The 52,580-nt window shown below is 71.5% G+C and carries 44 protein-coding genes and 1 pseudogene; 20 read left to right on the top strand and 25 right to left on the bottom strand.

Translation table 11 applies throughout. The annotated features are described in order from the left end of the window. Positions 1-334 precede the first annotated feature (334 nt). Positions 335-1,342, bottom strand: coding sequence for a stage II sporulation protein M (locus ACWD1Z_RS32530; protein ID WP_451123684.1), 1,008 nt, complete (start codon positions 1,340-1,342; stop codon positions 335-337). Between the two features lie 130 nt (positions 1,343-1,472). Between ACWD1Z_RS32530 and ACWD1Z_RS32525 the strand changes: the two genes are divergently transcribed. Then, a complete protein-coding gene (locus ACWD1Z_RS32525) occupies positions 1,473-2,450 on the top strand; it encodes an RDD family protein (protein WP_451123682.1) in 978 nt (325 codons plus the stop codon). A gap of 54 nt (positions 2,451-2,504) precedes the next feature. On the opposite strand, the gene ACWD1Z_RS32520 is transcribed toward ACWD1Z_RS32525, so the two are convergent. Both ACWD1Z_RS32520 and ahcY read right to left on the bottom strand, forming a co-directional pair. Continuing rightward, positions 2,505-3,119 carry a hypothetical protein gene (locus ACWD1Z_RS32520; protein ID WP_451123680.1) on the bottom strand — a complete coding sequence of 205 codons (615 nt, stop codon included), beginning with the start codon at positions 3,117-3,119 and terminating at the stop codon, positions 2,505-2,507. A gap of 172 nt (positions 3,120-3,291) precedes the next feature. Continuing rightward, complete coding sequence (gene ahcY / locus ACWD1Z_RS32515; protein WP_451123678.1) at positions 3,292-4,749, bottom strand: adenosylhomocysteinase; 1,458 nt, start codon at positions 4,747-4,749, stop codon at positions 3,292-3,294. 513 nt (positions 4,750-5,262) lie between these two features. On the opposite strand from ahcY, the pseudogene ACWD1Z_RS32510 reads away from it, so the two are divergent. Then, a pseudogene (locus ACWD1Z_RS32510) lies at positions 5,263-5,779 on the top strand (fructose PTS transporter subunit IIB); the annotation flags it as partial. A 151-nt stretch (positions 5,780-5,930) separates the two neighbouring features. Here the strand turns inward: ACWD1Z_RS32510 and ACWD1Z_RS32505 are convergent. The 6 genes from ACWD1Z_RS32505 to ACWD1Z_RS32480 all read right to left on the bottom strand — a co-directional run bounded on the left by ACWD1Z_RS32505 (position 5,931) and on the right by ACWD1Z_RS32480 (position 11,648). Then, a complete protein-coding gene (locus ACWD1Z_RS32505; protein WP_451123676.1) occupies positions 5,931-6,911 on the bottom strand; it encodes a cation diffusion facilitator family transporter in 981 nt (326 codons plus the stop codon). A gap of 125 nt (positions 6,912-7,036) precedes the next feature. Further along, the gene (manA, locus tag ACWD1Z_RS32500) at positions 7,037-8,188 is read right to left on the bottom strand and encodes a mannose-6-phosphate isomerase, class I (RefSeq protein WP_451123674.1); all 1,152 of its coding nucleotides are present in this window, start codon (positions 8,186-8,188) and stop codon (positions 7,037-7,039) included. A 64-nt stretch (positions 8,189-8,252) separates the two neighbouring features. Next, entirely contained in the window at positions 8,253-9,386 is a 1,134-nt protein-coding gene (locus ACWD1Z_RS32495) for an SIS domain-containing protein (protein ID WP_451123672.1), read from the bottom strand. A gap of 24 nt (positions 9,387-9,410) precedes the next feature. Further along, positions 9,411-9,581 (bottom strand): Trm112 family protein, encoded by a 171-nt coding sequence (locus ACWD1Z_RS32490; protein ID WP_020940431.1) that lies wholly within the window; start codon positions 9,579-9,581, stop codon positions 9,411-9,413. 124 nt (positions 9,582-9,705) lie between these two features. Then, positions 9,706-11,070, bottom strand: a complete 1,365-nt coding sequence (locus ACWD1Z_RS32485) for a phosphomannomutase/phosphoglucomutase (RefSeq protein WP_451123670.1) — start codon at positions 11,068-11,070, stop codon at positions 9,706-9,708. A 110-nt stretch (positions 11,071-11,180) separates the two neighbouring features. Beyond that, complete coding sequence (locus ACWD1Z_RS32480; RefSeq protein ID WP_389418413.1) at positions 11,181-11,648, bottom strand: DUF3499 domain-containing protein; 468 nt, start codon at positions 11,646-11,648, stop codon at positions 11,181-11,183. Between the two features lie 253 nt (positions 11,649-11,901). Between ACWD1Z_RS32480 and ACWD1Z_RS32475 the strand changes: the two genes are divergently transcribed. Continuing rightward, positions 11,902-12,351, top strand: a complete 450-nt coding sequence (locus ACWD1Z_RS32475) for a metallopeptidase family protein (RefSeq protein WP_451123667.1) — start codon at positions 11,902-11,904, stop codon at positions 12,349-12,351. Between the two features lie 17 nt (positions 12,352-12,368). Here ACWD1Z_RS32475 and ACWD1Z_RS32470 read toward each other — a convergent pair whose 3' ends face one another. The 3 genes from ACWD1Z_RS32470 to ACWD1Z_RS32460 form a co-directional block, all read right to left on the bottom strand. Beyond that, the gene (locus ACWD1Z_RS32470) at positions 12,369-13,862 is read right to left on the bottom strand and encodes a DUF5719 family protein (RefSeq protein WP_451123665.1); all 1,494 of its coding nucleotides are present in this window, start codon (positions 13,860-13,862) and stop codon (positions 12,369-12,371) included. After that, positions 13,859-17,509: a glycosyltransferase gene (locus ACWD1Z_RS32465; RefSeq protein ID WP_451123663.1), complete on the bottom strand. Its 3,651-nt coding sequence runs from the start codon at positions 17,507-17,509 to the stop codon at positions 13,859-13,861. Before ACWD1Z_RS32465 ends, ACWD1Z_RS32470 begins: the two co-directional genes overlap by 4 nt. A gap of 170 nt (positions 17,510-17,679) precedes the next feature. Next, complete coding sequence (locus ACWD1Z_RS32460; protein ID WP_010034659.1) at positions 17,680-17,943, bottom strand: WhiB family transcriptional regulator; 264 nt, start codon at positions 17,941-17,943, stop codon at positions 17,680-17,682. Between the two features lie 657 nt (positions 17,944-18,600). Between ACWD1Z_RS32460 and ACWD1Z_RS32455 the strand changes: the two genes are divergently transcribed. From ACWD1Z_RS32455 to ACWD1Z_RS32440, 4 genes are read left to right on the top strand one after another with little or no spacing between them, the layout of a single operon-like run. Next, positions 18,601-19,089: a cysteine dioxygenase gene (locus tag ACWD1Z_RS32455; protein WP_389418409.1), complete on the top strand. Its 489-nt coding sequence runs from the start codon at positions 18,601-18,603 to the stop codon at positions 19,087-19,089. A 33-nt stretch (positions 19,090-19,122) separates the two neighbouring features. After that, positions 19,123-20,082 (top strand): 2-phospho-L-lactate transferase, encoded by a 960-nt coding sequence (gene cofD, locus ACWD1Z_RS32450; RefSeq protein WP_451123660.1) that lies wholly within the window; start codon positions 19,123-19,125, stop codon positions 20,080-20,082. Beyond that, positions 20,079-21,380, top strand: a complete 1,302-nt coding sequence (locus ACWD1Z_RS32445) for a coenzyme F420-0:L-glutamate ligase (protein ID WP_451123658.1) — start codon at positions 20,079-20,081, stop codon at positions 21,378-21,380. Before cofD ends, ACWD1Z_RS32445 begins: the two co-directional genes overlap by 4 nt. A gap of 59 nt (positions 21,381-21,439) precedes the next feature. Beyond that, positions 21,440-22,441: a DNA-3-methyladenine glycosylase family protein gene (locus tag ACWD1Z_RS32440; protein ID WP_451123656.1), complete on the top strand. Its 1,002-nt coding sequence runs from the start codon at positions 21,440-21,442 to the stop codon at positions 22,439-22,441. 138 nt (positions 22,442-22,579) lie between these two features. Here ACWD1Z_RS32440 and ACWD1Z_RS32435 read toward each other — a convergent pair whose 3' ends face one another. Both ACWD1Z_RS32435 and ACWD1Z_RS32430 read right to left on the bottom strand, forming a co-directional pair. Next, the gene (locus ACWD1Z_RS32435) at positions 22,580-23,662 is read right to left on the bottom strand and encodes a sugar phosphate nucleotidyltransferase (RefSeq protein WP_451123654.1); all 1,083 of its coding nucleotides are present in this window, start codon (positions 23,660-23,662) and stop codon (positions 22,580-22,582) included. A 172-nt stretch (positions 23,663-23,834) separates the two neighbouring features. Beyond that, a complete protein-coding gene (locus tag ACWD1Z_RS32430; RefSeq protein ID WP_451123652.1) occupies positions 23,835-25,202 on the bottom strand; it encodes a peptidoglycan recognition protein family protein in 1,368 nt (455 codons plus the stop codon). Between the two features lie 128 nt (positions 25,203-25,330). Here ACWD1Z_RS32430 and ACWD1Z_RS32425 point away from each other — a divergent pair, with 128 nt between their 5' ends. The 5 genes from ACWD1Z_RS32425 (at position 25,331) to ACWD1Z_RS32405 (ending at position 32,990) form a co-directional block, all read left to right on the top strand. Beyond that, entirely contained in the window at positions 25,331-26,089 is a 759-nt protein-coding gene (locus ACWD1Z_RS32425; RefSeq protein ID WP_451123650.1) for a TIGR03089 family protein, read from the top strand. A gap of 145 nt (positions 26,090-26,234) precedes the next feature. Beyond that, positions 26,235-27,413, top strand: coding sequence for an LCP family protein (locus ACWD1Z_RS32420; protein WP_451123648.1), 1,179 nt, complete (start codon positions 26,235-26,237; stop codon positions 27,411-27,413). 243 nt (positions 27,414-27,656) lie between these two features. After that, on the top strand, positions 27,657-29,372 hold the full coding sequence (locus ACWD1Z_RS32415; protein ID WP_451123646.1) for an LCP family protein: 1,716 nt from the start codon (positions 27,657-27,659) through the stop codon (positions 29,370-29,372). A 208-nt stretch (positions 29,373-29,580) separates the two neighbouring features. Further along, positions 29,581-31,296, top strand: a complete 1,716-nt coding sequence (locus ACWD1Z_RS32410; RefSeq protein ID WP_451123644.1) for an LCP family protein — start codon at positions 29,581-29,583, stop codon at positions 31,294-31,296. Between the two features lie 113 nt (positions 31,297-31,409). Next, positions 31,410-32,990, top strand: a complete 1,581-nt coding sequence (locus ACWD1Z_RS32405) for an LCP family protein (RefSeq protein WP_451123642.1) — start codon at positions 31,410-31,412, stop codon at positions 32,988-32,990. Positions 32,991-33,014: 24 nt separating this feature from the next. Here ACWD1Z_RS32405 and ACWD1Z_RS32400 read toward each other — a convergent pair whose 3' ends face one another. After that, positions 33,015-34,046: a glycosyltransferase family 2 protein gene (locus tag ACWD1Z_RS32400; protein ID WP_451123640.1), complete on the bottom strand. Its 1,032-nt coding sequence runs from the start codon at positions 34,044-34,046 to the stop codon at positions 33,015-33,017. On the opposite strand from ACWD1Z_RS32400, the gene ACWD1Z_RS32395 reads away from it, so the two are divergent. Then, the gene (locus tag ACWD1Z_RS32395) at positions 34,036-35,634 is read left to right on the top strand and encodes an LCP family protein (RefSeq protein WP_451123638.1); all 1,599 of its coding nucleotides are present in this window, start codon (positions 34,036-34,038) and stop codon (positions 35,632-35,634) included. The genes ACWD1Z_RS32400 and ACWD1Z_RS32395 overlap by 11 nt on opposite strands. Before the next feature lie 318 nt (positions 35,635-35,952). On the opposite strand, the gene ACWD1Z_RS32390 is transcribed toward ACWD1Z_RS32395, so the two are convergent. Continuing rightward, positions 35,953-36,510 (bottom strand): acyl-CoA thioesterase, encoded by a 558-nt coding sequence (locus tag ACWD1Z_RS32390; RefSeq protein WP_451123636.1) that lies wholly within the window; start codon positions 36,508-36,510, stop codon positions 35,953-35,955. Between the two features lie 119 nt (positions 36,511-36,629). Here ACWD1Z_RS32390 and ACWD1Z_RS32385 point away from each other — a divergent pair, with 119 nt between their 5' ends. Continuing rightward, positions 36,630-37,904, top strand: a complete 1,275-nt coding sequence (locus tag ACWD1Z_RS32385) for an LCP family glycopolymer transferase (protein ID WP_451123634.1) — start codon at positions 36,630-36,632, stop codon at positions 37,902-37,904. A gap of 64 nt (positions 37,905-37,968) precedes the next feature. Here ACWD1Z_RS32385 and ACWD1Z_RS32380 read toward each other — a convergent pair whose 3' ends face one another. After that, positions 37,969-39,126, bottom strand: a complete 1,158-nt coding sequence (locus ACWD1Z_RS32380) for an acyl-CoA dehydrogenase family protein (RefSeq protein ID WP_451123632.1) — start codon at positions 39,124-39,126, stop codon at positions 37,969-37,971. A gap of 190 nt (positions 39,127-39,316) precedes the next feature. Here ACWD1Z_RS32380 and ACWD1Z_RS32375 point away from each other — a divergent pair, with 190 nt between their 5' ends. Continuing rightward, positions 39,317-40,660 carry a UDP-glucose dehydrogenase family protein gene (locus ACWD1Z_RS32375; RefSeq protein WP_451123630.1) on the top strand — a complete coding sequence of 448 codons (1,344 nt, stop codon included), beginning with the start codon at positions 39,317-39,319 and terminating at the stop codon, positions 40,658-40,660. 149 nt (positions 40,661-40,809) lie between these two features. Here the strand turns inward: ACWD1Z_RS32375 and ACWD1Z_RS32370 are convergent, their stop codons facing one another. Next, complete coding sequence (locus tag ACWD1Z_RS32370) at positions 40,810-41,310, bottom strand: CGNR zinc finger domain-containing protein (protein WP_451123628.1); 501 nt, start codon at positions 41,308-41,310, stop codon at positions 40,810-40,812. Between the two features lie 92 nt (positions 41,311-41,402). Between ACWD1Z_RS32370 and ACWD1Z_RS32365 the strand changes: the two genes are divergently transcribed. Together ACWD1Z_RS32365 and ACWD1Z_RS32360 are read left to right on the top strand one after the other, a co-directional pair. Further along, complete coding sequence (locus ACWD1Z_RS32365) at positions 41,403-41,765, top strand: VOC family protein (protein ID WP_451123626.1); 363 nt, start codon at positions 41,403-41,405, stop codon at positions 41,763-41,765. Between the two features lie 34 nt (positions 41,766-41,799). Further along, positions 41,800-42,195, top strand: a complete 396-nt coding sequence (locus tag ACWD1Z_RS32360; RefSeq protein ID WP_451123624.1) for a VOC family protein — start codon at positions 41,800-41,802, stop codon at positions 42,193-42,195. Here the strand turns inward: ACWD1Z_RS32360 and ACWD1Z_RS32355 are convergent, their stop codons facing one another. Further along, positions 42,196-43,320 carry a dipeptidase gene (locus ACWD1Z_RS32355; RefSeq protein ID WP_451123622.1) on the bottom strand — a complete coding sequence of 375 codons (1,125 nt, stop codon included), beginning with the start codon at positions 43,318-43,320 and terminating at the stop codon, positions 42,196-42,198. A 198-nt stretch (positions 43,321-43,518) separates the two neighbouring features. Further along, positions 43,519-43,905 (bottom strand): MerR family transcriptional regulator, encoded by a 387-nt coding sequence (locus tag ACWD1Z_RS32350; RefSeq protein WP_451123620.1) that lies wholly within the window; start codon positions 43,903-43,905, stop codon positions 43,519-43,521. Between the two features lie 50 nt (positions 43,906-43,955). Between ACWD1Z_RS32350 and ACWD1Z_RS32345 the strand changes: the two genes are divergently transcribed. Next, complete coding sequence (locus tag ACWD1Z_RS32345; RefSeq protein ID WP_451123618.1) at positions 43,956-45,068, top strand: oxidoreductase; 1,113 nt, start codon at positions 43,956-43,958, stop codon at positions 45,066-45,068. On the opposite strand, the gene ACWD1Z_RS32340 is transcribed toward ACWD1Z_RS32345, so the two are convergent. Genes ACWD1Z_RS32340 through ACWD1Z_RS32330 form a run of 3 tightly spaced genes read right to left on the bottom strand, consistent with a single transcriptional unit; the run spans position 45,017 to position 47,858 of the window. After that, positions 45,017-46,204: a dipeptidase gene (locus tag ACWD1Z_RS32340; RefSeq protein WP_451123616.1), complete on the bottom strand. Its 1,188-nt coding sequence runs from the start codon at positions 46,202-46,204 to the stop codon at positions 45,017-45,019. The genes ACWD1Z_RS32345 and ACWD1Z_RS32340 overlap by 52 nt on opposite strands. Beyond that, complete coding sequence (gene purE, locus ACWD1Z_RS32335) at positions 46,201-46,722, bottom strand: 5-(carboxyamino)imidazole ribonucleotide mutase (protein ID WP_451123614.1); 522 nt, start codon at positions 46,720-46,722, stop codon at positions 46,201-46,203. Before purE ends, ACWD1Z_RS32340 begins: the two co-directional genes overlap by 4 nt. Further along, positions 46,719-47,858: a 5-(carboxyamino)imidazole ribonucleotide synthase gene (locus tag ACWD1Z_RS32330; protein ID WP_451123612.1), complete on the bottom strand. Its 1,140-nt coding sequence runs from the start codon at positions 47,856-47,858 to the stop codon at positions 46,719-46,721. Before ACWD1Z_RS32330 ends, purE begins: the two co-directional genes overlap by 4 nt. A 128-nt stretch (positions 47,859-47,986) precedes the next feature. Between ACWD1Z_RS32330 and ACWD1Z_RS32325 the strand changes: the two genes are divergently transcribed. Continuing rightward, entirely contained in the window at positions 47,987-48,523 is a 537-nt protein-coding gene (locus ACWD1Z_RS32325; RefSeq protein WP_451123610.1) for a GtrA family protein, read from the top strand. A 4-nt stretch (positions 48,524-48,527) separates the two neighbouring features. Here ACWD1Z_RS32325 and ACWD1Z_RS32320 read toward each other — a convergent pair whose 3' ends face one another. Then, entirely contained in the window at positions 48,528-49,796 is a 1,269-nt protein-coding gene (locus ACWD1Z_RS32320; RefSeq protein ID WP_451123608.1) for an ATP-binding protein, read from the bottom strand. A gap of 50 nt (positions 49,797-49,846) precedes the next feature. After that, positions 49,847-50,524, bottom strand: coding sequence for a response regulator transcription factor (locus tag ACWD1Z_RS32315; protein ID WP_389418380.1), 678 nt, complete (start codon positions 50,522-50,524; stop codon positions 49,847-49,849). A gap of 486 nt (positions 50,525-51,010) precedes the next feature. Between ACWD1Z_RS32315 and ACWD1Z_RS32310 the strand changes: the two genes are divergently transcribed. Continuing rightward, positions 51,011-52,507, top strand: coding sequence for an oligopeptide:H+ symporter (locus ACWD1Z_RS32310; RefSeq protein ID WP_451123606.1), 1,497 nt, complete (start codon positions 51,011-51,013; stop codon positions 52,505-52,507). Positions 52,508-52,580: the final 73 nt, after the last annotated feature.

Here is a 52,580-nt window from a genome sequence, read left to right as displayed (position 1 = left end):
TTCGGTCTTGCGTTTCCGACTCTATCAGATCCTTTTCCGATCCGATTTCCTCGGTGCTTTCCAGGTTTCCGCTTTCGCGTTTCCCTTTCCGGCGGATCCGACTTTATCAGAAGTTCCGGGCCTGCCTGACCGGCTACCCATTTCCGATTCATCGGGAGGGGCTTCTCAGTAATCGATTTGATCGATACTTCAAGAAGCAGCTAGATACTCGCTGTCGCCGACCGGAGCGTGTCCAGTCCAGGCAACTGTTCGAATCTACCTCCCCGATCCATCCGTGTCAACGGCTCTCTCGGGGCGAAGAGGAGACTAGCAGCTCATCAGGTGTGTCTGCACATCAGGCAGCCGTAGGCACAGTGGCGCCGCGCTCGGCTTCCTCGACGTCGCCCGTCTCGCCGGCCCGCGCGGCACGGCCGCCGACGACGTAGACGTATGCGAGGAAGGCCAGCTCGGCGACGACTCCGATGGTGATGCGGGCCCAGGTGGGCAGGCCTGACGGGGTGACGAAGCCTTCGATGGCGCCGGAGATGAAGAGGACCAGGGCGAGGCCTATCGCCATGCCCACAGCGGCTCGGCCTTCTGCGGCGAGGGCTGTGCGTCGGGTGCGCGGGCCGGGGTCGATGACGGTCCAGCCGAGGCGCAGGCCGGTGCCGGCGGCGACGAAGACCGCCGTCAGTTCGAGCAGGCCGTGGGGCAGGACCAGGCCGAGGAACGTGTCGAGACGTCCCGCGGATGACATCAGGCCGATCCCGACGCCGAGGTTGAGCATGTTCTGGAAGAGGATCCAGAGGACGGGCAGGCCCAGGAAGACGCCCAGGACGAGGCAGAGTGCGGCGGCCTGGGCGTTGTTCGTCCAGACCTGCGCCGCGAAGGAGGCGGCGGGGTGGCTGGAGTAGTACGTCTCGTACTGGCCGCCGGGGCGGGTGAGCTCACGCAGTTCGCTCGGCGCCGCGATGGAGGACTGCACTTCGGGGGTCGCGCCGATCCACCAGCCCAGGAGAGCGGCGACGAGAGTCGACAGGAGCGCTGTGGGCACCCACCAGTGTCGTGCTTTGTAGACGGCGGCGGGAAAGCCGTGCGTGAGGAAGCGGGTCGCGTCGCGCCAGGAGGCGCGTCGGGTTCCTGTCACGGCGCTACGCGCGCGTGCCACCAGTTGGCTCAGCCGCCCGGTCAGCTGCGGGTCCGGGGCGCTGGACTGGATCAGGGAGAGGTGGGTGGCCGTGCGTTGGTAGAGAGCGACGAGTTCGTCCGCCTCCGCGCCGGTCAGGCGGCGCTGGCGCTGGAGCAGGGTGTCGAGGCGGTCCCACTCGGCCCGGTGCGCGGTGACGAAGACGTCGAGGTCCATCTGCGTGCCTGCTCCTCGGCTGGTCGTCGGCGGCTCGTCGTGGATGTCAGCTTGTCGTACTGCGGCGCGATGTGCCCTCAGCTTGGCAGACTGGCCGTTCCGGGGGCAGGTCAGGGGAAGGACGGCGGGCGTGAGTGAGCTGGTGACGGGCGAGGCGGTGGCGCTGGAGTTGCGCCCAGCGAGGCTGCCCAGCAGGGCGCTTGCCGTGCTGCTCGATCTGATCGTGGCCGTCGCTGCTTATATCGCCGTGTCGCTAGGTCTGCTGGCGGCCACCGCGTCCCTGGACGAGGCGGCGCAGATCGCGGTGTCGATCGCGTCGTTCATTCTGGTTCTGGTGGGCGCGCCGATCGCGGTCGAGACGCTGAGCCACGGGCGCTCGCTCGGAAAGCTGGCCTGCGGGCTGCGTGTGGTGCGGGACGACGGCGGGCCGATCCGCTTCCGGCATGCGCTCGTGCGGGGCGCGATCGGCGTCATCGAGATTCTGCTGACGTTCGGGGTCGTCGCCTGTATCGCGTCACTGGTCTCGGCGCGTGGGCGGCGGCTCGGGGATGTGTTCGCGGGGACCCTCGTCGTACGGGAGCGGGTGCCGCAGACCCGGAGCGGCTTCGTGCCGCCGCCTCCGCCGTGGCTGGCCGGGCGGTTCTCGGGGCTGGATCTGTCCGCGGTGCCCGATGGGCTATGGCTCGCCGTCCGGCAGTACCTGACGCGGATGCAGCAGCTGGATCCGCAGGTCGGTCTGGCGATGGCGGAGCGCCTCGCGGCTGATCTGGCGGCTCGTACGGGTACGCAGGTGCCGCCGGGTGTGCCGCCGGCGGCGTATCTGGCCGCCGTGGTGCAGGAACGGCAGGCCCGGGAAGCGCGGCGAGCCTTCGCCGGCGGACCCACGGCGGCCCCGGCGCCCACCGCTGGCCGGCCCCAGCCTGCACCGGCGCCGGGTGCATACGGACCGCCCACCGGACCCCCCACCGGACCGCCCACCGCGCGACCCACCGCCCAGCCCGCCTTCGAAGCGCCGCCCGCCCCGAGCCCTGCGCCCCCGACTTCGCCCGTGCCGTACGAGGAGCCCTCCGCCGAGCGTCCCGGCACCGGCTTCGTGCCGCCTGCGTGATCGCCGCGGGGTCGCTCACACGAACGATCGTCAGGCGGACGTCCAGGCCGACCTTCAGGCGAACGAGGACGGCGGGGACTCAAGCTCCTCCAGCTCGATCCCGGGCGCCGCGAGGACCACGTCCCCGGCGATGTGCACGACGTGCTGCTCCCCCGTGTCCAGGGCTGTGACCTGGTATTCGTCCACGGTCAGAGGGGCGTTGTCAGTGGCGTGTGCTTCTCTTTTCACCAGGGCCCAGGACTGGTCGACGGTGCGTGGGGCGAGCACTGGGTCCGTGAAGGCGACGAGGCGTACGCGGGTGGCGGATCCGGAGGGGGTGAGGTTCAGCAGACGGGTGGTGGCGATCAGGAACGCGGGGGACGTGCCGGTGAAGGCGTGGGCGCGCACATTGCCTTCCGTCGCGTCGGCCCCTGCGGGGTCAGTACGGACCCAGGTGACGCCGTCGAGGGCGGCACCGCGCACCTGCCAGCCGCCGGCGTGGAGTTCGAGGCGGATGGGGCGGCCGAGTTCGTCGAGGGTGAGGTCGACGGATCCGCTGTGATCGCCCGACGGGGTGGTCAGCTGGGAGACATAGCGCCAGCCGGAAGGGCCGGGCGCGCAGTGGAAGTGTTCTTCTGCGAGGAGGGTGTGATCGTGCGGATCGTGGAGCGAATACCGGCCGCGGGGCATGGGGGTCCTGAGTCTTGACGGGCTGCTGCGGCCACTGAGGGCCGGACGGGCAGGCCCCCGGCACGGGGGTGCGGGGGCCTGCCCTGAGTACCTGCTGCCGGTGAGCGCGTCAGTGCACACGCGCTCACCGGGAGTCCGGACCAGAAGGTGTCCGGATCAGTAGGTGTCCGGATCAGTAGCGGTAGTGGTCCGGCTTGTAGGGACCCTCGACCTCGACGCCGATGTACGCGGCCTGCTCGGGGCGGAGCGTGGTCAGCTTCACGCCGAGCGCGTCCAGGTGGAGGCGGGCGACCTTCTCGTCGAGGTGCTTCGGCAGGGTGTAGACGCCGATCGGGTACTCCGACTGCTTGGTGAACAGCTCGATCTGGGCCAGGGTCTGGTCCGCGAAGGAGTTGGACATCACGAACGAGGGGTGGCCGGTGGCGTTGCCCAGGTTCAGCAGGCGGCCCTCGGAGAGGACGATGAGCACCTTGCCGTCGGGGAAGGTCCAGGTGTGGACCTGCGGCTTGACCTCGTCCTTGACGATGCCGGGGATCTTAGCGAGGCCGGCCATGTCGATCTCGTTGTCGAAGTGGCCGATGTTGCCGACGATGGCCTGGTGCTTCATCTTGGCCATGTCCGAGGCCATGATGATGTCCTTGTTGCCGGTCGTGGTGATGAAGATGTCGGCCTTGTCGATGACCTCGTCGAGGGTCGTGACCTGGTAGCCGTCCATCGCCGCCTGGAGCGCGCAGATCGGGTCGATCTCGGTGACGATCACCCGGGCGCCCTGGCCGCGCAGGGACTCCGCGCAGCCCTTGCCCACGTCGCCGTAGCCGCAGACGACCGCGGTCTTGCCGCCGATGAGGACGTCGGTGGCGCGGTTGATGCCGTCGATCAGGGAGTGGCGGCAGCCGTACTTGTTGTCGAACTTCGACTTGGTGACGGCGTCGTTGACGTTGATCGCCGGGAACAGGAGGTGGCCGTCGCGCTGCATCTCGTACAGGCGGTGGACGCCGGTCGTGGTCTCCTCGGTGACACCGCGGATCTCGGAGGCCAGCTGGGTCCACTTCTGCGAGCCGTCCGTGATGGTGCGGTGCAGGAGTTCGAGGATGACGCGGTGCTCGTCGGACTCGGCGGTGTCGACCGAGGGGACCTTGCCGTCCTTCTCGTACTCGACGCCCTTGTGGACGAGGAGGGTGGCGTCACCACCGTCGTCGAGGATCATGTTCGGGCCGCCGGTGGGGCTGTTGGGCCAGGTCAGCGCCTGCTCCGTGCACCACCAGTACTCCTCCAGGGTCTCGCCCTTCCAGGCGAAGACGGGGACGCCCTGCGGGTTCTCGGGCGTGCCGTTCGGGCCGACGGCGATGGCGGCGGCCGCGTGGTCCTGGGTGGAGAAGATGTTGCAGGATGCCCAGCGGACCTCGGCGCCGAGGGCGACCAGGGTCTCGATGAGGACGGCGGTCTGCACGGTCATGTGCAGGGAGCCGGTGACGCGGGCGCCGGCGAGCGGCTGGGCCTCGGCGTACTCCTTGCGGATCGCCATCAGGCCGGGCATCTCGTGCTCGGCGAGGGTGATCTCCTTGCGGCCGAACTCGGCCAGGGAGAGGTCGGCGACCTTGAAGTCCTGTCGGTTCTCGACAGTCGTCATTGCGAGCTGCTCCTCGGGGTGTGGGTCGAGGTGGGTAGGGCTGGTCTGCGCGGCGGCGGACACAGGGGTGCCCGAAGAGGACACAGGCATGCCCGCGTGCGCGCAGCGCAGTCCGTCGGAGGCCCTCTCTCCCTCGGCCGGTCCGTGTCGGGACCGACCGACCGCCATCAGCAGCGACGTCTGGCTCCCACCCAAGCTACACCGGACGACCCGGCCACCCCAGCCCGCCTTCGTGGGGACCGGGCTCTCGCGGGTGGCTGCGGGGGGCTGGCGGGCGGGGTCGGCGGCGGGTCCGACAGGAGTCGCAACAGCGATAACAAGACACCCGCGAATGGCAAGGCATGCAGGGCAGGCAGGGCATAACGGGATGTCATCGGGCTTTTGCCCTTTGAGCGGGCGGGAGGTGTGCAGGATGCGGGGTGGTCAGAAGTGCCGAGAGATCGGACGTGCTGATCGGTCTTGCGGGGCGTCCGGGACGGCGTTCCGAAGTGACGAAGGCGTGAGGAGATCGACGTGACCAGACCGGCCGGCCCTCCCCCCACGGGCGGCGACGGCGCGCAGCGGCGGTTGAAGCTGCTCGCGGTGACCGCGTGCCCGGCCGGCATCGCCCATACGTACATCGCGGCGGAGAAGCTCACGCAGGCCGCGGCGAGCCGTGGCATCGAGATGAAGGTGGAGACCCAGGGATCCATCGGGGCTGAAAACATCCCTGATGACAACGATGTCAGCACTGCGGACGGCGTCATCGTCGCCGCGGACAAGGACGTGGACCTCAGCCGTTTCGTCGGCAAGCGAGTCCTCACCGTCGGGGTCGCCGAGGGCATTCACCACCCGGAGCGGCTGATCGAGCGGGCGCGCTCGGCGCCCGTGCGGGCTGCTGATCGCGATCTCGCTCTCGCTCGGCGGGCACACCGACCCCTCGGGCGGCCTGGTCACCCCGGAGAACTCCTTCTGGATGGACGTGAACGACATCGGTGTCATCGGCTTCACGCTGATGGTGCCGATCCTGTCCGGGTACATCGCCTATGCTGCTCGGGCTCGTGCTCGCGATCGGGACGCGGGTGGTGCGGCGGCGGCCGGCGCAGGAGGCGGCGCTGTGGCCCGAGCGTCTGTGACGCCCGTGCCGTACGGCGAAGGGGTCCGCCAAACCACTCGGCGGACCCCTTCGTCGTGACGGGTCGTCAGTGGCCGGTGCCCTCGTGGGACGGGCCGCCGGGCGACGCCTCGCGGTCGGCGCCGCGGGCCGCCTCGGCCTCGCTGTAGACGTCCGGCTCCAGGTAGATCACGCGGGCGATCGGGACGGCCGCGCGGATACGCGACTCGGCGGCGTCGATGGCGGCGGCGATCTCGGTGGCCGTGTCGTCGTGCTGGACGGCGATCTTGGCGGCGACGAGCAGTTCCTCGGGGCCGAGGTGCAGCGTGCGCATGTGGATGATGCGGGTGACGGTGTCGCCGTCGACGACCGCGGCCTCGATCTTGCGGACCTCCTCGACGCCCGCGGCCTCGCCGAGCAGCAGCGACTTGGTCTCGATCGCCAGGACGATCGCGATCAGGATGAGCAGCACACCGATGCAGAGGGTGCCGATGCCGTCCCAGACGCCGTCACCGGTGGCGAGGGCCAGGCTCACACCGGCGAGCGCCAGGATCAGGCCGACCAGCGCGCCGAGGTCCTCCAGCAGGACGACCGGCAGCTCGGGTGCCTTGGAGTGGCGGACGAACTCGCTCCAGGACTTCTTGCCCCGCAGCGCGTTGGACTCCTTGATGGCGGTGCGGAAGGAGAAGGTCTCGGCGATGATCGCGAAGACCAGGACGCCCACCGGCCAGTACCAGTGCGTGATCTCGTGCGGGTGCTTGATCTTCTCGTAGCCCTCGTACAGGGCGAACATGCCACCGACCGAGAAGAGGATGATCGAGACGAGGAAGGCGTAGATGTACCGCTCGCGGCCGTAGCCGAAGGGGTGTTGCGGGGTCGCCTCGCGCTTGGCCTTCTTGCCGCCGACGAGCAGCAGGCCCTGGTTGCCGGAGTCGGCCAGCGAGTGCACCGACTCGGCAAGCATCGAGGACGAGCCACTGAACAGGAACGCCACGAACTTCGCTACCGCGATTGCGAGGTTGGCGACAAGTGCCGCCACGATCGCCTTGGTGCCGCCTGACGCGCTCATGTGTTCGCGTTGTCCCTTCGTACGCCGTCCCGGGCAGAGCCCCTTGTGGCTTTGCCCGTCCTTTGCCGGTGCGCCATTGTTGCAGCCTTGCCCGGGTGCGGCGCGTCATGCCTCCACAACGCCGGTCATACGATCACAGTGGCGCGGAAGACCGTGCCCGCACCGCTCACCTCGGCCCTCTCGCCCGCGGGAACGAAGACCGACTGACCGGGGGTCAGCTCGTGCTCCCCCGCCCGGACGGCACCCGCCGTGCACAGCAGGATCTGCGCGGTGGCGCGGGTGAGGTCGTGGACGGCGGTGCCCTCGGGCAGGACGTAGCGGGAGAGCCGGAACTCGTCGATCGGGGTGTCGTAGACCTCCTCGCCGTCCGGGGACGCCTCCGGGCGCAGTACGCCCGGGTCGGCGGCCTCGAAGCGGACGATGCGCAGGAGTTCGGGGACGTCGACGTGCTTGGGGGTCAGTCCGCAGCGCAGGACGTTGTCGGAGTTGGCCATGATCTCGACGCCGAGGCCGTTGAGGTAGGCGTGCGGGATGCCGGCGCCGAGGAACAGGGCCTCGCCGGGCTGGAGCCGGACGTGGTTGAGGAGCATCGCGGCGATGACGCCGGGGTCGCCCGGGTAGTGGTGGGCGAGTGCGGCGTACGGCGTGTAGGCGCCGCCGAGGCGGGCGCAGGCGGCCGTGGCGTCGGTGACCGTGCGGGTCATCTCGTCCGGGTCGGCGGTGAGGATCGCGGTGAGCACCTCGCGCAGGGCCGCGTCCTCGGGGTGGGCGTGCAGCAGATCGACGTACGGCTTGAGGGAGTCGACGCCGAGGCCGTCGAGCAGACCGGCGGCCTGGACCGGGTCACGGAAGCCGCACAGGCCGTCGAACTCGGTGAGGGCGCAGATCAGTTCGGGCTTGTGGTTGGCGTCCTTGTAGTTGCGGTGGCCGGCGTCGAGGGGGATGCCCCGGCGCTCTTCGTCGGCGTACCCCTCCATCGCCTGCGTCAGGTCGGGGTGGACCTGGAGGGAGAGCGGGGCGCCGGCGGCGAGGAGCTTGAGCAGGAAGGGCAGCCGGGGCCCGAACTTGGCCACGCACGCGTGCCCGAGCTCCCGCTCCGGGTCCGCGTCGATGACGTCCACGAGCGTGCCCCGGCCGGTGCGCGAGGGAGCGCCCGGGTGGGCGCCCATCCACATCTCCGCCTGCGGTTCGCCGGTGGGTTCGGCCCCGAGCAACTGCGGGATCGCGGTGGTGGAACCCCAGGCGTAGGGGCGGACGGTGTTGTCGAGGCGGTCCATGCGGTTCTCTCTGCGTACGACGCGGGTTTCCTCCGCGTACGACGGTCAGGGCGTCCTGGCCAGATCAGACGCCCGAAGCGAGCGACAGGTAAACGGCGGTGAAATCCGTGAGGGCGATCAACTCCGCGAGGGTCTCCAGCTCACCGCCGGCCTCCGGTTCCAGTTCGCTGATCGGCGTGTCGTGGCTGAGGGCCAGCTCACGGGCGGCGGACGCGGCGCTGAGGCCGCCACTGGGACGGTCCCGCAGCAGCACCACGCGCGCGTGCAGCGCGGGGGCCTCCTCCACCCGGTCGCGGAAGAAGTCGTCCGGGTCTGCGGCGGCGGCCATCCGGCCGGCGAGCAGGGCGCTGTGCGCGGCGAGCGCTTCGGGCAGCTCGGAGACGACTCCGGGGCGGCCGGCGAGTTCGGCGAGGGCGGCGGCGAAGCGGCGGCCCGCCGGTCCGGCCGAGGTGCCCTCGGTCCAGATCACCGGGAGCGCGTCGGCTAGCTCCGTGGCCAGGGTCTTGGCGGGGTTGCTGTACGTCGCGACGGCGGGTCCGCAGCGCTCGGCGATCGTGTCGAGGCGGTCGGCGACCTTCTCCAGGGCGTCGGCCGGGGCGGCCAGCAGGCCGATGCGGTCCAGGAGCACGAGCAGCGGGGTGAGCAGCGCCCAGAGCACGCCGGGGGCCGAGGCGGCGGAGAGGGGGGTGTCGCCCTCTTCGTAGGGGGCGGTCGCCATCGGCACGAACAGACCGTGGGAGGCCTCGAGGGCCTCGGCGAGGGGGGTGTCGGCCGGGGCCACGGCCACGACGGTGCAGCCGCGGCGGTAGGCCTGCTCCGCCAGCAGGGACAGGCCCGGCTCGGTGCCGTCCGGGGTGGCGATCAGGAGCAGGTCCACGGAGCCGGTCCAGCCGGGCAGCTCCCAGCGCAGGGCTCCGGCGGCCGGGGCCACGCCGGTGGGGGCCAGCCGGATGACGGGGCTGACCGCGCCGGCGAGCGTGCCGAGCAGGTCGGCGACGCAGACGGCGGCGGCGCCGGGGCCCGCGATGAGGACCGCGCGGGGGCGGCCGTCGGGTTTGAGGTCCGCCACGCCGGCCTCGGCGGCGTTCCGGGCGGCCGTACGGACGCGGGCGCCGGCTTCGGCGGCTCCGCGCAGCAGGCCGCGGCGGTCGGCCTCCGAGAGGGCCTCAGGGGTGTCGAGCAGTGATTCGTCGAGCACGGTCGGCAGCCTCCGTGGCGGGGTTTACGCGGGGCGTCGGGCCTCGTCGACGAGGAGGACCGGGATGCCGTCGCGGACGGGGTACGCCAGGCCGCAGTCCTGACCTGTGCAGATCAGCTCCGCGTCCTGCTCCTTGAGGGGGGCGTGGCAGGCCGGGCAGGCGAGGATCTCCAGGAGACCGGCTTCGAGCGGCATGGGGGTCCCTTCGGGGGCGGGTGGGTGTCGCGGATGTGCCTGGTCAGGTTACCGCCGGGGCGGGTGGCTTGGGGGGCGGAGGGGGTTGGCGTTGCATCGGACCGCCCGCGCGGGGAGCCCCGCGTCAGCCCCGGATGATTCCCAGGACCTCGTCCCGCACCTTCGCCATCGTCTCCGCGTCCCGTGCCTCGGCGTTCAGCCGCAGCAGCGGTTCGGTGTTGGAGGGGCGGACGTTGAACCACCAGTCGGCGGCGGAGACCGTGAGGCCGTCGAGGTCGTCCAGGGTGACATCGTCGCGGCTGCCGTAAGCCTCGCGGACCGCCCGGAGGCGGTCGCCCTGGTCGGCGACCGTGGAGTTGATCTCGCCCGAGCCCGCGTAGCGGTCGTACTGGGCGACCAGTGCCGACAGCGGGCCGTCCTGGCCGCCCAGTGCCGCCAGGACGTGGAGCGCGGCCAGCATGCCCGTGTCCGCGTTCCAGAAGTCGGCGAAGTAGTAGTGCGCGGAGTGCTCGCCGCCGAAGATCGCGCCGGACTTCGCCATCTCGGCCTTGATGAAGGAGTGGCCCACGCGCGTGCGGACCGGGGTGCCGCCGTTCTCCCGCACCACCTCGGGGACCGACCAGGAGGTGATCAGGTTGTGGATGACCGTGCCCTTGCCGCCGTGGCGGGCCAGTTCGCGCGAGGCGACCAGGGCCGTGATGGCGGAGGGGGAGACCGGGTCGCCCTGGGCGTCGACGACGAAGCAGCGGTCGGCGTCGCCGTCGAAGGCGATGCCGAGATCGGCGGACTCCTCGCGGACGCGCCGCTGGAGGTCGACGAGGTTCGCCGGGTCGAGGGGGTTGGCCTCGTGGTGGGGGAAGGTGCCGTCCAGTTCGAAGTACATCGGCACGAGGTCCAGCGGCAGGCCCGCGAAGACGGTCGGCACGGTGTGGCCGCCCATGCCGTTGCCCGCGTCGACCACGACCTTCAGGGGGCGGATGGAGGTCAGGTCGACGAGCGAGCGGAGGTGGGCCGCGTAATCCTCCAACGTCTCCCGGCGGGTGACCGTTCCCGTCGTCCGCGCCGGCTTGGGGGCGCCCGAGTCGCTCCACTTCTCGACCAGTTCGCGGATCTCCGTCAGGCCGGTGTCCTGGCCTACGGGGGCCGCGCCGGCCCGGCACATCTTGATGCCGTTGTACTGGGCCGGGTTGTGCGAGGCCGTGAACATCGCGCCCGGGAGGTCCAGCGCGCCGGAGGCGTAGTACAGCTGGTCCGTCGAGCACAGGCCGATCTCGGTGACGTCGACGCCCTGTGCGGCAGCCCCGCGCGCGAAGGCCGCCGCGAGGCCGGGCGACGAGGGGCGCATGTCGTGCCCGGTCACGATCGCGCTCGCGCCGGTCACCCGGGCGAAGGCCGCGCCGAACAGCTCGGCGAGCGGCTCGTCCCACTGGTCGGGTACGACTCCGCGCACGTCGTACGCCTTCACCAGCTGTGACAGATCAGCAGCCACGGCCAACCTTCCTGAAAGTCCCGTCGGTCTGCACAAACTACCCGTACGGACGGACACCGCGCTGTGCGATCCCCGAGCGGGCCCTCAGCCGTGATCCGGGTGACGTGGCGTCAGTTGTCCGGGGAGCGCAGCACCCTGAGGTGGCCGCGGCGCGCGACCTCCATCGGGTCCGCCGAGCGGGCTCCGCCGCCCCCGGCCTGCGCGGTGCGCTGCTGCGGGCGGGCCGCCTCGCGCACGGCGTTGGCGAGCGCTTCCAGGTCGTCGCCGCTGGGGCGGGCCGGGGCGGAGGCGTCGAGGAGCCGTACGACCTCCCACCCGCGCGGGGCGGTCAGGCGCTCGGAGTGCTCGGCGCACAGGTCGTAGCAGTGGGGTTCGGCGTAGGTCGCGAGCGGGCCGAGGACCGCGGTCGAGTCGGCGTAGACGTACGTCAGCGTCGCGACGGCGGGACGGCCGCAAGCGGTGCGCGAACAGCGACGTACAGGGCTCACGACGTTGGACGGTACCGCACTCTTGAGCGGGCCGCGACGACTCTCCCTCAGGTCACTCCACCGTGTCGTGGTGTGAAACGCCCCACACATCCCTTCTGTCCCACCTCACTGACCTGCGACGACGCCGGTTTCCAGCCGATGTGACAGGAGGGGATCCGGTCAACACCCGGTACAAACCCCGTCAATTGCCTCGACAGTGCCGGTCTTCGAGAGATACGGAATCGAGCCCAACCTTGGCCGGAACGGTCATCCGGCGACAGGGGGTGCGGAGCCGGTGGACGGCGGCTCCGATGCCGTGTGGAGCCGGGCGCCCGGTCGCCGCGAGGACTACGCTTCACCAGTGATGGACAACCCCGTACCACCCCGTGCCGCCGGCCCCGGGCCCCGCCGTCGCGATCGCCACGGCCGGGGCATGCGAGGGCCGATCGCGCCACCGCAGGTGCCGCTGGCGGCGAGCCGTGCCGAGGCGTTCGCCGACTTGGTGCAGGACTCCGTGGAGCGCCTGGAGCGGCGGTGGCCGCAGCTGGCCGACATCGACTTCCTGGTCCTGGAGGTGCCGCCCCTGAACGGCGCGGGCCAGGGCTGGAACGACGAGGCCGTGCCGCTGGGCGGGTCCATCGCGGCGCGGGAGGGGCGGCCGGCGCGGGTGGTCATCTACCGGCGGCCCGTGGAGATCCGCACCAAGGGACGCGACGAGCGGGCCGCGCTGGTGCACGAGGTCGTCGTCGAGCAGGTGGCGGACCTGCTGGGGCTCACTCCCGAGACGGTGGATCCGCGGTACGGGGAGGACTGAGCCCGCCTGCTCCTGGACTACTCCTGGAGCACCGACAGGTCCTGCTCCGCCTCCGGGACCTTCACCGTCCCGCGGTCGTCCGGCAGGGTCTGGACCGTGAAGGCCGGGACGCTCCCCTGGGGCGAGGACAGCGTCCGGGAGCCGTGGACCGGGCCGCCCGAGACCGTCTCGACCGTGAGCGCGTACGTGCCCTTCAGGCCGTCCGGCGCCGGGAGGTCGACGTCCTGGGTCGTGCCCTTCTTGATCGTGTACGTCCGGGAGGCCTCCGTGCCGCCCTCGGTGCCCGCCGATGCCGTGACCTCGACCTTCGCCGTGGCGGTCGGGGCGGTCAGGGACAGGGTCGTGCCCTTCGCGGTGTTCGCCGCGGCCGTCGCGCGCGTGCCCACCGGCCTGGTGGCCGGGATGAACGCCGTCTCCTGGTCGGCGCCCTTGCCCCGGACCACCCGGAGCGCGGCCACCACCGGCACCGAGCGGTCCGTGGGGGTCAGGACCACCGAGCCCGCCTCGCCGCGCGTGATGTCGCCGAGGTCGATCGCGGACGTCATGCGCGACTTCACATGCAGCGTCTCGTTCCCGGCCGGGGTGATCAGGCCGGACGGGGAGGCGAGCTGGACCTTCAGGTCGGCATCGGAGCCGCCGGGGGTGAAGGCGACCAGGCGTACCGCGGTGGCGTCCTTGGGGATGCCGGGCAGCACCAGGCTGCCCGTGGGGTCCGCGGAGGCGGCCAGCCAGTCGCCGCCGAGCTTGTCGTCCAGGGCCTGCACCGCGGCGCCGACGCGGCCGCTGCGGACGCTGACGTGCGCGGTCAGGTTGGTCTGCTTCTCGTCGACGAGCGTGGACAGCAGGACCGGCTCGGTGGAGTGCGGCGCGACCGTGATGCCGTCCGGGACGGTGGTCTCCAGGGGCCCGTCCTTGCCGTACAGCTCGATGTCGACGACGGCCGCGGAGTCGTCCGGGTTGGTCAGGTGCACATAGTCCGTGCGGTCCGTCGCCGTACTGGCGCCCGGGAACCAGAACTCCGTGTCCGGGGCGGTGCAGTTGACGCCCTGCAGGCCGCGTCCGGTGCCGGCGGTGACCTCCGTGGTCTGCTGGACCGTCCAGCCGGGGGCGGACTTCCCGTCGGCGGTGCCGATCAGCGCGGGCGAGTCGGCGCCGGAGGCGTCCGAGGCGACCGGCTTGCCAGGCTCCTCGGCCTCCAGGACCGGCTTGCCGTCCGCCTTCTTGTCGCTCTTCTCCTGTTCCTCCGCCGACTGCCCGGCCGCGGCGGAGAGTTCGGCCTTGCCGCCGCTGCCGGTGCCCTTCGTGACGGGCGTGAAGGAGGTGTACGCCGTCTCCGCGAGGTCGGAGGTGCTCGGCGACGGGCAGAGCAGGCTCGTGCGCTCCACGGGCAGCACGGCCGCCGCCTCGGCGCTGTCCCTGCCGGATGCCTCGGGGGCGCTCAGGGTGGCGTATCCGGTGACGGCGGCGAGCGCGGTCACACCGGCGAGCAGGGAGAGGGTGGTGCGGTTCACTGCTGGCTCCCGTCGGGACGCTCGGCTCCGTGCTGCGGCTGCTGCGGCTGCTGCGGGTCGTAGCCGGGGTCGTAACCCTGCTGGTACGTCTGGTCGTACTGGCCCTGGTCGTACGTGCCCTGCTGGTGCTGTCCGCCGTGGGCGTACGGGTCGTACTGGCCGGCCTGGTACGGATCCGCCTGGTAGCCCTGGTCGTAGCCGTTCGCCGGGTACGCCTGGCCGTTCTGGTACTGCTCGCCGTAGCCGCCGTACTCGGGGGCGCCCGCGTAGTGCGGGGTGTCGTACGCGCCGTAGGGCTGCTGCTGCGGGACCGGGACGGGGGGCGCCTCCTGCGGGGGAGACGGGAAGTCGTCGGGGCGGCCCTGCTCCTCGGCCTCCGCCTGGGCGCGCAGGCGGCGGGCGCGGCGGCCCTCGCCGGACACGGCCTGGGCGGGGATCGCCGGCTCCTCGGGGAGGTCGTCGTCGACGTCGCGGCGGCGGCCGGGCAGGGCGAGGACGACGAGGACGACGGCGAGGGCGCCCTGGACCCACAGCCAGGCGGTGTGGCCGACCGGGTCCTCGAAGGTGACGTCCAGCCTGCCGCCGGAGGCGGGGAGTTCGAAGCCCTGCGCCCAGCCGTCGACCGTGGTGGGCGTCAGTGGCGTGCCGTCCAGGGTGGCCGTCCAGCCCTCGTCGGCGGTGTCGGCCAGCCGCAGGGTACGGCCGTCGGCGCCCTCGGGCACGGTGGTGTGGATCTCGACGGGGCCCGCGGCCACGGGCTGCGGCTCGCCGGACCCGGTGACGATCGTCGCGCGGGCGACCTCCTGGTCGACCCGCCACAGCGCGCTGCCGTGCTGCTGGCTGAGCCGGCTCAGACCGGGCGTCGCGTCCAGCACGCGCGTGACGTCGCGGGGCGCGCCCTTGTGGACGAGGACGTAGGCCACGGCGAACTTGCCGAGCTGGTCGGACTGGTCGGCGCCGGACCCGGCGACGAGGTTGGCGACGATCTTGTCGAGGCCCTCGTTCTCGCCGTCGGCCGCGGCGAGTTCGCCGTCGCCGAGGCGGGCGCCGGAGCCGCGGACCAGGGTGTAGCTCACGTGGGCCGCGGAGTCGCTGTCGAGGACGAGGGTGCGGGTCTGGTCGCGGTTGCCGCTCTCCTCGGCGACGAACGCGGGCACCTGCACCGGGTCGCGCCGCTCCACCGGCCCGTCGGCGCCGTCGATCATCCAGCCGGCGGCGACCAGCAGCGGGCCCACGGCGGCGGCGAGGGCGATCAGCGCGGCGACGGGCTGGCGCCAGCCGAAGCTCTGCTCGGCCACGCGTGCGCGTGCCCCGTCGGCGCCGAGCAGGGCGGCGGCCAGCAGCGCGATGCCGTAGACGAGGGTGGCGGGGCCGGCCCAGGTGGAGCCGTTGGACAGGACGGCGAGGACGAGGCCCGTCAGGGCGACCGCCCAGGCCGTCCAGATGCCAAACTGGCGTTCCGAGCGCAGCAGGGCGGCCAGCGCGGCCAGCACGACGCCGATCAGCATCAGCCCGCTGACCGTGCCGGGGCCGCCGGGGCTGGCGCCGAGCAGGTCCAGGGCGCCGGCGGCCGAGGAGCCGTACTCCAGGCCGGCCTCGTCGAAGAAGCCGAACGGGAGCAGGGTCAGCGACCAGGGCGCGAGGACCAGCAGCGGGGTGCCGAGCTGCGCCAAAAAGCGCAGGCCGTAGGCGGTGATGTCGGTGCGGCGCACGGCGAGCAGGGCCACGCCCAGCAGCAGCGCGATCGGCCACACGATCGGCGTGAAGGCCGTGGTGACGGTCAGCAGCAGGGCGTACGCCCAGGTGGCGCGCCAACTGCCGCGCGCGCCGGAGCTGTTCGCGAGGCCGGCGGCGGTGACGCCCGCGCGTGCGGCGAGCGGCAGCAGGACGGCCAGGACGGCGGTGCCGATGCGGCCTCCGGCGAGGGCGCCGGTCGCGGCGGGCAGGAAGGCGTAGGCGACGGCCGCCCACGCGCGCAGCAGGCGCGAGGGAACGAGCGGGCGGGAGGCGAAGTAGGCGGTGAGCCCGGCCAGCGGCACCGAGCAGACGAGCAGGACGGTCACCGCGAGTTCGGCCGAGCCGAACAGCACCGAGGCGAGCATCGCCACGAGCGCGAGGTACGGGGGCGCGGACGCGGTGCCGCCGGTCCCGACCGGGTGCCAGGAGTCCAGGTAGTGCGCCCACAGCTCCGCGGCGTCGGCCGGGGCGGGCAGCAGGGCGCCGCCCGCGAGGGCGCCGGCGCCGAGCAGCTCGCGGCAGGCGGCGAGCGAGACGAGCAGCAGCACCAGGAAGAGCACCGGGCCGGGCTTGCGGGCGATGCGCTTGAGGCGGGCGAACTGCTCGATCTCCAGGAACTCCGCGTCGTCGCCGCCGGGTCCGGACTCGATGCCGCCGCCGTGCCGTCCGGCACCGGCGGTGGCCTCGGCGTCGGAGCTGCCGAGGAGACTGCCCGCGGCCTGCTCCACGGTGGCCCGCACGGTCGCGCCGGGCGGCGGGAACAGCGGCCGCAGCTCGTCCTTGTCGACGACCGGGCGGCCCCGGACGCGCCGTCCGGCGATGATCCGCTCGGGTCGCAGCAGCACGCCCAGCAGCCCGCGGATCTCGTCCAGGGCCTGTCCGGGCACCTTGCCGACGAGATAGGCGACGGTCCGCAGCAGGGTGCCGAGGATCACGCGCAGCAGCACCCAGGGCAGCACGGCCGAGCGGCTGTTGACGAGCAGGGTGTAGACGGCGCCGGCCTTGTCGACCTTGTGCGGGGAGGCCGTGGTGCGGCCCGCGCAGTCGACGGTGCGGCGCTCGCGGGAGGCGGCCTCGGCATGGCGTACGACGGCCTCGGGGGCGATGAGGACGCGGTGGCCGGCCGACTGGGCGCGCCAGCACAGGTCGACGTCGTCCCGCATCAGGGGCAGGCGCCGGTCGAAGCCGCCGAGCCGTTCGAAGACATCGCGGCGGATCAGCATGCCGGCGGTGGACACGGAGAGCACGGACCGGACGTGGTCGTGCTGGCCCTGGTCCTGCTCACGGCGGTCCAGGCCGGTCCAGCGGCGGCCGGAGTGGGCGATGGAGACGCCGACCTCCAGCAGCTGCCGTCTGTCGTACCAGCCGCGCAGCTTGGGGCCGACGACGGCGACGTCGTCGCGGCCGAGCTCCAGCTCGTTGTCGACCACCCGCAGCAGCTGGGCCAGGGCGTCGGGTTCGGGGGCGCAGTCGTCGTGCAGCAGCCACAGCCACTGGACGGGCTCGCCGTGCGGGAGCTCCGGCATGTCGTAGGCGTCGTCGCGCCAGCTGCGCGTGACCGGGTCCCAGCCGCTCGGCCGCTTCAGGTACGGCAGCTCGTCGGGGGTGAGGACCGGCGCGGTGCGGGCGGCCTCCTCGACGGCCTGGCCGAAGCCGGTGCGCCGGGCGAGGTGCAGGACACGGTCGGCGCCGAGGGCCTCGGTGACCAGCTGGGCGGAGTCGTCGGCGCTGCCGGTGTCGGCGGCCACAACGGACTGGACCGGGCGCTCCTGGCCGAGCAGCCCGGCGAGCGCGTCGGGCAGCCAGCGGGCACCGTCGTGGGAGACGAGGACCGCGGTCACCACGTGACGCGGGAACTCTGGCGAGGCAGCCGGGTCTTGCTGGGCTGCCGAGTGGCTGTGCACGGACATCGAGGTACGGGCCCCGGTTCGGTGGACTGCGGTGGACGCCTGTGCCCCTGGGGGACAGCGGGGCGTCTCGGACGAGCGCCCACACTATCGGCTGGGCATGCGGACGGCCCGCCGCCTGTGGACAACCCACGTGCGACGGGCCGCTGATCGCGTGCGGCGGTGCCGTCCGGTCAGACGGCGGCCTTCTTCAGGCGGCGGCGCTCACGCTCGGACAGACCGCCCCAGATGCCGAAGCGCTCGTCGTTGGCGAGGGCGTACTCGAGGCACTCGGAGCGGACCTCACAGGCCAGGCAGACCTTCTTGGCCTCGCGGGTGGAGCCGCCCTTCTCGGGAAAGAAGGACTCGGGGTCGGTCTGGGCGCACAGTGCGCGCTCCTGCCAGCCGAGTTCCTCGTCCGCGTCGTCGACCAGCAGTTGCTGCACCGTCTCGGTCATGTGCGCCCCTCGTCCGTCTTTCGCGTCCCCGTGATGTAGCCGTTACCGATTCCGGCTGAACGACACGAGTGAAATTACAAGTGTGCTGCTCCGGGCGAGTCAAGCCGAGATCTGCTATTGGGCCCCTTATTCACTCTGCGGAACCAAGGCCTAGCGGAAAGTGTTCAAATCGGCATAAACCTTGACACGCGGAGAGGACCCACGAGGGCCTCCGGCCCGTACAGGGCTAGTACGGACAAGGACGCCCAGGAGTTCGATCTCGTTCCGACGCGCGCGCCGAAGCGAACCGGATCACAGTCGGATCACGGGACGGCAACGAGGCTTGTGCGCCCGGTAGAGCGCCATGTGTCCCGGGTGCCGCGTGCACAAACCTTTCGTCAGCCAGATGAACCGGATGAGGTGAACCACGTCCCACATACCGGGGGTCGGGTTGACAGTGAAGGTGTGAACCGCTGTCCTTGTGGGCATGCTCGCGAACTTGGCACTCACCTCGACCCGCACCGCCGGGTCCCTCGGTGCTGTCCACGCTCGCCGCGGCTGTTGTTGCTGTCCCAGCTGTTGAGCCGTTCCCGCTCCAGCTGCAGGCCGGGTCCCGTCCCCAGCGACTCGGTTCCTTGTTCCCCTCTGACCTTCTTTCACTGAGGAACCACCCCACCCATGAACAGCGACAGCGACCTCCAGATCGCCGGCGACATCCTCGAAGTCCCGCACCTCCTCCAGGCTCCGCGCGAGCACCCGGCCACCGTCTCCGAGTTCGTCGGCCTGGCCCGCTCCATCGCCGCCGACCGCTCCCAGTGGGAGCACCTCGTCCGCTACGACGCCACCTCCCGCTGGTACCACCGGCTGCGCACCGGCCCCGGCTACGAGGTCTGGCTGCTGTCCTGGGTGCCCGGACAGGGCAGCGGACTGCACGACCACGGCCCCTCCTCCGGCGTCCTGACCGTCCTGGCGGGCACGCTGACCGAGCGCACCGAACGCGGCACGCGCGCGTTGGCGCCCGGTGCGCAGCGGGTGTTCGCGCCGGGCTACGCGCACGAGGTGGTCAACGACGCGCTGGAGCCGGCGGTGAGCCTGCACGTCTACTACCCGGGACTGACGGAGATGCCGATGCACCCCGCCCCGGCCTGCGAGGTCGTTACCGCCTGACGCGTTGTCGGACCCGCCTGCCATGCTTGCTCCATGCGCATTGTGGTTCTGGCAGGCGGCATCGGCGGTGCCCGGTTCCTGCGCGGTCTGAAGCAGGCCGCGCCGGACGCGGACATCACCGTGATCGGCAACACCGGCGACGACATCCACCTCTTCGGGCTGAAGGTCTGCCCGGACCTCGACACGGTGATGTACACCCTCGGCGGCGGCATCAACGAGGAGCAGGGCTGGGGGCGGGCCGACGAGACCTTCCACCTCAAGGAGGAGCTCGCGGCCTACGGTGTGGGGCCCGAGTGGTTCGGACTCGGTGACCGGGACTTCGCCACGCACATCGTGCGGACCCAGATGATCGGCGCCGGCTATCCGCTGAGCGCGGTCACCGAGGCGCTGTGCGACCGGTGGCAGCCCGGCGTCCGGCTCGTCCCGATGACCGACGACCGCGTGGAGACCCATGTCGCCGTCGAGCTGGACGGCGCGCGCAAGGTGGTCCACTTCCAGGAGTACTGGGTACGGCTGCGGGCCTCCGTCGCCGCCGAGGCCGTCGTGCCGGTCGGCGCCGAGCAGGCGAAGCCCGCCCCGGGCGTCCTGGAGGCCATCGCCGAGGCGGACGTCGTCCTGTTCCCGCCGTCGAACCCGGTCGTCTCCATCGGCACGATCCTCGCCGTGCCCGGCATCCGGGAGGCCATCGCCGACGCCGGGGTGCCGGTGGTGGGCCTGTCCCCCATCGTCGGGGACGCGCCCGTGCGCGGGATGGCGGACAAGGTGCTCGCGGCGGTCGGCGTGGAGTCGACGGCCGCTGCGGTCGCCGAGCACTACGGCTCGGGGCTGCTCGACGGCTGGCTCGTCGACACCGTGGACGCCGCTTCGGTGGAGCGGATCGAGTCGGCCGGCATCCGCTGCCGGGCCGTACCGCTGATGATGACCGACCTCGACGCGAGCGCGCGGATGGCGCGTGCGGCGCTGGCGCTGGCCGAGGAGGTGCGGGGGGTGTGAGCGAGGTCTCCTACCGGGTCTGGGCCGTGCCCGGACTCCCCGAGGTCGCGGCGGGCGAGGATCTCGCCAAGCTGATCGCGGCGGCGGAGCCCGCGCTGGCCGACGGAGATGTGCTGCTCGTCACCTCCAAGATCGTGTCCAAGGCGGAGGGCCGGGTCGTGCGCGCGGCCGACCGGGAGGCCGCGATCGACGCCGAGACCGTACGGGTCGTGGCGCGCCGCGGCCCGCTGCGGATCGTCGAGAACCGGCAGGGCCTGGTCATGGCCGCGGCCGGGGTCGACGCCTCCAACACCCCGGCCGGGACAGTGCTGTTGCTGCCCGAGGACCCGGACGCGTCCGCGCGCGCGATCCGGGACGGACTGCGGGACGCCCTCGGCGTCGACGTCGGGGTGATCGTCACCGACACCTTCGGGCGCCCCTGGCGTTCGGGGCTCACGGACGTGGCGATCGGCGCCGCCGGGGTGCGGGTGCTCGACGACCTGCGCGGCGGCACGGACGCGTACGGCAATCCGCTCGCCGCGACCGTCGTCGCGACCGCGGACGAACTGGCCGCCGCCGGTGACCTGGTGAAGGGCAAGGCCGCCGGACTGCCCGTGGCCGTGGTGCGCGGGCTGCCGCACGTGCTGTCGGGGGACGACGGCGAGGGGGCGCGCGCCATGGTGCGCGGCGGGCGCGACGACATGTTCCGGCTGGGGACCTCCGAGGCGGTGCGGCTCGCGGTCACCCAGCGCCGTACGGTCCGGGCCTTCACCGACGAACCCGTCGACCCCGGGGCGGTGCGCCGGGCGGTCGCCGCGGCCGTGACGGCGCCGGCGCCGCATCACACGACGCCGTGGCGGTTCGTGCTGCTGGAGTCGGCGGAGTCCAGGGTGCGGCTGCTCGACGCGATGCGGGACGCCTGGATCGCGGATCTGCGGCGGGACGGCAAGAGCGAGGAGTCCATCGCCAAGCGGGTGCGGCGGGGGGACGTGCTGCGCAACGCGCCCTACCTGGTGGTGCCGTGTCTCGTCATGGACGGATCGCACACCTACGGTGATCCGCGGCGGGACGCCGCCGAGCGGGAGATGTTCGTGGTGGCCGCCGGGGCCGGGGTGCAGAACTTCCTCGTGGCGCTGGCCGGGGAGCGGCTCGGGTCGGCGTGGGTGTCGTCGACGATGTTCTGCCGCGAGGTCGTGCGGGACGTGCTGGGGCTGCCGCAGGAGTGGGATCCCATGGGGGCCGTGGCCGTGGGGCATCCCGCGGAGGAGCCCCGGCCGCGTGCCGGGCGGGACGCCGGGACTTTCATCGAGGTGCGCTGACGTACGGCGGCTTCGGCCTACCCTCGTAGGGTTCCCCTCCTCTCCCTAGGACACCGATCGTGGCTGGACGTTTCGCTCCTCGGCCCACGCGTACGACCGTGCGCGGGGGGCAGGCCGGTGTGCCCGCCGGTCTGCCGCGGCAGGCCGCGGTGGCGGGGCGGGTGCGGACGTATGTGCCTCCGGGGCCGCTCGATCTGGGTCTGGTGCTCGGGCCGTTGCGGCGCGGGCCCGGGGATCCCACGTTTCGGGCGATGCCCGACGGGTCCGTGTGGCGGGCCAGTCGTACGCCCCTCGGGCCCGGGACCTTGCGGGTGGCCGCGCAGGGGGCGGGGGTCCGGGCGGAGGCGTGGGGGCCCGGGGCCGAGTGGCTGCTGGAGCGGGTGCCGGAATTGCTGGGTGCCGCGGATGATCCCGAGGCGTTCGTGCCCCGGCACCGGGTGGTGGCGTTGGCCCGGCATCGGCGGCCGGGGCTGCGGCTGACGCGGACCGGGCTGGTGCTGGAGTCGTTGATTCCGTCGATTCTCGAGCAGAAGGTCACGACCGATGAGGCGTATCGGGCGTGGCGGTTGCTGGTGCGGAAGTTCGGGGAGCCGGCGCCCGGGCCCGTGCCGGGGCGGATGTGTGTGATGCCGGATGCGCGGACGTGGGCGTTGATTCCGTCCTGGGAGTGGCATCGGGCGGGGGTGGACAACAAGCGGGCGTCGACGATTCTGCGGTGCGTGCGGGTGGCTGCGCGGATGGAGCAGGCGGTGGGGATGGCGCCGGAGGATGCGCGGGCGCGGCTGGAGGTGGTGCCGGGGGTGGGGCCCTGGACCTCTGCGGAAGTGGTGCAGCGCAGTCATGGGGCGGCGGATGCGGTGACCGTGGGGGATCTGCATCTGCCGGGGATCGTGGGGTTCGCGCTCGCGGGGGATCGGGACGCGGATGACGCGGTGATGCTGTCGCTGCTGGAGCCGTATGCGGGGCAGCGGCATCGGGCGGCGCGGTTGATTCTGCTGAGTGGGAGGGTGCCGGGGCGGCGGGCGCCGCGGATGCCTGTGGGGGATATCGGGCGGTTGTGACGTGGGTGCGGGCGGGGGGTTTCCTCGCCCCCGCCGCCCCTACCCGTCCCTCCCTGGGGGCTGCGCCCCCAGACCCCGCTGTCGGCCCTGAAGGGGCCTCGTCCTCAAACGCCGGACGGGCTGGAGGTGCCGGCCGGATTACTGGTCCGGGGAGAAGCGCAGGGATCCTGGGGGGATTTGGGCGTCGCACCAGACTCGGGCGCCGTCGGTCAGTTCGTTGTCGGGGCCGATGACGGCGCCGTCGCCGATGACCGTGCCGGTGAGGATGGAGCGTTCGCCCACTCGGGCACGCGTGCCGATCAGGGAGTCCGTGATGACCGCGCCGGGTTCGATGACCGCGCCGGGCAGGATCGTGCTGCCGAAGACGCGGGCGCCCTCCGCCACGAAGGCCCCCTCGCCCACCACCGTGCCGCCCGCAAGTTTGGCGTCCGGGGCGACCCGGGCCGTGGGCAGGACGAGACGGTCGCCGCAGCGGCCGGGGACCGCGGGGGACGGGGCCCGGCCCAGCACCAGGTCCGCGGAGCCCCGTACGAAGGCCGCCGGGGTGCCCAGGTCCAGCCAGTACGTCGAGTCGACCATGCCCTGGAGGTGCGCTCCCGCGGAGAGCAGGCCGGGGAAGGTCTCGCGTTCCACGGAGACCGGCCGGCCCGTGGGGATCGTGTCGATGACCGAGCGGCGGAAGACGTAGGCGCCCGCGTTGATCTGGTCGGTGACGATCTCCTCGGGGGTCTGCGGCTTCTCCAGGAACGCCGTCACCCGGCCCGTCTCGTCCGTGGGGACCAGGCCGTACGCCCGCGGGTCGGTCACCTGCGTCAGGTGCAGGGAGACGTCCGCCCCCGTGCGCCGGTGGGTGTTCACCAGCGCCCTGATGTCCAGGCCCGTCAGGATGTCGCCGTTGAAGATCAGGACCGGGTCGTCGGGAGCGGAGTGCAGCCGGGAGGCGACGTTGCGGATGGCGCCGCCCGTGCCGAGCGGCTCCTCCTCGGTGACGTACTCGATGTGCAGGCCCAGCGAGGCGCCGTCGCCGAAGTACGGCTCGAAGACCTCGGCCAGATAGGACGTGGCCAGGACGATGTGGTCGACGCCCGCCGCTCTCGCTCTCGCGAGCTGGTGGGTGAGGAAGGGGACCCCGGCCGCCCGGACCATGGGCTTGGGCGTGTGCACGGTGAGCGGACGCAGCCGTGTGCCCTTGCCGCCGACCAGGAGGATCGCTTCTGTCACCTGTTGTCTCCGCTTCCTGCCGGGACCGGCCGAACTGTCTTTCGGCCGGTCAGTGTATGCAGACCGTTGCGTACGGACCGTGTGCGGTGCCCTCGACGGCAGTGCGGCGTTCGTCATGGATCCGCCTTCCCCCCGATGGCGGTGAATGTGTTCCTCCGGCGGCGGCGCCCGGTCAGCGGCCCTGGAGTTCGGCCGCCGTCGCGCGGGCCGTGCCGAGCTTGCGGTACATCTGCCAGCCCGGGCACTCCGTGGCGAAGCCGTCACGGTGGCCGGAGATCACGTTCAGTCGTACGTTCCTACCTTTTGCGTAGAGATTGCCACCTCCGGACTTCAGGTATGTCTTTCCGCGCGGATTGGCGCCGTAGAGACCGAGTTTCCAGGCGGTGAGCCGTGCCACGGCCTTCACGGCGGCACCGGACGGCTTGCTGCTGCCGTGGCTGCCGAGGAGGGCGATCCCCATGCTGTGCGTGTTGAAACCGAGGGTGTGGGCGCCGAGGACGGGCTTGGCCACGCCACCGGCCCGGCCCTCGTAGATGTTTCCGCACTTGTCGACGACGAAGTTGTAGCCGATGTCCCGCCAGCCCATGCTCTGCACGTGGTAGCGGTAGATACCGCGGATGACGGAGGGCGCCTGCGAGCACTTGTACCCGTTGCCGGACGCCGTGTGGTGCACGAAGGCCGCCTTCACCTTCTTCGTGTAGACGAACTTCTTCTCCCGCCAGCTCTCGTTCGCGCCCCAGCCGCGGCGGGTGACGATGCCGGGGCGGGGGCCGATGTACGGCTTCGCCTTCTGCTCCTCCGTCAGGTCGGCGCCGCGCAGGGTGAGCAGTTCCTCGCGGGTCCGTTCGGGGGTGAGCTCCGGGATCTCCAGGGCGCCCAGCGGGGCCAGTTCGGCGTTGGCGGCGGAGGCCGCCGCCGCCTCCGCGGTCAGGGTGGTGGCGGGGGTGTCCTCGGGGGCGGCGGCCCGGGTGGCCGGGCGCCGGGGCTCCTGCCGGCCCGGGTCGACCAGTTCCAGGCGCAGTCCCGCCGGGAGGGGGTTGGTGTACGGGTCTTCGGCCTGGTCCGCTCTGACGCGTACCTCCACGCCGTCCGAGTCGCCGACCCACAGGGGGGCGGTGGAGCCGCGTACCCGGCCCGAGGTGCGTTCGGCGGTGTCCGGGTCGGCGGCGTGTTCGGCGTTGTGGGTCTCCAGGTCCTGCCAGCCGGACCAGGTGCCGGTGGCCGTGGCCCGGGTGCGGACCTCGACGCGGCCGTGCAGTTCGGTGTCGGGGTCGTCCCAGATGACGCCGACGAGGGAGAAGCGGCGTACGTCCCGGGGGGGCAGGCCCTGTTCGGGGGCGGTGGGGGTCGCTCTCGTGCTGGGGAGCGTCGTCAGGGGGAGGGACTCGGTGTGGCCGGGGGTCGATCTCTCGCCGGGTGCGGTGACCGCTTCCGCCGTCGGCGCTGGGCTCATGGGCGCCGCGGCGGCGGATGGGGCCAGCGGAAGGACGAGAGCGGCCGCGCAAGTTACACCGATCGAGGAAGCAAGGAATCCACGCATGCCCCTGATGTTGGACATAGTCATACATATCTGTCCATCGGGGACTTGACGGGGCGTCGAGCGATGCTCGGCCGAAACGGTGGTGGGCGCGGGGGTGCGGGGGGTGGTGGGCGCGTACGCTAACGCGGGTGAATGCCACCGATCGCACCCCTGCCGACCTGCTGCGTTCCGCGCTTGCCGCGGACCCCGGGCGTCCCCTGGTGACCTTCTACGACGATGCCACCGGGGAACGCGTCGAATTGTCCGTGGCCACCTTCGCCAATTGGGTGGCCAAGACCGCGAATCTCCTCCAGGGAGATCTGGGCGCCGGGCCCGGGGACCGGGTGGCGCTGCTGCTGCCGGCGCACTGGCAGACGGCGGTGTGGCTGCTGGCCTGTTCGTCCGTGGGGGCCGTCGCGGATGTGGGCGGCGCGGATGTGGCCGCGGCCGACGTCGTGGTGAGCGGTCCCGGCACGCTGGAGGCGGCACGGAGCTGCGGCGGGGAGCGGATCGCCCTGGCGCTACGGCCGCTGGGCGGGCGTTTCCCGCAGGCGCCGGCCGGGTTCGCGGATTACGCGGTGGAGGTGCCGGGGCAGGGGGACCGGTTCGTGCCGTTCTCCGCGGTGGACCCCGAGGGGGCGGCGCTGATCGTCGCCGGGCGGGAGTTCAGCGGGGCGGAGGTCGTGGAGCGGGCGCGGGACGAGGCGACGGGGCTGGGGCTGACCGGGCCGGGGTCCCGGATCCTGTCGGGGCTGGGGTACGACACGTGGGAGGGGCTGAACGCCGGGCTGTACGGCGCGCTGGCCACCGGCGGGTCGGTGGTGCTGTGCCGGAACCTGGCGGAGCTGAGCGAGGAGGCCCTGGCCCAGCGGATCGAGAGCGAACGGGTCACCGCCGTGGCCCGGTGACGTCCGCGGGGTGAGGCCCGCCGGGCCGGGGCCCCCTCCCCCGTTCGGCCCATCACCGCTCACCCCCCTCCCGCCGTCCCCGTCATGGTCGTAAGGGACACCAAGGAGATTTTCGGGCCGCACGCCATGAGGGGTGGACGGACACGTGACCGAAAACGGAGCCGGGGCCTCGGGGTGGGGAGCCCGAGCCAGCGGGACGGGGCTCATACGCCGGCGCCGGCGGTGGGTCCGCAGGACTTCGCTCGGGGTGGGTGTCCTGGCGCTGGCGGCTCTCGGGGCCGGATGGGCGGTCTACGCGAAGCTCGACGGGAACATCACCCCGGACGAGGCCGCCGCCGCCGAACTCGCCCGCTACGAGAACGAGCGGCCCAGTTCCCTGGTCAAGAGCGCGCGGAACATCCTGGTGATCGGGTCCGACACCCGCTCCGGTGGCGAGAACCGGCGGTACGGGCGGGACTCGGGCACCGAGCGGTCCGACACCACCATCCTGCTGCATCTGTCCGCCGGCCGGCGCAGCGCCACCGCCGTGTCACTGCCCCGGGATCTGATGGTCGACGTGCCGTCCTGTCTGCGGCCGGACGGCGAGCGCACCGAGCCCGTGTTCGCCATGTTCAACTACGCCTTCGAGATGGGCGGCTCGGCGTGCAGCATCCGTACGGTCGAGAAACTCACCGGCGTGCGGATCGACCACCACATGGTCGTGGACTTCCGGGGGTTCAAGAAGATGGTCGACGCGGTGGGCGGCGTCGAGGTCTGCCTGAAGAAGCCCATCAACGACAAGGCCGCCAAGCTGCGGCTTCCCGCCGGGCGGGTGGAGCTCGACGGGGAGCAGGCTCTCGGGTACGTACGGGCCCGCAAATCCCTGGGGAACGGCAGTGACACCGACCGCATGGACCGTCAGCAACGCTTTCTGGGGGCCCTCGTCAACAAGGTGCAGAGCAATGACGTCCTGCTGAATCCGGCGCGATTGTATCCCGTTCTCGATGCCGCCACGTCCTCGCTGACCACCGATCCGACGCTGGCCAGTTTGCGGGGTTTGTACCAACTCGTCCGGGGTGCGCGCGTCATCCCCACCGAACGTGTGCAATTTCTGACCGTTCCCCGGGAGTCGTACGTCTACAACGCCAATCGCGACCAGCTCGTGGAACCCGAAGCGGAAAGGCTGTTCGAGCGGCTGCGGAACGACACGCCCGTCGAAGTCAGCCAAAAGGGTCGACCGGGAGCGAGCGAAGCGGACGCCCGCGACCGGCGCGCCCCCTCTCGCGCCTCCTCCCCCGCCCCCACCTTCTCGGGAAACACCGCCGCCCAGGACGGTTGCGGGTAAAGGGCACGCCAAGGCGACGAACACCGGTTCACGGAAATGCTCCGTATTGACCGGTTGTAGGGGCGTGGAATTTGTCACCGTCGTCGCTCCACGTTGAACTGGGCGGATAGTGTGAGCGACCCGGTGCACCTGGCCACGCCGTTCCACCCTGGTACGTCATGGGGTCGCGCACTGTTTGACCGAGACCCGAGCGCCTTGGTGGGGGAAGGCGCCGCGTGGCCCCGACGGAGGATTCGGACAACCGTGGACGCGCAAGGCCGTGGGCGGGCGGAGAACATCGATCCCGCCGACCAGTGGGTGCTCAATCCGAACACCGGCGAATACGAATTGCGACTGGGCCCATCCGCAGCGCAGTCGGCCGTCGCCGCTCCCCGCAGATCCGCCACCCGGACCGCGACGCCCGTGCGCGCGCCGCGTCCGGGGCGTGCGGTCCCGCCACCGCGGCGGCGGCGCGGAGCGCCCGAGGAGCCCCTTCCCGGGCGCCGCGGACGGCGCCCCGGGAAGAAGCCGTCCAAGGCGAAGAAGTTCCTGCTGTGGACCGGCGGCAGCATGGCGTTCCTGCTGATCGCCACCGCCGGGGCCGGGTACCTCTACCTGGAGCACCTCAACGGCAACATCGACTCCATTTCGGACGACGGCGCCGGCACCGGTGGCTTCAAGAAGGACGAGGCCATCAACATCCTGCTGATCGGCACCGACAAGCGCACCGGGTCCGGCAACGAGGGCTACGGCGACTCCGGCAGCGCCGGGCACGCCGACACCACGATCCTGCTGCATGTCTCCAAGGACCGGTCGAACGCCACCGCGCTGAGCATCCCCCGGGATCTGGTCGTCGACATCCCGGACTGCCCGACCACGCAGGGGGACGGGTCCACGAAGGTCATCCCCGGATCGAGCGGCGTGCGCTTCAACACCAGCCTCGGGCAGGGCGGCCGTACGCCCAGTTGCACCATGCGGACCGTCACCGAGCTGACCGGGATCACCCCGGACAACTTCATGGTGGCCGACTTCAACGCGGTCAAGACGCTCACCAGCGCGGTCGGCGGGGTCGAGGTGTGTCTGGCCAAGGACATCGACGACCCGGACTCGCATCTGAAGCTGTCCCAGGGCACGCACACCATCGAGGGCGAGCAGGCACTGGCCTTCCTGCGTACCCGGCACTCCGTGGGCTTCGGCGGCGACCTGAGCCGGATCGGGCTGCAACAGCAGTTCCTTAGCTCGCTGATGCGCAAGCTGAAGTCCAACGACACGCTCACCAGCCCGACGAAGATGGTGAAGCTGGCGGAGGCGGGCACCGAGGCGCTCACCGTCGACTCCCAGCTGGACAGCATCGGCAAGCTGAAGGACCTGGGCCTGGAGCTGGGCAAGCTCAACACCAAGAACCTGACGTTCACCACGGTTCCGGTGGTCGACAACCCCAACGAGACGGTGAAGTCGACCGTCGTCGTCAACGAGACGACGGCTCCCGAGGTCTTCGACATGATCCGGAACGATGTGTCGTTCACCGAGGTCAAGGCGGAGAAGAAGAAGGAGGCAGCCGCCGTCGCCGCCCGTCTGAAGGGCGCCAAGGCGGACCCCTCCGAGGTGCGCGTGCAGATCCTCAACGGCGGCGCGGAGACCGGCAGCGCCCAGGAGGTGCTGACCTGGCTGCAGACCGAGGAGGGCGTCACCAAGTCCGAGAACGCGGGCAACGCCGGTGCCGCACAGGCGAAGACGACGCTGGAGTACGCGCCCGAACAGGCCGACGAGGCGCGGCGGTTGGCGGACCTGATGGGACTCGCCGGCTCCGCGATGAAGCCCGGCGAGAGCGTCACCAACGCCCAGGGGCTCCCCACCATGACGCTCACCCTGGGCAAGGACTTCAAGGGCGCGGGCGTCCCGCTCACCGGATCGTCGTCGGGAAAGACCCCCGAAGGCGTGGACAAGTCCACCGCGGATCAGGTCCAGTGCGCCAAGTGACCCCGGGTGACCGGTCAGTTCACCGATCGGTCAGGGAAATGGAACGAATTGACCGCTTGTAGGGATGCCTCATTCGGTTGTACGCACGTGGAATTTCTCACCGACGTCGCTCGACGCCGAAGTGTGCGGATAGTGTGAGCGATCCGGTGCATCGGGCCCCGCGGCGACGTTCCGCGCGGCGCCTTCCCGACGGAGGATTCGGACAACCGTGGACGCAGGCCGTGGGCGGTCGGAGAACATCGACCCCGCAGACCAATGGGTGCTCAATCCGAACACCGGTGAATACGAACTGCGACTGAGCACTTCCGCACCGCAGTCACCCCGCTCCCCCGTCCCCGGCCCGCGCGGACGCTCCGCGCCCCGGCCGGACGGCACCACCGCGCGGCCGGCGCAGGCGCCGGGCCGCAGGGTGCCGCCGCCGCGCAGACGCGGGGCCGAGCCCGAGGAGCCGCCGGGGCGGCGCGGGCGCAGGCCCGGCAGGTCGAAGACGAAGCGGGCGCTGCTGTGGACCGGCGGCTCGATGGCGTTCGTGCTGGTGGCGGTCGCCACCGGCGGCTATCTCTACCTCAAGCACCTCGAGGGCAACGTCGACACGATCGACGTCGGTGACGCGGGCGCGAGCAGCTTCAGGAAGGAAGAGGCCTTCGACATCCTGATCCTCGGTACGGACAAGCGCACCGGTGCGGGCAACGAGGGCTACGGCGACAAGGGCAGTACCGGGCACGCCGACACCACGATCCTGCTGCATGTCTCCAAGGACCGGTCGAACGCCACCGCGCTCAGCATCCCCCGCGACCTGATCGTCGACATCCCCGACTGCGAGACGGCGCTGGAGGACGGGTCCGAGGAGACGATCCCCGGGCTCCAGGGCGTCCGCTTCAACCGCTCGCTCGGAGAGAGCGGCCGGGACCCCGGCTGCACCATGCGCACGGTCAAGGAGTTCAGCGGCATCGAGGTCGACCACTTCATGATGGCCGACTTCAACGCCGTGAAGACGCTGACGACGGCCGTGGACGGGGTCGACATCTGTCTGGAGCGCGCCGTCGACGACGAGGACTCCAAGCTCAATCTGCCCGCGGGTGAATCGACGGTGGAGGGCGAGGAGGCGCTCGCCTTCCTGCGGACCCGCAAGAGCTTCGGCAACAGCGGTGACCTGGACCGGATCAAGGCGCAGCAGCAGTTCCTCGGCTCCCTGATGCGCAAGATGTCCTCCGGCGACACCCTCACCAGCCCGACCAAGCTGCTGAAGCTCGCCGAGGCCGCCACCGAGGCGCTGACGGTCGACAAGGCCATAGGCGGCGTGGGCACGCTCAAGGACATCGCCCTGGAGCTGAAGAAGGTACCGACGAAGAACATCACCTTCACCACCGTCCCGGTCAAGGACAACCCGGCCGAGGCGGTGAAGGCGACGGTCGTCCTCAACGAGGCAACGGCACCCCAGGTCTTCGACATGATCAAGAACGACGTGTCGTTCACCGAGGTCAAGGCGGAGAAGAAGAAAGAAGCGGCCGCCGTCGCCGCCCGCCTCAAGGGCCCCAAGTCCGACGCCTCCGAGGTGCGGGTGCGCATCCTCAACGGCGGCGCCGCCTCCGGCAGCGCGCAGGCGCAGCTCGCCTGGCTCCAGACGCAGGCGGGCGTCGACAAGTCCGAGAACGCGGGCAACGCGGGCGTGGAACAGCCGAAGACGACGCTCGAGTACGCTCCTGACCAGGCAGATCAGGCACGCCGGCTGGCGGACATCATGGGTCTGCCGGGTTCCGCGCTCAAGCCCGGCGAGAGCGAGCTCAACGCTCAGGGTCTGCCGACGATGACCCTGATCCTGGGCAAGGACTACAAGGGAGCGGGCGTGAAGCTCGACTCCTCTTCGGTCAAGCCGCCGGACGTGGAGAAGTCGACGGCGGACAAGGTCCAGTGCTCCGGTTGAGCCACTGAGGCGACCTGACGGGCCTGCCGGGCGTCTGACAGGACGTACGGCGGGCCCGTTCCATGGCGCAGGGGTGGGGCGGTTCGATCGGTATGGGTGGGGAGGACGGGCAAGTGACGCAGAGCAGTGTGCGCGAGGCCGCTCCGGGCGCCGCGGGGGGCGGCGCCCGGGTGGCCGACGGCGGGGAGGGCCGGGGCCGCCGCAGAGCGCCGGAGGCGCGGGGGCGGCGGGCCATGAAGTGGTCCGCGACCGTGCTCGCGGCACTCATCGTCGGTACCGCCGGGGTTGGGTATCTCTACTACCGGCACCTGAACGGCAACATCAAGCACGACGACCTGAACCTGGGGGACAACAAGGTCGCCAAGCCGACGCCGAACGCCGCCGGGCAGACCCCGCTGAACATCCTGCTCATCGGCTCGGACGCGCGGGACACCAAGGAGAACCAGAAGCTCGGCGGCGCGCGGGAGACCTTCGGCACGCCGCCGCGCGCGGACGTGCAGATGCTGCTGCACCTGTCGGCCGACCGCACCAACATGTCGGTCATCAGCATGCCGCGCGACACCCTCGTCCAGATACCGAAGTGCACCGACCCGGACGACGACGAGGAGTACCCGGCGAGCAACGGCCGGGTGACGACGAACCTGAGCCTGCGCAACGGCGGCCCGGGCTGCACGGTGGCCACCTGGCAGGAGCTGACCGGCATCCACATCGACCACTTCATCATGGTCGACTTCGCGGGCGTGGTGTCGATGGCGGACGCCGTCGGCGGCGTCCCGGTGTGCGTGGACGCCAACATCCACTCGCGCGACAGCGAGGGCCACGGCTCCGGTCTGAAGCTGGAGGAGGGCACCCACCCGGTCAAGGGCGAGCAGGCCCTGCAGTGGCTGCGCACCCGCTACGGCTTCGAGGACGGCAGTGACCTCGCCCGGGCCAAGGCCCAGCACATGTACATGAGCTCGATGGTCCGGCAGCTGCGGGAGAACGCCACCCTCAGCAACCCGCTGAAGCTGCGCAGGCTGGCCGAGGAGGCCACCGACGCCCTCACCGTCGACCCCGGTCTCGACGACGTGAAGAAGCTCTTCGAGCTCAGCAACGAGCTGCGGAAGGTGAAGCCGGAGCGCATCACCATGGCCACGATGCCGAACCGGTACGTGGGCGCGCAGGTGGAGCCCACCGAGGACGCCGAGCAGCTGTTCCGGCTGGTGCGCGAGGACATCGCACTGGACGGCAAGGGCAAGAAGAAGGCGAAGACCGAGGAGAAGCTCTCGGACGACCCGGCGGCGCCCGACGGCGAGATCGCTGTCCAGGTCCAGAACGGCACCAGCAGCGACACCCTGGGCGCGGTCGGCGGGCGTGCGAACACGGTGACCGGGCTGCTCCAGGAGGAGGGCTTCACGCAGGCGGTCGCCGATCAGTCGAAGCTCCTGAGCGAGGACCGTACGCTCGTCCGCTACCCGAGCGCGGAGCTGGAGGGCGACGCCCAGCGGGTCGCCAAGTCCCTGGGCATCCCGCTGAGTTCGGTGAAGCGGTCCACGGAGGTCACGGGGGTGACGCTCGTCGTGGGCGGCGACTGGCGCGAGGGTACGGCGTACAAGGCGCCCGAGAAGGACGACAAGATGCCCGACGCCGACAAGGCCCTCAACGGCGCCGACGAAGGGGCTTGTATGCACGTGAACCCGGCCTTCACGTTCTAGGCCGGGTTCATCTGGCTGCCGTGCTCAGTTGCTGGTGCTGAGCACGGCGGGGCGCCGGGAGGCGATGACCTTGCGGGCCAGGGAGCGCGGGCTGGTCAGGAAGCCCCAGCCCCAGGACATGTGCATGGTGGCGAGGGCCACCGGGATCTGCAGCCGCGCCTTCAGCGGCAGCCCCTTGCCCGCCGGGATCGACCCGAGGACGATCGCCGCGAGATAGCCGCCGGGGATCACGAACCCGAGCGGGTGCAGCGCGGCGCCCACGACCAGCCCGGCCACGATGGCGCACACCGCGGCCGGCGGGGCGAGGTAGCGCAGGTTGATGGAGCCCTCGTGGTAGCGGGCGACGACGTGCCGCCAGCGGCCGTAGTCCTTGTACTGCTTGGCGAGTGCCTTCACGCTCGGCCGCGGGCGGTACGAGACCTTCAGCTCGGGCGAGAACCAGATCAGCCCGCCGGCCTCGCGGATCCGGAAGTTCAGCTCCCAGTCCTGGGCGCGGATGAACTCCTCGTTGTACCCGCCCTGCTGCTCCAGGGCCTCGCGGCGGAAGACGCCGAGGTAGACGGTCTCGGCCGCCTGGGCCTCGCCGCCGGTGTGGAAGGCGGCGTTGCCGACCCCGATCCGCGAGGTCATCGCGGCGGCGACCGCGTGCTCCCAGTCGTTCTCGCCCTCGGCGTGCATGATGCCGCCGACGTTCTGCGCGCCGGTCTCCGCCAGGAGCAGGACGGCGGTCTCGATGTAGCCCGGCGAGAGCATGCCGTGGCCGTCGACGCGGACGACGATCGGATGGCGGGATGCCTTGATCGCGGCGTTGAGGGCGGCGGGCGTGCGGCCGGTCGGGTTCGGGACGGTGTGGACGCGAGGGTCCTCCCGGACGAGCTGGGCGGCGATCTCGTCCGTGCGGTCCGTGGACGGACCGAGGGCGATCACGACCTCCATCTCGCCGGCGTACTCCTGCGCGAGGATCGCTTGGACGGCTCCGCGCAGATGCCGCTCCTCGTTGAGGACGGGCATGATCACGGAAACGGCGGGGAGCTGCACGTCGGGCATGGCGTTCATAGGGGCCTCACGTTACCGCGAACGGGGGACACCGGTGCGCCCCGCCCGGGGCGGTGCACCGGGCCGCAGATCGTATGGGCCTACGGTGCTCACGGATCCCACGTCCCCGCTGTACGGCCTTCGCGGAGGTGTCGCCGTGCCCGCATCCCCCGCAACCCGTTCTCCCCGTCCTCCCCGGCGCCGGCCGCCGCAGCCGTCCGCCCGGCGCGGGAAACCGCGCTGGGCCATGCGGGCGGTGACCACGCTGTCCGTGGTGGTGCTGGCGTCCGCCGGGATCGGGCACGCGGTGATGACCAGCCTCGACGCGGACATCGCGCGGGTGGACCCCTTCAAGGACATGAAGAACCGGCCGCAGGCCGGGCACGGCATGAACGTGCTGCTGGTCGGCACCGACGGGCGGGACCGCATCTCCGAGGCGCAGCGGCGCAAGTACCGGCTCGGCGGTGCGCCCTGCCACTGCACCGACACGATCATGATCGTGCACATCTCGGCGGACCGGGAGCGGGCGAGTGTGGTGAGCCTGCCGCGGGACTCGTACGCGATGACGCCGGCGCATGTCGACGCGACGACCGGGGAGCGCCATCGCGGGCATCCGCTGAAGCTGAACGCCGCGTACGCGGAGGGCGGGCCGCAGCTGACGGTGCGCACGGTCGAGGCGATGACCCGGGTGAAGATCGACCACTATCTGGAGGTCGACTTCACCAGCTTCATGAAGACGGTGGATGTGCTCGGCGGGGTGAAGGTGTGCACGGCCGAGCCGCTGAAGGACTCCTACACCGGACTGGACCTGCCGGCCGGCACCCATGCGCTGAACGGCGGGGCGGCGCTCCAGTACGTCCGCGCCCGGCATGTCGACGGGGCCTCGGACCTCGGGCGGATGCAGCGGCAGCAGCGCTTTCTGGCGGCGCTGGTGGAGCGGGCGACGTCGTCGGGGATCCTGCTGAACCCGATGAAGTTCCGGGACGTGACGCGGGCCGTGCTCGGGTCGGTGCGCGCCGACAAGGGCTTCGGGACGAATGAGCTGCTGGCCCTGGGGCGGGCGATGCGGAACTTCTCGCCCTCGTCGTCGGAGTTCACCACCGTGCCGATCGGGCAGATGGGGTACGAGGTGAAGGGCGTCGGATCGACGCTTAAGTGGGACCCCGCGAAGTCGTCCCGGCTGTTCGCGGCCCTGCGCGAGGACAAGCCGCTCACCGTGCACCGGCAGCGGAGCGAGGCGCAGATGGTGGACGTGGCCCCGCAGCAGATCCGGGTGCAGGTGGAGAACGGGACGGCGACGGAGGGGCTGGGCAAGCGGGTCGACTCGGCGCTGGCGGCCACGGGGTTCCGGACGAGCCGGGCGCCGGTGAACGCGGCGCAGCGGACGGTGAAGCGGACGGTGGTGGCCTACGACCCGGGCTGGGACCGCTCGGCGAAGTCGCTGGCGGCGGCCCTGCCCGGCAGTGAACTGCGGGCGGTGAAGGGACTGGGACCGACGCTGAAGGTGATCGCCGGGGCGGACTTCGAGCGGGTGCGGAAGGTGCGGGCGGTGGACCCGGCGCAGGGCGAGTCCGGGGTGGTCCGCGGCGACGAGGTGGTCTGCAAGTGACCTGCCGGCCGGGAGGGGGGTCCGCAAGTGACCTCCGCCGGGAAGTGGTCCGCAGGTGACCTCCGCCGGGAAGTGGTCCGCAGGTGACCTCCGCCGGGAGGTGCTCCGCAAGTGACCTCCGCCGGGAGGCGGTCTGCAAGTGACCTCCCGGCCGCCGCGGAGGCGAAGAGGTTACTCCTCGATACCCGCCGCCGCGGGGGGCAAGGAGATCAGTCCGCGATGACCGCCGCCGCGGGGCGAGAACGTCAGGCCCGATGCCCGCCGCCACGGAGGCGAAGAGGTCAGTCCGCGATGTCCGCCGCCGCGGAGGCGAGGGCGTCAGTCCTCGATGCCCTCGGCCGCGCGCTTCTCGCGGAGGTCCAGGATGGCCCTGCGCCGGGCCAGGCGGTGGGTCCGGCGGATCTGGGCCTCCTGGTAGCGGCGCTTGTCCCGCTCCGATTCCGGGACCACCGGGGGAACCCGGCGCGGCTTGCCGTCGGCGTCCACCGCCGCGAAGACCAGGTACGCCGAGCCGACCTGGGTGGGCGGGGCGGATTCGTTCCAGCGCTCCGCCAGGACCCGTACGCCCACTTCCATCGACGTCTTGCCCGTCCAGTTGACCTGCGCCTTCACATGGACCAGGTCGCCCACCCGGACCGGCTCCAGGAACGCCATCTCGTCCATGGACGCCGTCACCGCGGGCCCTCCGCTGTGCCGGCCGGCGACGGCGCCCGCGGCGTCGTCGACCAGCTTCATGATCACCCCGCCGTGCACGGTGCCCAGGAGGTTGGTGTCGCTGTGGGTCATGATGTGGCTCAGCGTGGTGCGCGACGCGGACGTCGGCTTGCCCGGGATATCCGGAGCGTCCGTTTCCGCGGTGGAGACCTGGTCTGTCATGGCCTCCACCTTATGCCGAGCGGCAGAACGCGGACTTTGTGTTGGGTTCGCAACAGCCGGGCCCCTATTTTCCACCGACCCTTGTAAGTCACACAGCCGTTCCCTGCACACTGGGGCGCATGAACAACTGGCCCGAGGGATGGTCCGACGACAACCGCGGCAGCGGCGGCTACGGACACGGCAGTGCAAGCGCACGGCCGGACGGCGCGCGCGTCATGCGACAGGTCCGCCGCGGCTCGGCGGCACCGTCCGGCGGGAGCCAGGCGGCACCGCCGTACGGCGTTCCGTCCCAGCCGTCGTACGTCGACGGCCAGGGCCATGACGGCTACGACAGCGGCTACAACACCGGACAGGTCTACGGCTCGCCCCCGAGCGGGCCCGGGGGCCCCGGTATGCGCGAGCCGCGCGATGCGCCGGACTGGCGGCGCCGGTTCAAGTGGACCGCGATCACCGTCGTCACCGTGCTCGTGGTCACCACCGTCGGCACCTACTTCTGGGCCGACTCCAAGCTCAACCGCGAGGTCGACCTGTCCAAGGTCATCGACCGGCCGGAGGCGGGCGAGGGCACGAACTACCTGATCGTCGGCTCCGACAGCCGCGCGGGCATGTCCGCCGAGGAGAAGAAGAAGCTGCACACCGGGTCCGCCGAGGGCAAGCGCACGGACTCGATGATGATCCTGCACACCGGCAGCAACGGCGCGACGCTGATCTCGCTCCCGCGTGACTCGGACGTGGAGATCCCCTCCTTCGTCGGCTCGGAGTCCGGCAAGACCTACCCCGGCACGGGCCGGCACGTGAAGCTGAACGCCGCCTACGCGGAGGACGGCCCCGAACTGCTGGTGCGGACGGTGGAGTTCAACACCGGCCTGCACATCGACCACTACGTCGAGATCGGCTTCGCGGGCTTCGCCAACATCGTGGACGCGGTCGGCGGCGTGGAGATGGACATCCCCAAGGGCGGCATCAAGGACTCCAAGTCCGGGGCCGACCTGGAGGAGGGCAAGCAGACCCTGAACGGCGAGGAGGCGCTCGCCTTCGTCCGCACCCGGTACGCGCTGGCCGGCTCCGACCTGGACCGCACCAAGAACCAGCAGAAGTTCCTCGCGGCCCTCGCCAACCAGGCCGCGACCCCGGGCACCGTGCTGAACCCCTTCAAGCTGTACCCGACGATGAGCGCCGGTCTGGACACCCTGATCGTCGACAAGGACATGGGCCTGTTCGACCTGGCGTCGATGTTCTGGGCGATGAAGGGCGTCACCGGCGGCGAGGGCACGTCCATGAACATGCCGATCTCCGGCTCCTCGAACGGCAACCTCGTCTGGGACAAGGCGAAGGTGAAGACCCTGGTGGAGCAGTTGAACAACGACGAGAAGGTCACCGTCTCCGGGAACTGAGACCACCGCTCGCACAGCGAGGCCCCCGGCGGCTCACGCGCACCGGGGGCCGACCGCCTTGGACCTACGGCAGGTTGCGCGCCATGACGATGCGCTGGACCTGATTCGTACCCTCATAAATCTGAGTGATCTTGGCGTCGCGCATCATGCGCTCGACCGGGTAGTCCCGGGTGTAGCCGTAGCCGCCGAGGAGCTGGACGGCGTCGGTGCTGACCTCCATCGCCACGTCCGAGGCGAAGCACTTGGCGGCCGCGCCCAGGTAGGTGAGGTCGGCGTCGCCGCGCTCGGAGGCGGCGGCGGCCTGGTAGGTCAGGGCGCGGGCGGCCGAGATCTTCATGGCCATGTCGGCGAGCATGAACTGGATGCCCTGGAAGTCGGCGATCGGCTTGCCGAACTGCTTGCGCTCCTGGACGTAGCCCTTGGCGTAGTCGAGGGCGCCCTGGGCGATGCCGAGGGCCTGCGCGGCGATCGTGATGCGGGTGTGGTCCAGGGTCTTCATCGCGGTCGCGAAGCCCGTGCCCTCCTCGCCGATCATGCGGTCGGCGGGGATGCGGACGTTGTCGAGGTAGACCTCGCGGGTCGGGGAGCCCTTGATGCCGAGCTTCTTCTCCGGGGCGCCGAAGGAGACGCCCTCGTCCGACTTCTCGACGACGAAGGCACTGATGCCCTTGGAGCGCTTCGCCGGGTCGGTCACCGCCATCACCGTGTAGAACTCGGAGACGCCGGCGTTGGTGATCCAGCGCTTGACGCCGTTGAGGACGTAGCTGTCGCCGTCGCGGACCGCCTTGGTCTTCATGCCGGCCGCGTCGGATCCGGCGTCCGGCTCGGAGAGGCAGTACGAGAACATGCCCTCGCCCTTGGCGAGCGGCGCCATGTACTTCTTCTTCAGGTCCTCGGAGCCGGAGAGGATCACCGGGAGCGAGCCCAGCTTGTTCACCGCCGGGATCAGCGAGGAGGACGCGCAGACGCGGGCCACCTCCTCGATCACGATGACCGTGGCGAGCGCGTCGGCGCCGGCACCGCCGTACTCCTCGGGCACGTGCACGGCGTGCAGGTCGTTCGCGACGAGCGCGTCGTGGGCCTCCTGCGGGAAGCGGGCTTCCTCGTCCACCGCGGCGGCGTACGGCGAGATCTTCGCCTCGGCCAGGGAGCGGATGGCGTCGCGGAGCATGTCGTGCTCCTCGGACGGGCGGTACAGGTCGAAGTCAGCCGATCCGGCCAAGGTCTCTCACGCTCCAAAGACGCTGTGATGCTGGCGCTAATTACCGTTAAGTAACCCCAATTTTAGAGGTCCGCCCTCGCGGGTGTTACGTGAGCTTGGCGACAGGGGGAAAAGTGCCCGGTGGGGAGAGGTCCCACGCCCCGACTATGCTCGGGCGCGCACCGCCGCCGTACCAGTCAAGGGAGTCCCCATGGCCCTCAAGATCACCGTGATCGGCACCGGCTACCTGGGCGCCACCCACGCCGCAGCCATGGCCGAGCTCGGTTTCGAGGTCCTGGGTCTCGATGTCGTGCCCGAGAAGATCGAGAAGCTCCAGCGCGGCGAGGTCCCGATGTTCGAGCCGGGCCTGGAGGAGCTGCTGCGCAAGCACGTGGCCGGCATCGAGGGCTCCAGCGGGCGGCTGCGGTTCACCATGGACTGGGCCGAGATCGGCGCGTTCGGCGATGTGCACTTCGTCTGTGTGAACACTCCGCAGCGGCACGGCGAGTACGCGTGCGACATGAGTTACGTCGACGCCGCCTTCGCCTCGCTCGCCCCGCACCTCAAGGGCGCTGCGCTGGTCGTCGGCAAGTCGACGGTGCCGGTCGGTTCCGCGGACCGGCTCGCCGCCTACCTCGCCGAGCACGCGCCGGCCGGTCCGGACGCCGAGCTGGCCTGGAACCCGGAGTTCCTGCGCGAGGGCTTCGCCGTCAGCGACACCCTGCACCCGGACCGGATCGTGGTCGGCGTGCGCAGCGAGCGGGCCGAGAAGCTGCTGCGCGAGGTGTACGCGACGCCGGTCGCCGGCGGCTCCCCCTTCGTCGTCACCGACTTCCCCACCGCCGAGCTGGTGAAGACCTCGGCGAACTCCTTCCTCGCCACGAAGATCTCCTTCATCAACGCGATGGCCGAGATGTGCGAGGCGTCCGGCGGCGATGTCGCCAAGCTGGCCGAGGCCATCGGGCACGACGACCGGATCGGCAGGAAGTTCCTGCGGGCCGGGATCGGCTTCGGCGGCGGCTGTCTGCCGAAGGACATCCGGGCGTTCATGGCGCGCGCCGGGGAGCTGGGCGCCGACCAGGCGCTGACCTTCCTGCGCGAGATCGACTCGATCAACATGCGCCAGCGCGGCCAGATGGTGGACCTGACCCGGCAGGTGCTGGGCGGCGGGTCCTTCCTCGGCAAGCGGGTCGCGGTGCTCGGTGCGACCTTCAAGCCGGACTCCGACGACGTACGGGACTCGCCCGCGCTCAACGTGGCGGGGCAGATCCACCTCCAGGGCGGCCAGGTCACGGTCTACGACCCCAAGGGCATGACCAACGCCCGCAGCCTCTTCCCGACCCTCGGCTACGCCGACTCCGCGGTGGAGGCGGTGCGCGGCGCCGATGTCGTGCTGCATCTGACGGAGTGGCGCGAGTTCCGCGAGCTGGATCCGGCGGCGCTGGGCGAGGTGGCGGCGGCCCGGGTCATCCTGGACGGCCGCAACGCCCTGGACCCGACGGTGTGGCGGGCGGCCGGCTGGACCTACCGGGCGATGGGCCGCCCGACCGCCTAGGCGCGGTCCTAGGGGGCGGACGCGCACACGCCGGGAATCGGGCGACGCCGCTTCGGCCGAGGCTCAGTCGGCCGAAACGGCGTCTGTCCGCATTCTGCCGCACCTGAGGGCCCGGGGCCCAGGAGTGCTCAACGGGCTCTCCTGTCACGCTACTTGGCGCGGTACCGGCGCATCTTCGCCCGTGCCCCGCACACCTGCATCGAGCACCAGCGGCCGCGTCCCGCGGGGCTGCGGTCGTAGTACGCCCAGTGGCAGTCGGCGGCCTCGCACGCCTTCAGGCGGGTCCAGGTGCCCGCCACCAGGGACTGGGCCACGGCCGCGGCGACCCGGGAGACCAGGGAGTGGGCGTCCGGGGGCGTGAGGGTGGCCGAGCCGTCGCCGGCGTCCACCGTCAGCCGGAGCGGGGCCCGGGAGAGCAGGTCCGTCAGGGGGGTCACCGCGCGGTGCGGGGGGTGCCCGGCGTGGGCCAGGAGGGTCGCCCGCAGTGACTCGCGCAGCTCCCGGGCGGCCGGCACCTCGTCCTCCCGCAGCCCCAGGGGCGCCCGGCCCTCCGGGGTGTCCAGCGCGTCGGCCCCCGACTCCAGGTCCAGCGTGTTGACCAGGGCCTGGACCAGTTCCAGACCTCCGGGGGCGGGGGAGCGCGTATTCATGGTTGCGACGTTACCTCCAATGGGACAGCATGCAGTAACGGCGTTACCGCATACGCGCCTTTGCCAGTAACCACGAGATCGCGGAGGAAGTCATGGCTCTCGCCACCCTGGACGTCGTCGTCCTGGACTGTCCCGACCCGCACGCCCTCGCCGAGTTCTACGCCGGTGTCCTCGGCGGCACCATCGAGGAGCAGGGCGAGTGGGTGGACCTCAAGCTGCCCGGCGGGCGGCAGCTCGCCTTCCAGGCCGCCCCCGGCTTCGTACCGCCGCAGTGGCCGCGCGCCGACCTGAACTCCCAGCAGTTCCATCTCGACCTCAAGGTGGCGGACCTGGACACCGCCGAGAAGGGCGTCCTGGAACTCGGCGCCAAGCCGCTGGACGCGGAGGACCGCAGCCGGACCTTCCGGGTTTACGCGGATCCTGCGGGGCACCCGTTCTGCCTCTGCGCCGGATGACATCTGCGCGTCCGCTGAGACAGGAGGGCCTCCCGTGACACCCGTGGCACGTTTCCGTTCCGTCGTCATCGACTGTCCCGACCCGCACACGCTCGCGGACTTCTATGCCCGGATCGGCGGCGGCACGCCCCGGGCGGAGGACGACGACTGGGTCGTCCTCCAGGTGCCGGGCGGGCCCCGGCTCGCCTTCCAGCGGGCGCTCGGCCACACCCCGCCGGATTGGCCGCGGGCCGACGGCAACTCCCAGCAGTTCCACGTCGACTTCGACGCCGGGAGCACCTGGGAGGAGGTGGACGCGGCCGAGGAGACGGTGCTGGCGCTGGGCGCGCGGGTGCTGGACCGGGAGGACTTCGAGAAGAAGGACTTCCGGGTGTACGCCGACCCGGCCGGGCATCCGTTCTGCCTGTGCCGGATCCCGGCGGGGCAGTAGCTAGGCGTCCAGTTCCGCGATCTGTGCCGTCGACGGGTCGCGGCGCTGCTGGGCCGATCGGGCGGCGGAGTCGGCGGTGCGCAGGACGCGCTGGACGTTGCCCCAGGTCAGCAGGGCCAGGTCGGTTTCCGTCCAGCCTCTGCGGAGCAGCTCGGCGACGAGGTTCGGGTAGCAGGAGGCGTCGGCGAGGTCCTGCGGATGGGCGGTGCCGGCGTCGTACGTGCCGGACAGGCCCACGCACTCCGGGCCCGCGACCGCGCGGACATGGTCGAGGTGGTCGGCGACGTCCCGGACCGAGGGGCCGGTCTGCTCGGCGGTCAGCGGCACCATGCACAGCCCCTTCGCGGCGCCCAGCTCCGTGAGCAGGTCGTCGGGGAGGTTGGCCGGGTGCGGACGCAGTGCGCGGGCGGCGGAGCGGGTGCACAGCACCGGCGCCTTGGAGGAGGCCAGCACGCGGTGGATGGTCTCCTCGGAGGCGCCGGAGAGGTCGGCAAGGACACCGAGCCGGTTCATCTCGCGGATCACTTCCTCGCCGAAGCGCGTCAGCCCGGCGTCGCTGGCCCAGGATGTGCCGGTCAGCGTGAGCACGCGCAGCCCCAGGCTGTGCAGCACCCGCAGGATGGCCAGCGAGTCGTCGAGCGCGGCGGCCGTGGCGGGGCCGAGCAGCACCGCCGCGCGTCCGCAGTTGTGGGCGTCGATGACCTGGCCGGCGGTGCGGGCGAGCCGTAGCCCTTCGGGGTGGGCGGCGATCACCGTGCGGACCAGGTCCAGCTGCTCCAGGGTGGCGGCGACGGCCCGGTCCGCGGCCAGCCCCTCCGGGAGGTGCAGCGAGCAGAACAGCGCCGCGACATGGCCCTGCCGCAGCCGCGGCACATCGGTGTCGACGGCGCTCTCGCCGACCTCCAGGTCGTACCAGGGCAGATGGCGCAGCGCCCAGGGCAGCCCGCTGTAGCCGTCGGCGACGGGGTGCGCGGCGAGCAGGGCGTGGGCACGCTCCAGGGGCCCGGCGTCCGGATCGTCGTCGAGCGGGAGGGGCGGCTCGTCCGGGAAGGGGTCGGCCAGCGGCAGATCGTCGAGCGCGCCTGCCTCGGCGGCGGTGTGCAGGTCGTCCTGGAGATCGGCCATGGCGGGCTCCGTACGTGCGAGGCGATCGCTGTACGGCCACCGTCGCACGCGGCACGGACCCCTTCCTGGTGAACGGGGCGTTCGGGGGTCCGCCGGTCCAGCGACCCCGACCCGCGCCTTCGATTCCGCCGCTTCAGCGACACCGACCCACGCCTTCGAATCCGCCGCTTCAGCGACACCGACCCGACCCGCCGCCACTCACCCCACCCGGACGGAGTCCTCCGCCTCAACCCCCCGCGCAGCCGCGATCACCTCGTCCAGCGTCTCCCGGGAACGCACCAGGTCCGCGATCATCCGGTCGATCCGCTCCCGCTCCTCCGTCAGGTCGTGCACCAGCTTGGGCGTGGCCACGGCCGAGGGGCCGCCGTCGGTGTCGCGCATGCAGGGCAGCAGCTGGGCGATCCGGCTGCTGTGCAGGCCGGCCGCGAACAGCTCCTGGATCCGGATGACCCGGTCGACCGCCGCCTCCGGATAGTCGCGGTGCCCGCCGGGTGTGCGGTCGGCCCGCAGCAGCCCCTGGGTCTCGTAATAGCGCAACGACCGCTCGCTCACCCCGGTGCGCCGGGCCAGTTCACCGATCCGCATGCTCACCTCACCTTGAACCTGACATGGACGTCAGGTTCTACGGTACGGGCATGACGAACTTCCTGGAACCCGCGGCCCTTGGCCGACTCCCCCTCGCCAACCGTCTGGTGATGGCGCCCCATGACCCGCAACCGGGCCGCCGCCGACGGCACCCCGACCGACCTGATGGCCGAGTACTACGCCCAGCGCGCCCCCGCCGGCCTGATCATCGCCGGGCCGCGACCCCGAACGCGGTCGGCCGGACGTACCCGAACATCACCGCGATCCACACCCCCGGGCACGTGGCGGGCTGGCGGCGCGTCACCGACGCCGTGCGGGAGGCCGGCGGGCCGATGTTCCTGCAGATCCAGCACGGCGGCCGGATCGGCCACCCGGCGACCAGCGGCCACACCCCGCTCGCGCCCTCCCCCGTCCCGCTCCCGGACACGATCTTCACCCCGGACGGGCACCGGCCGGCCGTCGTCCCGAGGGAGATGACGGCCGGCGACATCCGCGCCACGGTCGCCGACTTCGCCGCCGCCGCCCGCCGGGCGATCGAGGCGGGCTTCGAGGGCGTGGAGGTGCACGCCGCTGACGGCTATCTGCTGCACCAGTTCCTCGCCGCCAACACCAACCACCGCACGGACGCCTACGGCGAGGACCGCACCCGGTTCACGGTGGAGGTCGTGGAGGCGGTGGCGGCCGCGATCGGCCCGGAGCGGGTGGGCGTGCGCCTCTCCCCCGGCCGCACCGTCAACGGCATCGAGGAGGGCGACGCCGAGCGCCTCTACCCGGCGCTCGTCGCGGCCCTGCGCCCCCTCGGCCTGGCCTACCTGCACCTCGTGTACGCCGACCCCGAGGCGCCCGTCTTCCGGCGGATCCGCGCCTCCTGGCCGGGCCCACTCATCGCCAACCCGGTGCCGCCGGAGCTCACCACGCGGGCCGTGGACACCTCCGCCCGGTGGCTGCTGGACGCCGGGGCCGACCTGGTCGCGCTCGGGCGCCCCTTCCTCGCCAACCCGGACCTGGTGACCCGGCTGCGGCTCGGGGCGCCGCTGAACGAGATCCGCGACCGGTACCTGATGTACGTGGGCGGGGCGACCGGCTACACCGACTACCCCGCCCTCGACGCTCAGGCGTCCAGCGCCTCGATGGTGGCGTGGGAGGGCGCGCGCGTGGTCTGAAGCTCCCGCGCCACGTCCTCGGCCGCGCCCAGCACCCGTACGGAGTTGCGCCAGGTCAGCTTGGCCAGGTCGGCGGTGGACCAGCCGCGGTCGATCAGCTCCGCGATCAGGTTCGGGTAGCCGGAGACATCGCTCAGGCCGTCCGGGGTGAAGGCCGTGCCGTCGTAGTCGCCGCCGATGCCGACGTGGTCGATGCCCGCGACCTCGCGCATGTGGTCGAGGTGGTCCGCCACCGTCGCGACCGTGGCGACGGGACGCGGATGGCGCTCCTCGAAGGCGCGGTGCACCTGCATCGCCTCGGCGGTGCCGGAGAGGTGGTGGAAGCCGTGCTCGCGCAGGTTCTCGTCCGCCGCGGCCGTCCAGTCGACCGCCGCCTGGAGCACGAACTTCGGCACGAACGTGACCATGGCCACCCCGCCGTTGGCGGGCAGCCGCTCCAGGACGTCGTCCGGGATGTTGCGGGGGTGGTCGCACACCGCCCGCGCCGAGGAGTGCGAGAAGATCACCGGCGCCGAGGTGGCGTCCAGCGCGTCCCGCATCGTCGTGGCGGCCACATGGGAGAGGTCGACGAGCATGCCCTCGCGGTTCATCTCCCGTACGACCTCGCGGCCGAAGGCCGACAGGCCGCCGACGCCCGGCTCGTCGGTCGCGGAGTCCGCCCAGTCCACGTTGTCGTTGTGGGTGAGCGTCAGATAGCGCACGCCGAGCGCGTACAGGCCGCGCAGGGTGCCGAGGGAGTTGGCGATGGAGTGCCCGCCCTCCGCGCCCATCAGCGAGGCGATACGGCCCTCCCGCCGCGCCGCCTCCAGGTCGGCGGCGGTCAGCGCGGCCCGCAGGTCGGACGGGTAGCGGTCGATCAGCCGCCGTACGCAGTCGATCTGCTCCAGCGTCGCGGTGACCGGGTCCGGCAGGTCCGAGCGGACGTACACCGACCAGTACTGCGCCCCGACCCCGCCCGCGCGCAGGCGGCCGAGGTCGGTGTGGAGCCGGCCGCTCTGGTCGGCGGCGATGTCACGGGCGTCGAGGTCGTAGCGGACCTGCTCGCGCAGCGCCCAGGGCAGGTCGTTGTGCCCGTCCACCACGGGGAACTCCCGCAGCAGTTCCCGGGCCGCCGCCAGGGAGCCCACCGCCGTCACGTCCCGAAACCGAAGCCGTTGGACCCCTCGACCTTGGTGCGCAGGCGCTTGCCCTTCTCGGTCGCCTGGTCGTTCAGTTCCTGCTGGAACTCCCGCATCCGGGCGAGCAGTTCCTCGTCGTGGGCGGCGAGGATCCGGGCGGCGAGCAGACCGGCGTTGCGGGCACCGGCCACCGAGACGGTGGCGACGGGGACCCCGGCCGGCATCTGCACGATGGACAACAGGCTGTCCATGCCGTCCAGGTACTTCAGCGGCACCGGCACGCCGATCACCGGCAGCGGGGTGACGGAGGCGAGCATGCCGGGCAGATGGGCGGCGCCGCCGGCCCCGGCGATGATCACCTTCAGGCCGCGGTCGGCGGCCTGCTCGCCGTACGCGACCATCTCGCGCGGCATGCGATGGGCGGAGACGACATCGACCTCGTACGCGATCTCGAACTCGGCGAGCGCCTGCGCGGCGGCCTCCATGACCGGCCAGTCGCTGTCCGACCCCATGACGATGCCTACAACCGGGCTCATTCGGTGATCGTGCCTCTCAGATAGCCGGCAGCGTGACGGGCGCGCTCCAGCACGTCGTCCAGGTCGTCGCCGTAGGTGTTGACGTGGCCGACCTTGCGGCCGGGCTTCACGTCCTTGCCGTACATGTGGATCTTGAGCTGGGGGTCGCGGGCCATGCAGTGCAGATACGCGGAGTACATGTCCGGGTAGTCGCCGCCGAGGACGTTGACCATCACCGTCCAGCGGGCACGCGGGCGCGGGTCGCCGAGGGGGAGGTCGAGGACCGCGCGGACGTGGTTGGCGAACTGGGACGTGATCGCGCCGTCCATCGACCAGTGGCCGGAGTTGTGCGGGCGCATCGCGAGTTCGTTGACGAGGATGCGGCCGTCGCGGGTCTGGAACAGCTCGACCGCGAGGTGGCCGACGACGTCCAGTTCCTTGGCGATGCTCAGCGCCATCTCCTCGGCCTTGAGCGCGAGGTTCTCGTCGAGGTCGGGAGCGGGCGCGATGACGGTGTCGCAGACGCCGTCCACCTGCCGCGACTCCACCACCGGGTAGGCCACGGCCTGGCCGTGCGGCGACCGTACGACGTTGGCGGCGAGCTCGCGGACGAAGTCGACCTTCTCCTCGGCGAGGACGGGGACGCCGGCCTTGAAGGGGGCCTCGGCCTCCGCCACGCTGTCGACCACCCACACGCCCTTGCCGTCGTAGCCACCACGGACGGTCTTCAGGACCACCGGGAAGCCGTCGCCCTCCGCCGCGAAGGCCGCCACGTCCTGGGGGTCCGCGACGATGCGGTGCCGTGGGCACGGCACGCCGATCGCGTCCAGTTTCGCGCGCATCACCCCCTTGTCCTGGGCGTGCACCAGCGCGTCGGGGCCTGGGCGCACGGGGATGCCGTCCGCCTCCAGCGCCCTGAGGTGCTCGGTGGGTACATGTTCGTGATCGAAGGTGATCACATCGCACCCGCGCGCGAAGTCACGCAGCGTGTCCAGGTCGCGATAGTCGCCGACGACGACTTCACTCACCACCTGGGCCGCGGAATCCTGCGGGGTGTCACTGAGGAGCTTGAACCTGATGCCCAGCGGGATGCCTGCTTCGTGTGTCATACGAGCGAGCTGGCCCCCGCCGACCATGCCGACTACCGGGAACGTCACACCCCTAGGGTATCGGCCACTCCGGGGCGGCCGGATTCCGCACCTGTGTACCGGTCCGCAGGCAATCGCGCGGAGGGGTGGTTAGCATGGCTTGGTTGACGAAACCGACCGACGGGGGCTTTCACTCCATGGGACGTGGTTCCTCCGAGCTGGTACGACGCTATGTGCACGAGGCCGTGAAGTTCGGCGCCGTGGGCGGTGCGGGGCTGCTCGTCAACCTCGGGGTCTTCAACCTGGTGCGGCATGTGACGGACCTGCCGGTCGTGCGGGCCAGTGTCGTCGCGACGGTGGTGGCCATCGCCTTCAACTACGTGGGCTTCCGCTACTTCACCTACCGGGACCGCGACAAGACCGGCCGCACCAAGGAAATGACCCTGTTCCTGCTGTTCAGCGGGGTGGGCCTGGTCATCGAGAACGGCATCCTGTTCGTGGCCACCTACGGCTTCCACTGGGACAGCCCGCTGCAGAGCAACATCTTCAAGTTCGTCGGCATCGGCATCGCGACGCTCTTCCGCTTCTGGTCGTACCGCACCTGGGTGTTCCGCGCGCTGCCGGCCCGGGAAGCGGTGGCGAGCGCGGAATCGTTCCTGGAGGCGGCGGCGCCCACCCCGCCGCCGGGCCCGCGCCAGGGCCGGGCCCCCCAGGCCGCGGGCCGCCGCCCGTGACGCCCTAGCGGACCGTGGGTGTGGCGTCCCCCGTCGGCTGGGTCGGGTTCCGCGACAGGAACAGGCCGAAGACCGGCGGGGACGCCTGCAGCATCTCCAGCCGGCCGCCGTCCGCCTCCGCCAGGTCCCTGGCCACCGCCAGGCCGATGCCCGTGGAGTTGCGGCCGCTGATCGCGCGCTCGAAGATGCGGGCGCCGAGGTCCGCGGGGACGCCGGGGCCCTCGTCCGTCACCTCGATGACCGCCTGGTTGCCGGTGACGCGGGTGCGCAGGGCCACCGTGCCGCCCCCGTGCATCAGGGAGTTCTCGATCAGGGCCGCCAGCACCTGGGCCACCGCCCCCGGGGTGCCGACCGCGTGCAGGTGCTGCTTGCCCGAGCTCACGATCGCCCGGCCCACGCTGCGGTACGCCGGGCGCCACTCCGCCAGCTGCTGCTGGATGACCTCGTCGAGATCGAAGGTGACGGCGGAGCCGGTGCGCGGGTCGCGGGAGTTCGTCAGGAGCCGTTCGACCACGTCCGTCAGGCGTTCCACCTGGGTCAGCGCGATCATGGCCTCCTCCTTCACCGTCTCCGGGTCGTCGGTGAGGGTGATCTCCTCCAGCCGCATCGACAGGGCCGTCAGGGGGGTGCGCAGCTGGTGCGAGGCGTCCGCGGCGAGCCGGCGTTCCGCGGTCAGCATGCGCGCGATCCGCTCGGCGCTCGCGTCCAGCACGTCCGCCACCCGGTCCAGCTCCTGGACGCCGTAGCGCTTGTGCCGGGGCCGCGGGTCGCCGGAGCCGAGGCGTTCGGCGGTCTCGGCGAGGTCGGTCAGCGGGGACGCGAGGCGGTTGGCCTGGCGCAGCGCGAGCAGCACCGCCGCGATGACCGCCAGCAGCGCCACCGCGCCGATGATCAGCAGCGTCCGCCCGACCTCCTTGGTGACGGCCGAGCGGGGCTCCCCGACGGTGACCGTCTCGCCCTCCTCGCCGAGGCGGGTGGCGCTGATGATGTCGCCGGCCGGCTTGGTGCCGATCGTGATGGGCCGCTCACCGGGCACCCGGATGACGGCGTAGCGGTCCTTCGGCACCTGGTCGCGCAGCATGTCCGCGGTGACCGCCCCGGTCGCGAGGAGCCTGCTGTCCACGATGGACGCGAGCCGCACCGCCTCGGAGTCCACCCGCTCCTGGGCGGTGCTGCTGATGGTGCGGGTCTCCACGATGACGAGGGAGACCCCGAACACGGCGATCACCACGAGCACCACGGCGAGCGTGGACTGGATCAGACGGCGGCGCATGGACCCGTACTACCTACTCACTGTTCTGCGCTCGGTTCACCACTCGGGGCTCAGCTCTTCTCGAAGCGGAAACCCACGCCCCGCACGGTCGCGATGTAGCGGGGGTTCGCCGCGTCGTCGCCGAGCTTCTTGCGCAGCCAGGAGATGTGCATGTCGAGCGTCTTGGTGGACGACCACCACGTGGTGTCCCAGACCTCGCGCATCAGCTGGTCGCGCGTGACCACCCGGCCCGCGTCCCGGACCAGGACCCGCAGCAGGTCGAACTCCTTGGCCGTGAGCTGGAGCTCCTCCTCGCCCATCCAGGCGCGGTGCGACTCGACGTCGATCCGCACTCCGTGGGTGGCCGGCGGCTGCTGGGGCTCCGCGGCGCCGCGCCGCAGCAGCGCCCGGACCCGGGCGAGCAGCTCGGCGAGGCGGAAGGGCTTGGTGACGTAGTCGTCGGCGCCCGCGTCGAGCCCGACGACCGTGTCCACCTCGTCGGCGCGCGCGGTCAGGATGAGGATCGGGACGCTGTGGCCCTCGGCCCGCAGCCGGCGCGCCACCTCCAGGCCGTCCATGCCGGGCAGCCCGAGGTCCAGCACGACCAGGTCGACACCGCCCTGCATCCCGGCGTCGAGCGCCGAGGGTCCGTCCTCACGCACCTCGACCTCGTACCCTTCCCGGCGCAGTGCGCGGGCCAGCGGCTCCGAGATGGACGCGTCGTCCTCGGCGAGCAGTACACGGGTCATGAGCAGATGGTAGTCCGCCCATGACAAGAGCCGGGGCGTGATGGTCAGGAGTGATTCTCACCTCGCGCCTACCCGGCTCTTACCTTGGTCTGGACCAGTAGGTCCGAGGTGTCATCCTGGTGATGACCTTCGAAAGGGTGTGCACGGTTCCGTCGACACCTGTGATCCGCGTCTCAAGTCCTTCCATTTCTGGCAGTGTCCTGACGTATGGTGATTGAACGCCTGTAGCATCGCGGGGCCCTTGGGCGAGCATTCGTCGCTGAGGGTCTCTTCTGTGTGCGGGCTGGTTTCCGCCAGCCCGAAAGGAATGACCTGTGGCCGGGCCCCAAGGACGGGGCGTGGATCCCGGTGGTCGGCGTCCTTCGCTCCGTGACCCGGAGCGGACTCCCCTGGGCGTGGGGTGGACGGCCCGCCTCGCCGGTGCCGGCCGCCCCCCACCGGGCGCGCAACGCTCTCCCCGCGCGTCCCGACCAGCAAGGAACGACCATGGCGTCCAGCCTGACGAAGGACTCGGTCACCCCGGGCACCCCCGGTTCCGAGAAGACCTTCTTCGGCCACCCCCGCGGACTGGCCACTCTCTTCATGACCGAGATGTGGGAGCGGTTCTCCTACTACGGCATGAGGGCTCTGCTCCCGCTGTACCTCGTGGCGCCGGGTGGTCTCCACCTCGACGCGGCCACCGCCACCGCGATCTACTCCGTGTACGTGTCGCTCGTGTACCTGCTCGCCATGCCCGGCGGCTGGTTCGGCGACCGGGTCTGGGGTCCGCGCAAGACCGTCGCGGTCGCCGGCGCGGTGATCATGCTGGGCCACCTCACGCTGGCCCTGCCCTCCTCCGGCACCTTCTTCGCCGGTCTGGGCCTGGTCGCCATCGGCTCCGGTCTGCTCAAGGCCAACATCTCCACGATGGTCGGCCACCTCTACGACGGCCCGGACGACCCGCGCCGCGACGGTGGCTTCACCGTGTTCTACATGGGCATCAACCTGGGTGCCTTCGCCGCGCCGCTGATCATCGGCACCATCGGCGAGAGCGTGAACTGGCACCTGGGCTTCGCGCTCGCCGCGCTCGGCATGGCGCTCGGCCTCGCCCAGTTCCTGATCGGCAGCCGCCACCTGGCGGAGCGCTCCAGCGTCGTCCCGACGCCGCTGTCCGCCGCGGAGAAGTCCAGCACGCTGCGCAAGGCCGCCGTCTGGGCCGGTATCGCCGTGGTCTTCTACGCCGTCGTCGGCTTCTCCGGCAGCTACACGCTGAACTGGATCCTGGTCCCGCTGACCCTCCTCGGCGTGATCATCCCGACGATGGTCCTGGTCCGCATAAAGCGCGACAAGGACCTGGACCGCACCGAGCAGAAGTCGATGTCCGCGTACATCTGGTTCTTCGTCGCCGCGGCCGTCTTCTGGATGATCTACGACCAGGGCGGCTCGACCCTGTCGATCTTCGCCAAGAAGTCGGCCGAGAACAGCGTGCTGGGCTGGGAGTTCCCGGTCTCCTGGTACCAGTCGGTCAACCCGGTCCTGATCATGGCCCTGGCGCCGGTCTTCGCCTGGTTCTGGCTCGCGCTGAACCGGCGCGGCAAGGAGCCGAGCACGGTCGTGAAGTTCGCCTCGGGTCTGGTCCTGGTCGGCGCGTCCTTCTTCCTGTTCCTCGCCCCGCTGTCGATCGCCGAGGGCGGTCACAAGGCGGCCGCGATGTGGCTGGTGGCGATCTACTTCGTGCAGACCGTCGGTGAGCTGCTGCTGTCCCCGGTGGGTCTGTCGGTGACGACGAAGATGGCGCCGGCGAAGTACGCCTCGCAGATGATGGGCGTGTGGTTCCTCGCGGTCACCGCCGGTGACGCCACGACGGGGCTGCTGTCCATCGCAGGGGTCGACCTGAACAAGACGGGCGTCGTCGCCCTGGAGGCCACCCTCGCGGTCGCCGCCGGTGCGGCGGTGTGGATGTACCGCAAGAGGGTCAAGGAGCTCATGGGCGGCGTGCACTGACGGTGCCCGCGGCGCTCGGGGCCGCGGGGGGCCCCGCGGGGGGCGACCCGCCCCCAGGTTATGGCCCCCAAAT

Source organism: Streptomyces sp. NPDC002784 (genome assembly GCF_053592135.1).
Note: the sequence above shows the minus strand (reverse complement) of the source record. Positions and strands in the feature narration are given on the sequence as shown.

What these genes read in the sequence shown, in the direction of transcription:
- ACWD1Z_RS32530 (WP_451123684.1), bottom strand. Translation starts at nt 1,342, where the DNA reads ATGGACCTCGACGTCTTCGTCACCGCGCACCGGGCCGAGTGGGACCGC.
- ACWD1Z_RS32520 (WP_451123680.1), bottom strand. Translation starts at nt 3,119, where the DNA reads ATGCCCCGCGGCCGGTATTCGCTCCACGATCCGCACGATCACACCCTC.
- ahcY (WP_451123678.1), bottom strand. Translation starts at nt 4,749, where the DNA reads ATGACGACTGTCGAGAACCGACAGGACTTCAAGGTCGCCGACCTCTCC.
- ACWD1Z_RS32505 (WP_451123676.1), bottom strand. Translation starts at nt 6,911, where the DNA reads ATGAGCGCGTCAGGCGGCACCAAGGCGATCGTGGCGGCACTTGTCGCC.
- manA (WP_451123674.1), bottom strand. Translation starts at nt 8,188, where the DNA reads ATGGACCGCCTCGACAACACCGTCCGCCCCTACGCCTGGGGTTCCACC.
- ACWD1Z_RS32490 (WP_020940431.1), bottom strand. Translation starts at nt 9,581, where the DNA reads ATGCCGCTCGAAGCCGGTCTCCTGGAGATCCTCGCCTGCCCGGCCTGC.
- ACWD1Z_RS32480 (WP_389418413.1), bottom strand. Translation starts at nt 11,648, where the DNA reads ATGTGTGGGGCGTTTCACACCACGACACGGTGGAGTGACCTGAGGGAG.
- ACWD1Z_RS32475 (WP_451123667.1), top strand. Translation starts at nt 11,902, where the DNA reads ATGGACAACCCCGTACCACCCCGTGCCGCCGGCCCCGGGCCCCGCCGT.
- ACWD1Z_RS32465 (WP_451123663.1), bottom strand. Translation starts at nt 17,509, where the DNA reads ATGTCCGTGCACAGCCACTCGGCAGCCCAGCAAGACCCGGCTGCCTCG.
- ACWD1Z_RS32460 (WP_010034659.1), bottom strand. Translation starts at nt 17,943, where the DNA reads ATGACCGAGACGGTGCAGCAACTGCTGGTCGACGACGCGGACGAGGAA.
- ACWD1Z_RS32455 (WP_389418409.1), top strand. Translation starts at nt 18,601, where the DNA reads ATGAACAGCGACAGCGACCTCCAGATCGCCGGCGACATCCTCGAAGTC.
- cofD (WP_451123660.1), top strand. Translation starts at nt 19,123, where the DNA reads ATGCGCATTGTGGTTCTGGCAGGCGGCATCGGCGGTGCCCGGTTCCTG.
- ACWD1Z_RS32430 (WP_451123652.1), bottom strand. Translation starts at nt 25,202, where the DNA reads ATGCGTGGATTCCTTGCTTCCTCGATCGGTGTAACTTGCGCGGCCGCT.
- ACWD1Z_RS32395 (WP_451123638.1), top strand. Translation starts at nt 34,036, where the DNA reads ATGGCGTTCATAGGGGCCTCACGTTACCGCGAACGGGGGACACCGGTG.
- ACWD1Z_RS32400 (WP_451123640.1), bottom strand. Translation starts at nt 34,046, where the DNA reads ATGAACGCCATGCCCGACGTGCAGCTCCCCGCCGTTTCCGTGATCATG.
- ACWD1Z_RS32390 (WP_451123636.1), bottom strand. Translation starts at nt 36,510, where the DNA reads ATGACAGACCAGGTCTCCACCGCGGAAACGGACGCTCCGGATATCCCG.
- ACWD1Z_RS32385 (WP_451123634.1), top strand. Translation starts at nt 36,630, where the DNA reads ATGAACAACTGGCCCGAGGGATGGTCCGACGACAACCGCGGCAGCGGC.
- ACWD1Z_RS32375 (WP_451123630.1), top strand. Translation starts at nt 39,317, where the DNA reads ATGGCCCTCAAGATCACCGTGATCGGCACCGGCTACCTGGGCGCCACC.
- ACWD1Z_RS32370 (WP_451123628.1), bottom strand. Translation starts at nt 41,310, where the DNA reads ATGAATACGCGCTCCCCCGCCCCCGGAGGTCTGGAACTGGTCCAGGCC.
- ACWD1Z_RS32365 (WP_451123626.1), top strand. Translation starts at nt 41,403, where the DNA reads ATGGCTCTCGCCACCCTGGACGTCGTCGTCCTGGACTGTCCCGACCCG.
- ACWD1Z_RS32355 (WP_451123622.1), bottom strand. Translation starts at nt 43,320, where the DNA reads ATGGCCGATCTCCAGGACGACCTGCACACCGCCGCCGAGGCAGGCGCG.
- ACWD1Z_RS32350 (WP_451123620.1), bottom strand. Translation starts at nt 43,905, where the DNA reads ATGCGGATCGGTGAACTGGCCCGGCGCACCGGGGTGAGCGAGCGGTCG.
- ACWD1Z_RS32345 (WP_451123618.1), top strand. Translation starts at nt 43,956, where the DNA reads ATGACGAACTTCCTGGAACCCGCGGCCCTTGGCCGACTCCCCCTCGCC.
- purE (WP_451123614.1), bottom strand. Translation starts at nt 46,722, where the DNA reads ATGAGCCCGGTTGTAGGCATCGTCATGGGGTCGGACAGCGACTGGCCG.
- ACWD1Z_RS32325 (WP_451123610.1), top strand. Translation starts at nt 47,987, where the DNA reads ATGGGACGTGGTTCCTCCGAGCTGGTACGACGCTATGTGCACGAGGCC.
- ACWD1Z_RS32320 (WP_451123608.1), bottom strand. Translation starts at nt 49,796, where the DNA reads ATGCGCCGCCGTCTGATCCAGTCCACGCTCGCCGTGGTGCTCGTGGTG.
- ACWD1Z_RS32315 (WP_389418380.1), bottom strand. Translation starts at nt 50,524, where the DNA reads ATGACCCGTGTACTGCTCGCCGAGGACGACGCGTCCATCTCGGAGCCG.
- ACWD1Z_RS32310 (WP_451123606.1), top strand. Translation starts at nt 51,011, where the DNA reads ATGGCGTCCAGCCTGACGAAGGACTCGGTCACCCCGGGCACCCCCGGT.